The 54736-nt window shown below is 43.9% G+C and carries 64 protein-coding genes and 1 pseudogene (2 of these 65 running past the window's edge); 41 read left to right on the forward strand and 24 right to left on the reverse strand.

The window, feature by feature from the left end; translation table 11 throughout:
• Nucleotides 1-343, reverse strand: the 5' portion of a protein-coding gene (locus NHB35_RS02755) for a hypothetical protein (RefSeq protein WP_353432878.1). The gene continues 104 nt to the left of window position 1, outside the view; the window shows 343 of its 447 coding nt (coding positions 1-343); the start codon lies at nucleotides 341-343; its stop codon lies off the left edge, out of view.
• 26 nt (nucleotides 344-369) lie between these two features.
• A complete protein-coding gene (locus NHB35_RS02760) occupies nucleotides 370-900 on the reverse strand; it encodes an META domain-containing protein (RefSeq protein ID WP_353432879.1) in 531 nt (176 codons plus the stop codon).
• Between the two features lie 223 nt (nucleotides 901-1123).
• On the opposite strand from NHB35_RS02760, the gene rpsP reads away from it, so the two are divergent.
• From rpsP to NHB35_RS02790, 6 genes are all read left to right on the forward strand, one after another.
• Nucleotides 1124-1369 carry a 30S ribosomal protein S16 gene (rpsP, locus tag NHB35_RS02765; RefSeq protein WP_173955254.1) on the forward strand — a complete coding sequence of 82 codons (246 nt, stop codon included), beginning with the start codon at nucleotides 1124-1126 and terminating at the stop codon, nucleotides 1367-1369.
• A 91-nt stretch (nucleotides 1370-1460) separates the two neighbouring features.
• A complete protein-coding gene (gene rimM / locus NHB35_RS02770) occupies nucleotides 1461-2039 on the forward strand; it encodes a ribosome maturation factor RimM (protein ID WP_353432880.1) in 579 nt (192 codons plus the stop codon).
• A gap of 16 nt (nucleotides 2040-2055) precedes the next feature.
• Nucleotides 2056-2802: a tRNA (guanosine(37)-N1)-methyltransferase TrmD gene (gene trmD / locus NHB35_RS02775; RefSeq protein WP_353433375.1), complete on the forward strand. Its 747-nt coding sequence runs from the start codon at nucleotides 2056-2058 to the stop codon at nucleotides 2800-2802.
• Between the two features lie 147 nt (nucleotides 2803-2949).
• Complete coding sequence (gene rplS / locus NHB35_RS02780; RefSeq protein ID WP_353432881.1) at nucleotides 2950-3342, forward strand: 50S ribosomal protein L19; 393 nt, start codon at nucleotides 2950-2952, stop codon at nucleotides 3340-3342.
• A gap of 65 nt (nucleotides 3343-3407) precedes the next feature.
• Nucleotides 3408-4145, forward strand: coding sequence for a CoA pyrophosphatase (locus tag NHB35_RS02785; protein WP_353432882.1), 738 nt, complete (start codon nucleotides 3408-3410; stop codon nucleotides 4143-4145).
• The gene (locus NHB35_RS02790) at nucleotides 4142-5101 is read left to right on the forward strand and encodes a CobD/CbiB family protein (RefSeq protein ID WP_353432883.1); all 960 of its coding nucleotides are present in this window, start codon (nucleotides 4142-4144) and stop codon (nucleotides 5099-5101) included. Before NHB35_RS02785 ends, NHB35_RS02790 begins: the two co-directional genes overlap by 4 nt.
• Here NHB35_RS02790 and rsgA read toward each other — a convergent pair.
• Both rsgA and NHB35_RS02800 read right to left on the reverse strand, forming a co-directional pair.
• Nucleotides 5046-6059, reverse strand: a complete 1014-nt coding sequence (rsgA, locus tag NHB35_RS02795) for a ribosome small subunit-dependent GTPase A (RefSeq protein ID WP_353432884.1) — start codon at nucleotides 6057-6059, stop codon at nucleotides 5046-5048. The genes NHB35_RS02790 and rsgA overlap by 56 nt on opposite strands.
• 24 nt (nucleotides 6060-6083) lie before the next feature.
• The gene (locus NHB35_RS02800) at nucleotides 6084-7340 is read right to left on the reverse strand and encodes a M48 family metallopeptidase (RefSeq protein ID WP_353432885.1); all 1257 of its coding nucleotides are present in this window, start codon (nucleotides 7338-7340) and stop codon (nucleotides 6084-6086) included.
• Between the two features lie 15 nt (nucleotides 7341-7355).
• Here NHB35_RS02800 and orn point away from each other — a divergent pair, with 15 nt between their 5' ends.
• Nucleotides 7356-7967, forward strand: a complete 612-nt coding sequence (orn, locus tag NHB35_RS02805; protein WP_353432886.1) for an oligoribonuclease — start codon at nucleotides 7356-7358, stop codon at nucleotides 7965-7967.
• Between the two features lie 24 nt (nucleotides 7968-7991).
• Here orn and mog read toward each other — a convergent pair whose 3' ends face one another.
• Complete coding sequence (gene mog / locus NHB35_RS02810; RefSeq protein WP_353432887.1) at nucleotides 7992-8615, reverse strand: molybdopterin adenylyltransferase; 624 nt, start codon at nucleotides 8613-8615, stop codon at nucleotides 7992-7994.
• 26 nt (nucleotides 8616-8641) lie between these two features.
• Here mog and pmbA point away from each other — a divergent pair, with 26 nt between their 5' ends.
• Complete coding sequence (gene pmbA, locus NHB35_RS02815) at nucleotides 8642-9988, forward strand: metalloprotease PmbA (protein ID WP_353432888.1); 1347 nt, start codon at nucleotides 8642-8644, stop codon at nucleotides 9986-9988.
• A 77-nt stretch (nucleotides 9989-10065) separates the two neighbouring features.
• Nucleotides 10066-11160, forward strand: a complete 1095-nt coding sequence (dctP, locus tag NHB35_RS02820; protein ID WP_353432889.1) for a TRAP transporter substrate-binding protein DctP — start codon at nucleotides 10066-10068, stop codon at nucleotides 11158-11160.
• 68 nt (nucleotides 11161-11228) lie between these two features.
• On the opposite strand, the gene NHB35_RS02825 is transcribed toward dctP, so the two are convergent.
• Together NHB35_RS02825 and NHB35_RS02830 are read right to left on the reverse strand one after the other, a co-directional pair.
• Nucleotides 11229-11900, reverse strand: a complete 672-nt coding sequence (locus NHB35_RS02825; RefSeq protein ID WP_353432890.1) for a carboxylesterase — start codon at nucleotides 11898-11900, stop codon at nucleotides 11229-11231.
• A 15-nt stretch (nucleotides 11901-11915) separates the two neighbouring features.
• Complete coding sequence (locus tag NHB35_RS02830; RefSeq protein ID WP_353432891.1) at nucleotides 11916-12560, reverse strand: energy-coupling factor ABC transporter permease; 645 nt, start codon at nucleotides 12558-12560, stop codon at nucleotides 11916-11918.
• Between the two features lie 162 nt (nucleotides 12561-12722).
• Here NHB35_RS02830 and NHB35_RS02835 point away from each other — a divergent pair, with 162 nt between their 5' ends.
• Complete coding sequence (locus tag NHB35_RS02835) at nucleotides 12723-12950, forward strand: hypothetical protein (protein WP_353432892.1); 228 nt, start codon at nucleotides 12723-12725, stop codon at nucleotides 12948-12950.
• Nucleotides 12951-13328: a hypothetical protein gene (locus tag NHB35_RS02840; protein WP_353432893.1), complete on the forward strand. Its 378-nt coding sequence runs from the start codon at nucleotides 12951-12953 to the stop codon at nucleotides 13326-13328. It begins immediately after the preceding gene.
• Here NHB35_RS02840 and NHB35_RS02845 read toward each other — a convergent pair.
• Nucleotides 13325-14200: a CoA ester lyase gene (locus NHB35_RS02845; RefSeq protein ID WP_353432894.1), complete on the reverse strand. Its 876-nt coding sequence runs from the start codon at nucleotides 14198-14200 to the stop codon at nucleotides 13325-13327. The two genes, NHB35_RS02840 and NHB35_RS02845, sit on opposite strands and share 4 nt — an antisense overlap.
• Nucleotides 14201-14278: 78 nt before the next feature.
• Between NHB35_RS02845 and NHB35_RS02850 the strand changes: the two genes are divergently transcribed.
• Nucleotides 14279-14965, forward strand: a complete 687-nt coding sequence (locus NHB35_RS02850; protein WP_353432895.1) for a nitroreductase — start codon at nucleotides 14279-14281, stop codon at nucleotides 14963-14965.
• Between the two features lie 7 nt (nucleotides 14966-14972).
• On the opposite strand, the gene NHB35_RS02855 is transcribed toward NHB35_RS02850, so the two are convergent.
• Complete coding sequence (locus tag NHB35_RS02855; RefSeq protein WP_353432896.1) at nucleotides 14973-15725, reverse strand: substrate-binding domain-containing protein; 753 nt, start codon at nucleotides 15723-15725, stop codon at nucleotides 14973-14975.
• A 12-nt stretch (nucleotides 15726-15737) separates the two neighbouring features.
• A complete protein-coding gene (locus NHB35_RS02860) occupies nucleotides 15738-16664 on the reverse strand; it encodes a LysR family transcriptional regulator (protein WP_353432897.1) in 927 nt (308 codons plus the stop codon).
• A 148-nt stretch (nucleotides 16665-16812) separates the two neighbouring features.
• On the opposite strand from NHB35_RS02860, the gene NHB35_RS02865 reads away from it, so the two are divergent.
• From NHB35_RS02865 to ttdB, 3 genes are read left to right on the forward strand one after another with little or no spacing between them, the layout of a single operon-like run.
• Entirely contained in the window at nucleotides 16813-17766 is a 954-nt protein-coding gene (locus NHB35_RS02865) for a tripartite tricarboxylate transporter substrate binding protein (RefSeq protein ID WP_353433376.1), read from the forward strand.
• A 32-nt stretch (nucleotides 17767-17798) separates the two neighbouring features.
• Nucleotides 17799-18719: a L(+)-tartrate dehydratase subunit alpha gene (ttdA, locus tag NHB35_RS02870; RefSeq protein ID WP_353432898.1), complete on the forward strand. Its 921-nt coding sequence runs from the start codon at nucleotides 17799-17801 to the stop codon at nucleotides 18717-18719.
• A complete protein-coding gene (gene ttdB, locus NHB35_RS02875) occupies nucleotides 18716-19324 on the forward strand; it encodes a L(+)-tartrate dehydratase subunit beta (protein ID WP_173955282.1) in 609 nt (202 codons plus the stop codon). The genes ttdA and ttdB overlap by 4 nt, the downstream gene beginning before the upstream one ends.
• 103 nt (nucleotides 19325-19427) lie before the next feature.
• Here ttdB and NHB35_RS02880 read toward each other — a convergent pair whose 3' ends face one another.
• Both NHB35_RS02880 and NHB35_RS02885 read right to left on the reverse strand, forming a co-directional pair.
• A complete protein-coding gene (locus tag NHB35_RS02880; protein WP_251373484.1) occupies nucleotides 19428-19703 on the reverse strand; it encodes a glycine zipper domain-containing protein in 276 nt (91 codons plus the stop codon).
• A 41-nt stretch (nucleotides 19704-19744) separates the two neighbouring features.
• Entirely contained in the window at nucleotides 19745-20125 is a 381-nt protein-coding gene (locus NHB35_RS02885) for a Rap1a/Tai family immunity protein (RefSeq protein ID WP_353432899.1), read from the reverse strand.
• 110 nt (nucleotides 20126-20235) lie between these two features.
• On the opposite strand from NHB35_RS02885, the gene NHB35_RS02890 reads away from it, so the two are divergent.
• Complete coding sequence (locus tag NHB35_RS02890) at nucleotides 20236-21408, forward strand: DUF3300 domain-containing protein (RefSeq protein ID WP_353432900.1); 1173 nt, start codon at nucleotides 20236-20238, stop codon at nucleotides 21406-21408.
• A 59-nt stretch (nucleotides 21409-21467) separates the two neighbouring features.
• Here NHB35_RS02890 and NHB35_RS02895 read toward each other — a convergent pair whose 3' ends face one another.
• The 7 genes from NHB35_RS02895 to NHB35_RS02925 all read right to left on the reverse strand — a co-directional run bounded on the left by NHB35_RS02895 (nucleotide 21468) and on the right by NHB35_RS02925 (nucleotide 26751).
• Nucleotides 21468-23075, reverse strand: coding sequence for an MFS transporter (locus NHB35_RS02895; protein ID WP_353432901.1), 1608 nt, complete (start codon nucleotides 23073-23075; stop codon nucleotides 21468-21470).
• A gap of 33 nt (nucleotides 23076-23108) precedes the next feature.
• Nucleotides 23109-23549, reverse strand: coding sequence for a hypothetical protein (locus NHB35_RS02900; protein ID WP_353432902.1), 441 nt, complete (start codon nucleotides 23547-23549; stop codon nucleotides 23109-23111).
• A complete protein-coding gene (locus NHB35_RS02905) occupies nucleotides 23546-24421 on the reverse strand; it encodes an FAD:protein FMN transferase (protein ID WP_353432903.1) in 876 nt (291 codons plus the stop codon). The genes NHB35_RS02900 and NHB35_RS02905 overlap by 4 nt, the downstream gene beginning before the upstream one ends.
• Entirely contained in the window at nucleotides 24346-24888 is a 543-nt protein-coding gene (locus NHB35_RS02910; protein WP_353432904.1) for an FMN-binding protein, read from the reverse strand. Before NHB35_RS02910 ends, NHB35_RS02905 begins: the two co-directional genes overlap by 76 nt.
• A 14-nt stretch (nucleotides 24889-24902) precedes the next feature.
• Nucleotides 24903-25082: a hypothetical protein gene (locus NHB35_RS02915; protein WP_353432905.1), complete on the reverse strand. Its 180-nt coding sequence runs from the start codon at nucleotides 25080-25082 to the stop codon at nucleotides 24903-24905.
• Nucleotides 25083-25105: 23 nt separating this feature from the next.
• A complete protein-coding gene (locus tag NHB35_RS02920; protein WP_353432906.1) occupies nucleotides 25106-26029 on the reverse strand; it encodes a DUF6662 family protein in 924 nt (307 codons plus the stop codon).
• 119 nt (nucleotides 26030-26148) lie between these two features.
• Nucleotides 26149-26751, reverse strand: a complete 603-nt coding sequence (locus NHB35_RS02925; RefSeq protein ID WP_353432907.1) for a Crp/Fnr family transcriptional regulator — start codon at nucleotides 26749-26751, stop codon at nucleotides 26149-26151.
• 71 nt (nucleotides 26752-26822) lie between these two features.
• Here NHB35_RS02925 and NHB35_RS02930 point away from each other — a divergent pair, with 71 nt between their 5' ends.
• The 7 genes from NHB35_RS02930 to mgtA all read left to right on the forward strand — a co-directional run bounded on the left by NHB35_RS02930 (nucleotide 26823) and on the right by mgtA (nucleotide 32315).
• Nucleotides 26823-27041, forward strand: a complete 219-nt coding sequence (locus tag NHB35_RS02930; RefSeq protein ID WP_353432908.1) for a DUF2892 domain-containing protein — start codon at nucleotides 26823-26825, stop codon at nucleotides 27039-27041.
• A 30-nt stretch (nucleotides 27042-27071) separates the two neighbouring features.
• The gene (locus tag NHB35_RS02935; RefSeq protein ID WP_353432909.1) at nucleotides 27072-27620 is read left to right on the forward strand and encodes a DUF6803 family protein; all 549 of its coding nucleotides are present in this window, start codon (nucleotides 27072-27074) and stop codon (nucleotides 27618-27620) included.
• Between the two features lie 57 nt (nucleotides 27621-27677).
• Nucleotides 27678-28031, forward strand: a complete 354-nt coding sequence (locus tag NHB35_RS02940; protein ID WP_353432910.1) for a hypothetical protein — start codon at nucleotides 27678-27680, stop codon at nucleotides 28029-28031.
• A gap of 87 nt (nucleotides 28032-28118) precedes the next feature.
• On the forward strand, nucleotides 28119-28616 hold the full coding sequence (gene pal / locus NHB35_RS02945; RefSeq protein WP_353432911.1) for a peptidoglycan-associated lipoprotein Pal: 498 nt from the start codon (nucleotides 28119-28121) through the stop codon (nucleotides 28614-28616).
• 15 nt (nucleotides 28617-28631) lie between these two features.
• The gene (locus tag NHB35_RS02950; protein WP_353432912.1) at nucleotides 28632-29135 is read left to right on the forward strand and encodes a hypothetical protein; all 504 of its coding nucleotides are present in this window, start codon (nucleotides 28632-28634) and stop codon (nucleotides 29133-29135) included.
• 333 nt (nucleotides 29136-29468) lie between these two features.
• Nucleotides 29469-29663, forward strand: coding sequence for a hypothetical protein (locus NHB35_RS02955; protein WP_353432913.1), 195 nt, complete (start codon nucleotides 29469-29471; stop codon nucleotides 29661-29663).
• Between the two features lie 66 nt (nucleotides 29664-29729).
• Nucleotides 29730-32315, forward strand: a complete 2586-nt coding sequence (gene mgtA / locus NHB35_RS02960) for a magnesium-translocating P-type ATPase (protein ID WP_353432914.1) — start codon at nucleotides 29730-29732, stop codon at nucleotides 32313-32315.
• Nucleotides 32316-32368: 53 nt separating this feature from the next.
• Here the strand turns inward: mgtA and NHB35_RS02965 are convergent, their stop codons facing one another.
• Nucleotides 32369-33223 (reverse strand): DUF6671 family protein, encoded by an 855-nt coding sequence (locus NHB35_RS02965; RefSeq protein WP_353432915.1) that lies wholly within the window; start codon nucleotides 33221-33223, stop codon nucleotides 32369-32371.
• Between the two features lie 8 nt (nucleotides 33224-33231).
• On the reverse strand, nucleotides 33232-33813 hold the full coding sequence (locus NHB35_RS02970; RefSeq protein ID WP_353432916.1) for a histidine phosphatase family protein: 582 nt from the start codon (nucleotides 33811-33813) through the stop codon (nucleotides 33232-33234).
• Nucleotides 33814-33975: 162 nt separating this feature from the next.
• Here NHB35_RS02970 and NHB35_RS02975 point away from each other — a divergent pair, with 162 nt between their 5' ends.
• From NHB35_RS02975 to NHB35_RS02995, 5 genes are all read left to right on the forward strand, one after another.
• Nucleotides 33976-34521: a superoxide dismutase family protein gene (locus NHB35_RS02975; protein ID WP_353432917.1), complete on the forward strand. Its 546-nt coding sequence runs from the start codon at nucleotides 33976-33978 to the stop codon at nucleotides 34519-34521.
• A gap of 118 nt (nucleotides 34522-34639) precedes the next feature.
• Complete coding sequence (locus NHB35_RS02980) at nucleotides 34640-34951, forward strand: hypothetical protein (RefSeq protein WP_353432918.1); 312 nt, start codon at nucleotides 34640-34642, stop codon at nucleotides 34949-34951.
• 327 nt (nucleotides 34952-35278) lie between these two features.
• The gene (locus NHB35_RS02985) at nucleotides 35279-36358 is read left to right on the forward strand and encodes a TauD/TfdA family dioxygenase (protein ID WP_353432919.1); all 1080 of its coding nucleotides are present in this window, start codon (nucleotides 35279-35281) and stop codon (nucleotides 36356-36358) included.
• Between the two features lie 32 nt (nucleotides 36359-36390).
• Complete coding sequence (locus NHB35_RS02990; protein WP_353432920.1) at nucleotides 36391-37386, forward strand: tripartite tricarboxylate transporter substrate binding protein; 996 nt, start codon at nucleotides 36391-36393, stop codon at nucleotides 37384-37386.
• Nucleotides 37387-37550: 164 nt separating this feature from the next.
• Nucleotides 37551-38507 carry an alpha/beta hydrolase gene (locus NHB35_RS02995; protein ID WP_353432921.1) on the forward strand — a complete coding sequence of 319 codons (957 nt, stop codon included), beginning with the start codon at nucleotides 37551-37553 and terminating at the stop codon, nucleotides 38505-38507.
• A 72-nt stretch (nucleotides 38508-38579) separates the two neighbouring features.
• Here the strand turns inward: NHB35_RS02995 and NHB35_RS03000 are convergent, their stop codons facing one another.
• Entirely contained in the window at nucleotides 38580-38882 is a 303-nt protein-coding gene (locus NHB35_RS03000) for a hypothetical protein (protein WP_353432923.1), read from the reverse strand.
• Between the two features lie 123 nt (nucleotides 38883-39005).
• On the opposite strand from NHB35_RS03000, the gene NHB35_RS03005 reads away from it, so the two are divergent.
• A complete protein-coding gene (locus NHB35_RS03005) occupies nucleotides 39006-39800 on the forward strand; it encodes a hypothetical protein (protein WP_353432924.1) in 795 nt (264 codons plus the stop codon).
• Between the two features lie 200 nt (nucleotides 39801-40000).
• Here the strand turns inward: NHB35_RS03005 and NHB35_RS03010 are convergent, their stop codons facing one another.
• The gene (locus NHB35_RS03010; protein WP_353432925.1) at nucleotides 40001-40879 is read right to left on the reverse strand and encodes a LysR family transcriptional regulator; all 879 of its coding nucleotides are present in this window, start codon (nucleotides 40877-40879) and stop codon (nucleotides 40001-40003) included.
• A gap of 121 nt (nucleotides 40880-41000) precedes the next feature.
• On the opposite strand from NHB35_RS03010, the pseudogene NHB35_RS03015 reads away from it, so the two are divergent.
• The 9 genes and pseudogenes from NHB35_RS03015 to NHB35_RS03055 form a co-directional block, all read left to right on the forward strand.
• Nucleotides 41001-41654, forward strand: a pseudogene (locus NHB35_RS03015) (TerC family protein); the annotation flags it as partial.
• A 105-nt stretch (nucleotides 41655-41759) separates the two neighbouring features.
• Nucleotides 41760-42269 carry a universal stress protein gene (locus NHB35_RS03020; protein WP_353433377.1) on the forward strand — a complete coding sequence of 170 codons (510 nt, stop codon included), beginning with the start codon at nucleotides 41760-41762 and terminating at the stop codon, nucleotides 42267-42269.
• Nucleotides 42270-42399: 130 nt separating this feature from the next.
• A complete protein-coding gene (locus NHB35_RS03025) occupies nucleotides 42400-42756 on the forward strand; it encodes a hypothetical protein (RefSeq protein WP_353432926.1) in 357 nt (118 codons plus the stop codon).
• Nucleotides 42757-42987: 231 nt separating this feature from the next.
• On the forward strand, nucleotides 42988-44244 hold the full coding sequence (locus NHB35_RS03030; RefSeq protein ID WP_353432927.1) for a TolC family protein: 1257 nt from the start codon (nucleotides 42988-42990) through the stop codon (nucleotides 44242-44244).
• The gene (locus NHB35_RS03035; protein ID WP_353432928.1) at nucleotides 44244-45590 is read left to right on the forward strand and encodes an efflux RND transporter periplasmic adaptor subunit; all 1347 of its coding nucleotides are present in this window, start codon (nucleotides 44244-44246) and stop codon (nucleotides 45588-45590) included. The genes NHB35_RS03030 and NHB35_RS03035 overlap by 1 nt, the downstream gene beginning before the upstream one ends.
• 3 nt (nucleotides 45591-45593) lie before the next feature.
• Nucleotides 45594-48683, forward strand: a complete 3090-nt coding sequence (locus tag NHB35_RS03040) for a CusA/CzcA family heavy metal efflux RND transporter (protein WP_353432929.1) — start codon at nucleotides 45594-45596, stop codon at nucleotides 48681-48683.
• A gap of 2 nt (nucleotides 48684-48685) precedes the next feature.
• Complete coding sequence (locus NHB35_RS03045) at nucleotides 48686-49015, forward strand: P-II family nitrogen regulator (RefSeq protein WP_353432930.1); 330 nt, start codon at nucleotides 48686-48688, stop codon at nucleotides 49013-49015.
• A 317-nt stretch (nucleotides 49016-49332) separates the two neighbouring features.
• Nucleotides 49333-50268 carry a tripartite tricarboxylate transporter substrate-binding protein gene (locus NHB35_RS03050; protein WP_353433378.1) on the forward strand — a complete coding sequence of 312 codons (936 nt, stop codon included), beginning with the start codon at nucleotides 49333-49335 and terminating at the stop codon, nucleotides 50266-50268.
• Nucleotides 50269-50706: 438 nt separating this feature from the next.
• The gene (locus NHB35_RS03055) at nucleotides 50707-51390 is read left to right on the forward strand and encodes a haloacid dehalogenase type II (RefSeq protein ID WP_353432931.1); all 684 of its coding nucleotides are present in this window, start codon (nucleotides 50707-50709) and stop codon (nucleotides 51388-51390) included.
• Between the two features lie 426 nt (nucleotides 51391-51816).
• Here the strand turns inward: NHB35_RS03055 and NHB35_RS03060 are convergent, their stop codons facing one another.
• Entirely contained in the window at nucleotides 51817-52395 is a 579-nt protein-coding gene (locus NHB35_RS03060; protein WP_353432932.1) for a DNA-3-methyladenine glycosylase I, read from the reverse strand.
• Between the two features lie 81 nt (nucleotides 52396-52476).
• Between NHB35_RS03060 and NHB35_RS03065 the strand changes: the two genes are divergently transcribed.
• The 3 genes from NHB35_RS03065 to NHB35_RS03075 form a co-directional block, all read left to right on the forward strand.
• On the forward strand, nucleotides 52477-52881 hold the full coding sequence (locus NHB35_RS03065; protein ID WP_353432933.1) for a hypothetical protein: 405 nt from the start codon (nucleotides 52477-52479) through the stop codon (nucleotides 52879-52881).
• 83 nt (nucleotides 52882-52964) lie between these two features.
• Nucleotides 52965-54062 carry a patatin-like phospholipase family protein gene (locus NHB35_RS03070; RefSeq protein WP_353432934.1) on the forward strand — a complete coding sequence of 366 codons (1098 nt, stop codon included), beginning with the start codon at nucleotides 52965-52967 and terminating at the stop codon, nucleotides 54060-54062.
• 173 nt (nucleotides 54063-54235) lie between these two features.
• Nucleotides 54236-54736 carry the start of a M20 family metallopeptidase gene (locus tag NHB35_RS03075; protein ID WP_353432935.1) on the forward strand. It continues 900 nt past the right edge of the window, so 501 of the gene's 1401 nt are visible here — the first part of the coding sequence; its start codon is at nucleotides 54236-54238; the stop codon falls past the right edge of the window.

Here is a 54736-nt window from a genome sequence, read left to right on the forward strand (position 1 = left end):
AAATGACCGTCAATACAACTAGCCAGCCAGATTGATTGCGCTCATGCTCAGCAATACCAGGGTTAAATTGAGCATCCCACTTTTCATCGGGTCGTAATCCAAAGGTAATCGTAGTTAGCCAGCTTGCCTCCTGAGCAATGAATCCAAAAGTAAGCAGTACCCAGCCAGGCGCCGAATGAAAGTGTGCATCTTTGAGTAAGGACCAACCGATGATGCCGCCAAGTGTTGCTAGTAATTGTGACCAACCCCAAAATGATTTAAGACCAAGCAAATAGAAACAGTTAAAGCCGCTACCTGGAAAAAATAATCCGAGTGCGCAAAATATGAGTTTTGATTTTTTCATAATCATTAAGTTTTAAATCGTTTGTATTATTTATTTGTTGATTGACGTTGGGTAAAACTTAATACTTCACGATCGTTGCCAACCATGAGCAATTGATCGCCATTGCGAATGATGCTACGGTAGTCATTGAGTTGGTATAAAAAGTCATTCTCTAATTCCATACGCTGGGGGGTGCAAGCCATCTTAGTGCTGGCGATTTTGCTTAAGCTAAATCCACGTGAATCCTCATCCAGTTCTGCGGTAAAGCGATTGCAGCCTGTTGAACCGCTGACGCGTTGACCATTTGCATCAAAAGCAATTTGAATAGGGTTGCTCGCCTCTCCTTGGGGTATTTGACGGGCGCGGACCTCACCTTTGCTGTTGGGGGGTAGGTTCCAACGGGTGAGCTCCCAGCGGGTGTTACGTAACTCGCTGCTAGGCGGGCTAATTTTGGCGCCACAGGGTGGAATAACGTTGGCGCAGCCCCCGAGAAAGCCCAAGATCAAGACTAAAAAAGCCAGAAAAGGCCTTTTTGAGGTCTGACTGGTGGGTTGTAAATGGGGTGTTTTCTGGGGCATATTTATATAAGTTATTGTTTTATATGAGAATATTATTCAAATTTTGTATCTATTTTAATCTTCAAGGCGCTCAAATAGGTGGAAGAAGTAGGGGTTTTCGTCTAGAATATGAGGTTTTCCGCATCACCGTACATTTGTTGGTGAGCTGAAGCCCAAGATTTTTGAATAAATTTCCTTGGGTTGTAATCAACCAGTTTTCATTATTAGATTTTAAGGAATAAGTATGGTCGTCATTCGACTGGCACGTGGTGGCTCCAAGAAGCGCCCTTTTTACAGCATTGTTGCTACTGATAAGCGCAACCGTCGTGATTCGAACTTTATCGAGCGTATTGGCTATTTCAATCCAAACGCTGCAGAATCTGAGCAAGCAATGCGCATCGCTCAAGATCGTTTGACTTACTGGACTGGCGTTGGTGCACAAGTTTCTCCAACCGTAGTTCGTTTAATCAAAAACAATCCTGCTGCTTAATATCCTTTGCTAAGAACTTCATCATTTTGGTGAGGTTCTTGGTGATGCATTGGACTAGTAGTTTTATATTGGGAATGCGGGTGACTTACAAATGAGTACACCTTCCCTAAATGATTTAATTGAGCTTGGGGCCATCTCTGAGGCCCAAGGTTTACGAGGACAAGTGAAGGTTAGACCTCACTCATCAGATCCCGTAGCACTTCTTTCATCTAAAACTGTTTGGCTTTCCTTGATTCCCCGTAGGGATCTGAATACTTCTAACACCCCTGCAATAGAAGGCTCTAAGGCTTCATTGACTGAATACAAGGTACAGGGTGCAAAGATGCACAGTGGCAACGTAGTGATGACCTTAGATGGTGTTAGTGATCGGGATCAAGCCTTGGCACTTAAGGGCGCGCGTATCTTGGTTGCTCGTGATGCGTTTCCAAAAGCAGCCAAAGATGATTACTACTGGATTGATTTGATTGGATGCCATGCAATCAATTTGCAAAAAGAATCGCTTGGTGAAGTCATTGATGTCACTGAGAATGGGGCTCATGGCGTCATTGCCGTTGGCGATCTTGCCAAGAAAGAAGTTCGATATCTTGTTCCCTTTGTGAAAGAGGTAGTGCAAAGCGTAGACTTGCCAAATAAAGTAATCACGCTTGATTGGCAATTGGATTGGCAATAGACCTGTAAAACACAATATGCGCTTTGATGTAGTCACTCTCTTTCCGGAAATGTTCTCCGCACTAACGCAGTGGGGGATTACCGGGCGCGCATGCGAACAATCTTTGGCCAGCGTGCATTTATGGAATCCACGAGACTTTTGTAGCGATCCTCGCAAGACTGTTGATGATCGTGCGTATGGGGGTGGTCCAGGTATGGTCATGATGGCCAAGCCACTGGAAGCTACGGTAGCTGGAATTCGGGCTGCTCATACTGCGGAAGAGGTCAAAAGTGGCCCAATTTGTCTTTTGGCACCCCAAGGTGAGCGTTTTTCTCAGAAGATAGCGACAGATATCCTTAATTACGGTAATTTAACCCTCATTTGTGGTCGGTATGAGGCTGTAGACCAGCGTTTTATCGATCGAAATGTGGATTTACAGCTCTCAATCGGCGATTTTGTGCTTTCTGGGGGTGAAATTCCCGCTATGGCAATCATGGATGCGGTCATCCGCCTCATCCCTGGGGCTCTTGGGGATGGTGAATCTGCCGCTCAAGATAGCTTTATGAATGGTCTTTTGGATTACCCGCACTACACCAGACCTGAGATTTATGAAAATTTATCGGTACCAGACGTGCTTTTGGGCGGACATCACGCTAAAATAGCGGATTGGCGTCGGCAGAAGTCTTTAGAGCTGACGTTAAGGCTAAGGCCGGATTTAATTGAATCTGCCAGAGCCAATGGGTTGCTAACCCGAGAAGATGAACAATTTCTTCGCTCGCTGTGAATGCCTTTGCTTTGCTCGGTAGTACACGGTAGTGAATAGGTAGTTTTGTTTTTGGTTTAGTGAAATAGTTTTAACTGCATCCTCTGTTAGGTCCGTCAATTTTTAATTACGGGATAAAACGCTAACAAGATGTTTAAGGATTTAAAAATGAATTTAATCGCAAAAATTGAGCAAGAAGAAATTGCTCGCTTAAGTGCTAACAAGAATATGCCAAGCTTTGCGCCTGGCGATACAGTAGTAGTTAGCGTAAACGTTGTTGAAGGTACACGTAAGCGTACCCAGGCCTTTGAAGGCGTTGTGATTGCAAAGCGCAATCGCGGACTCAATTCAAGCTTTATCGTGCGTAAGATTTCTTCTGGTGAAGGCGTTGAGCGTACATTTCAAACTTACTCACCATTGATCGCTAGCGTTGAAGTAAAACGTCGCGGTGATGTGCGTCGCGCTAAGTTGTACTACTTGCGTGATCGCTCCGGTAAGTCTGCACGTATTAAAGAAAAGCTCCAAGCTCGTAACAAGCCAGAGGCTGCTGCCGCTGAGTAATTGCTGCTTTGATGCGAATAAAAAGGCGGCCTCGGTCGCCTTTTTTGTTGCCTTAGAATAGAACCATGTCAAAAACATCCATTCCTGAAGTAGGTGCAATTAATGTGGCCGCGCCTCCAGGCTTTGATGCGCAGGCTATCCCGATTCATCAAGTTTGCTCAGATCAAAAGAAGATTTCCCCAGAATTTTTAGAGCCTAAGGCTTTAAAAGCAAGGTTGCAGTCGCCTCCTCAGTGGGAACCAGAAATTACTGATGAGAATCGCCATGTCATTGCGGCCGATATCATTGCGCGTCGACAAGCCGCTGGCAAGGTAACTCGCGCGGCTGTGTTAATTCCTTTGCTATTAAAAGAAGATGGCTTATCTGTTTTGTTGACGCAAAGAACAAATCACTTGCGTGATCATGCTGGACAGATTAGCTTTCCAGGTGGTCGTATGGATCCAGAGGACCAAAGTCCTAATGAAACTGCTTTAAGAGAGAGTCACGAGGAGATTGGATTAGATCCTCGTCGCGTCGAGATTATTGGACATTTACCAGAATATTTGACTGTATCTGGTTACAGCGTTACGCCGGTAGTCGGCTTGGTGCAACCTCAGGCAGAATATGTATTAGATGAGTTTGAAGTGGCGGATGTATTTGAGGTTCCGCTACAGTTTTTGTTGGATCCTGCCAACCATCAAGTTAGACTATGGGAAAGCGAGCAGGGTGGCCGTCGTTTTTATTCAATGCCTTATGAGAACCGATTTATTTGGGGTGCTACTGCGGGAATGTTGCGTAACCTATATCATTTATTAAAAGTATGACTTTCTTTTCTATTCTCTTCGCCCTAATAGCCGAGCAATATCGCCCGGTTACTTCTCAACACTGGATTGTGCGTATGAGCACGCGCTGGTTGGATTGGGTTGCTAAAGAATTTGGTGGCAAAACAGAAGAGGGCGCCAGCCCAGTTGGTGCTCGCATGGCATGCTTGGTTGCTTTCATACTTCCAACCTTTTTAGCTTTTATCGTTTATGTCGTTTGTATGATGACATATCCGATTCTCGGATTTTTGTGGAACGTAGCGATCGCCTATTTATTTTTTGGCTTTCGTCAATTTAGTCATTCATTCACCTTGGTGCATGAGGCGATTGAAGCGCACGATTTACCAGCAGCGCGTGCTGCTTTAGGTGAATGGTATGGCCCCGAGTTGGACACCCCCGACCTTACTGAAACTGAGGTGATCTCATTAGCACTTGAACGCGCCATCATTGGCTCTCATCATCATGTATTTGGTGTGCTGTTCTGGTTCATGATGCCAATGGGTCCAGCGGGTGTTGTGCTCTATCGTTTAGCAGATATTGCCGCTCAACGTTGGTCAGAGCGTGGCGATTACAACCTAAGTGAATCCGCACGCCATTTCTTTTACGTGATTGATTGGATTCCGTCACGCATTACCGCGATGGGTTTTGCGATCGTGGGTAATTTCGAGGGCGCTGTGTATGCCTGGCGTTACCTCACGCAGAAGTGGTCTGATTCTTTGTCATCAGTGATCTTAGCTGCAGGTAGTGGTGCGCTTGGTGTGCGTTTGGGCGAGCCATTGAGCGAGCCAGATAGTGATGAGGCTTTGCGTATGGCTGAGGCTGGTGAGCCTCTGGTCTATGAGGTAGGTTTGGAGCCAACAGAACGCACGATGCGTTCAGCAGTAGGATTGGTCTGGCGCTTGGTTATCGCTTGGATGGCTTTGTTGCTAATGCTGACCATCGCTCTTTGGCTTGGCTAATTCCCTGAATTTGAATATCGGCAGTCTTTGAGTCCGATCGTAGTTGTCTGAATAGCGCTAGTCTTTCTGGCGCTATTTCATTTTTATCTACCGCATCACGAATTGCACAGTCAGGCTCTGATTGATGGGCACAGTTATGAAAGCGGCACTTGCCTAGTAAGTCTTTAAATTCTCTGAAGGCGTGCTGTAATTCGCTCACTGACATGTGGGCTAGGCCAAACTCCTGAAATCCTGGTGAATCTATGAGGGCGCCTAATTTGCCGTTGGCAGCTTTTCCCCAAGACTCTGGAAGCTCAAAGTAGCGACAGGCGGTTGTGGTGTGCTTCCCGGTATCAAGGCGCACAGAGTATTCCTGAGTAAGCGCCGCCGCATTGGGTACCCATGCATTGAGAAGACTGGATTTGCCCATGCCAGATTGCCCAACAAATACAGAGACTTTGCCTTGCAATATCGGACGAAGAGCATCAATCGAAGCCGGATCAAATTTTGCTGATACTTCGCTGACTGGGTAGCCCATACGTGCATAAGGCGCAATGATCTTGCGGGCATTTTCTAATTGATCTTTAAGGTCGCATTTATTGAGCAGAATGTGTAAGTCAATCTGATTGGCTTCAGCTGCTACAACTGCTCTACCCAATAGATCGGGAGAGAAAGCAGGCTGCGTAGCCAGCACTACTAATATTTGATCGACATTCGAAGCAATGATCTTGCTTTTAAATGCATCTGAGCGATACAAAATATTTTGGCGTGGCTCTATTTCAATAATGCGTGCTTGATCAGCGGAGGTCATCTCTAACAACATGCGATCACCCACAGCGCCGATATGTTGTTTTGCGGGTGTACTGACCTGAATTAGTGGGCCACTGGGGGATTCGTTGCCTGTGGCATCGCTCACCAAGCATTGCGCTAAATAATGTCTTCCATAAGAGGCGGTGAGTAGCGCGTGAAATTGATCCATGTATAAATGAATGAATAATGCTTGCTAGGATTTGCTAAAGCGCTGCAAGTTGGCGATGCGTAATGGCGCCGGTGGATGAGAGCTATAAAAAGCCGTATAGATTGGATCTGGTGTTAGGGTGGAAGCATTGTCTTGGTATAGCTTGACCAAGGCCGAGATTAAATCATTTGCCGATGATTTTTCTGCGGCAAATCCATCTGCCTCATATTCATGTTTGCGCGAGGCTAGGCTACCTAGTGGTGTAAAGAAAAAGCTAAACACAGGCGACACCAGCATAAACAGAGCTAAGGCGAGACCGCCGTTATAACCATTTAGATTTGGCATCACACCAAGATCGGTATAGAACCAAGCTTGAGTGCTGATCCAGCCTAGTAGCGCGAACATACCAAAGCTAAGTGCGAAGGAGGCGAGCAAACGTTTGCGGATGTGATTCCGTTTGAAGTGTCCGAGTTCGTGAGCAAGAACGGCTTCCACTTCTCCAGGGTTGAGTTTTTCAATGAGGGTGTCGAAAAACACAATGCGCTTGGCTTTGCCCATGCCAGCAAAGAAAGCGTTTCCATGGGCGCTGCGCTTGCTACCATCCATCACAAATAAGCCTTGGCTAGCAAAGTCACAGCGAGCAAGGAGTGCTTCGATTTGTGTTTTAAGCGGGCCATCTTCTAATGCTTGGAATTTGTTGAATAGAGGTGCTATGAATGTTGGAAAGATCCACTGCATGAGAAGGCTAAATGCAGTTAATACACCCCAAGACCATAGCCACCAGAGATCACCCGCTTTTGCCATCAGCGAAAGAATGACCCATAGCAATGGTAGTCCGATGGCGGCACCAAGAGCAACGCCTTTCACAAGATCTACAAAAAACAATTTTTTGCTCATGCGATTAAAGCCAAAGCGCTCTTCTAAATAAAACTGCTTATACCAAGAAAAGGGGAGATCAATGATGCCGGAGATAAGGGCAATTGAGGCTAGTAGTGCAATTTGCTGAGTAATGCCTGGGCCAAAATAATTTAATAAAGCAATATTTAAGATTTCAAGGCCACCCAAGAGAGTGAAGGCAATTAAAATGATGGCGCTGACACCGTTTTCTAAGATACCGAGGCGTAATTTGGCGATCGTGTAGTCAGCTGCTTTTTGGTGGTCAGCTAGGGTAATTTTTTCAGCAAAATCGACAGGTACTGCATCTCGATGCTTGGATACATGGCGAATTTGGCGTTGAGAAAGCCAGTGGCGCAGGCCAAAGCTAGCAATAAAAGCGATTAAGAAAATAGTAGTGAATGTCATGAGATCATTATAGATATGAGCGAACAAACCAACATAGCAAGCAATAGCGCACCTAAGAGTGCTCCTAAGCCCGCCCCAGCTAGCGAACATCTGATTTGGGTGGATATGGAGATGTCGGGCTTAAACCCAGAAACCGAGCGTATTTTAGAGATTGCCATCATCGTGACTGATGCGCATCTCAATACCATTGCCACTGCGCCAGTTTGGGTGGTACATCAAGATGATGCCGTGTTAGATGCGATGGACGCATGGAATAAAGGCACCCATGGTCGTTCGGGTTTAATTGATAAGGTAAAAGCATCTACGATGGATGAGGCTGCTGTTGAGGCAGAGTGCATCGCTTTTCTAAAAAAATATATTAAAGCTGGTATTGCACCGATGTGTGGAAATACGATTGGTCAAGATCGTCGCTTTATGGCGAAATACATGCCAAAGTTAGAGGCGTATTTTCATTATCGAAATATTGATGTATCAACATTAAAAGAATTGTGTAAGCGTTGGCACCCAGAGCTAGTGAAGGGCTTTACAAAAAAACAAGCGCATACCGCATTAGCAGATATTGAAGAATCGATTGAAGAGCTGAAATACTATCGCGATAAATTTATCGTGCCGCTACCACCGCAATAAGTTAAATAGCTAACCCCAGGGCGCCTATTTCTTAATTGCACTCTTTGGTCTAAAGGCTTTGATGACCGCTTCATTGGTTTCTATATATGGACCGCCAATGAGATCGATGCAGTAGGGGACAGCGGCAAAGATTCCAGGCACGATAGATTTACCGTTTTCATCCTTAAGGCCCTCAAGGGTCTCTGCAATTGCCTTGGGTTGACCCGGCAAGTTGATCACGAGGGCAGCGTGTCCTTCAATCTCACGAAGTACCGCAGTCTGCCTTGAAAGGATGGCTGTGGGTACGAATTTAAGGCTAATTTGGCGCATTTGTTCACCAAACCCAGGCATCTCTCGGGTGCCCGCTTCAAGGGTTGCCTCTGGAGTTACATCCCGTCTTGATGGGCCAGTGCCGCCAGTTGTTAAAACTAAGTCACAGCCAAAGTCATCAACAAGTTCAACGATGGATTCGGTAATGACTTCAGACTCATCGGCAATCAGTCGCTCATGGAAGGTGCAGGGGTTGCTAATCGCTTTCATGAGCCAGGTCTGCAGGGCAGGAATCCCCTCATCTTGATAGACGCCTTTGCTGGCTCTATCAGAGATGGAGATAAGGCCAATTTTGACCTCGTTTGGCGACTTACGCTCTAGGGCTTCGGTATGCTTCATGTTTCTATTCTAGCTATTATTGAGGCATGTTTACATATACATCTCACCAGTTTCAGGAAATTGTCGATTTCATGCTCAAAGAGGCCAAAAGAAGGGGTGCCTCAGATGCGGTTGCGGAAGTTTCTGAGGGTCAAGGTCTGTCAGTCACTGTTCGTAAAGGCGAGGTTGAAACGATTGAGCAAAGCTTAGATAAGCAAGTTGGAGTAACCGTATTTTTAGGGCATCGCCGTGGCAATGCCAGCACGAGTGATTTTTCTAAAGCATCATTAAAGACAACCGTTGAAGCTGCGTATCACATTGCCCAGCATACGGCTGAAGATGATTGTGCGGGTCCTGCCGAAGCGAAGTTGCTTGAAAAGAAGCCTAGGGATTTAGATTTGTTTCATCCGTGGGATATCGATGCCGCGCACGCAGTTGAAATTGCGCGATCAGCAGAGGGCGCCGCTTTTGCTGTGAGTAAGCAAATTCAAAATAGTGATGGCGCTTCGGTATCAGCACATCATGCGCATTTTATGATGGCAACCTCTCAAGGATTTATGGGTGGTTATCCATTCTCACGCCACTACATTTCTTGTGCGCCGATTGCAAGTCTTGGCGGAAAAAAATCTCAGATGCAAAGAGATGATTGGTATTCCAGCTCTCGTATTCCAAGCGAGCTAGCAGATCCCGCATCGATTGGGCGTTACGCAGCACAAAGAGCACTTTCACGTCTGAAGGCAAGATCACTAAGCACACGCCGTTGCCCAGTAATCTTTGAAGCACCTTTGGCTGCTGGCCTATTGGGTGGCTTGGTTCAAGCTGTCTCGGGTGGTGCTTTATATCGCCGTTCCAGTTTCTTGCTCGATAGCTTGGGCAAGCAAGTATTGCCAAAGCATGTCAGTCTTTTTGAAAACCCCCATCTCAAGTCAATGACTGGTAGTGCTCCTTTTGATGAAGAGGGTGTCAAAACTAGCGCACGCACAGTTGTTGATAAAGGTACTTTGCAAGGCTATTTTTTATCTACTTATTCAGCGCGTAAGTTGGGTATGAAAACAACTGGCAATGCAGGTGGCTCCCATCACTTGCGTTTGCAAAGTAAAAAAACGCCGAAGGGTGGATTGCCTGCACTATTAAAGGAAATGGGCACTGGCTTATTGGTAACTGAATTAATGGGGCAAGGTGTGAACTATGTCACGGGAGATTATTCACGTGGAGCGTTTGGGTATTGGGTTGAGAATGGTGAGATACAGTATCCAGTAGAAGAGGTAACCATCGCTGGTAACTTGCGCGATATGCTGATGGATATCGTGTCGATTGGCAGTGATTCGCTCATACGGGGAACCAAGGAGACGGGTTCAATCCTGATTGGTTCAATGATGGTTGGCGGAAAATAAGCAAAGTTATAGAATCAATAACAATCAACAGTAATCAATAAAAATTAATTACTCCAAAACATGGAAGGGAGATAACGATGCAAAGACGTTCGTTTTTAAAGAAGGCAACTGTAGGCGCTGGTGTTGCGGCTGGTGTAACTGCCCTTGGGGCCCCAGCAATTGCGCAGAGTTTACCTACCTTGAACTGGCGTTTGGTATCCAGTTTCCCAAAATCACTGGATACTTTGTATGGAACCCCTGAGGTATTTGCTAGTGCATTACGCAAAGCTACTGACGGCAAATTCAATGTCAAGGTATTTGCTGCTGGAGAAGTAGTGCCCGCATTGCAGGTATTGGATGCAGTACAAAATGGTACGGTTGAGTGTGGTCATACAGCGAGTTACTACTATCTTGGAAAGAACAGTGCGTTTATTTTTGATACTGCTGCCCCATTTGGACTTACAGCGCGTCAACAATCTGCTTGGATGTTGCATGGCAATGGCATGAAGCTAATGCGTGAACTCTATGCCAGCTACAACATCGTGAATTTCCTTGGCGGTCAAACTGGTACACAGATGGGTGGCTGGTTTCGTAAAGAGATTAAATCACCAGAAGATTTAAAGGGCTTGAAATTCCGTATCGCTGGTTTTGCTGGTCAGGTCTTATCAAAACTTGGTGTTGTGCCACAGCAGTTGCCTGCGGGTGAAATTTACTCTGCTCTTGAGAAGGGTACGATCGATGCTGCTGAATTTGTAGGTCCATACGATGATGAGAAATTGGGTTTAGCAAAGGTCGCTAAAAATTACTATTACCCAGCCTTCTGGGAGGGCGCTGCAGGACTTTCATTCTTAGTTAATAAGAAGCAGTGGGATTCATTACCGCCGTCTTATCAAGCGGCGTGGGAAGCAGCTTGCTATGAAGCGCATACCGATATGTGCGCCAAGTACGATGCTCTGAATCCCCCAGCTTTGCAACGTCTATTACAGAATGGCGCAGTTTTGCGTAAGTTCAACACTTCGATCATGGAGGCATGCTTTAAAGCAAGCCAAGAAACATACGCTGAAGAATCTGCAAAAAATCCACAATTTAAGAAGATTTTTGATGACTATCGTGCCTTCAGAAATATGGAGGCGCAATGGTTCAACGTTGCAGAGCAAGCTTTTGCGCAATTTAGTTTTAATAAAAAGCTATAAGTTCACCACAACTGCATTAATGAGGCGAAAGCTTCAAGCAAAAGGGCTCATTGAGCCCTTTTTTTGATTTAGCTAGAGGGTTTTATTAACACCCTTTGTAGAAAGCGAGAAATATCCATCAGTTCTTCGCGGTTGACGGAGTGCTCCATAGGGTATTCATTCCAATCTACCTCATAACCCAATTTCTCCAATACAGCGTAAGAAGCTTGGGCGCGTTCAGGTATGACTACTTGATCGAATTCGCCATGCGCCATAAAGATGGGTGTTTTAGAGTTGGCGGAATGTTTTTCTAGATGCAAGGTCATTGCTAGAGGGAGGTAGCCCGATAAAGCAATAATGCCGGCGAGTTTGTGTGGGAAGCGCAGGCCAATATGCAATGCCATAGCGCAGCCTTGAGAAAAGCCGGCCAAGACAATATTGTCATAGGCGATACCTCTGCTGTACTCGCGTTTAATCAGTTCTGTAATGGCGGCTGCTGATCGCAAAATGCCATCTGCATCTTCGCGATCCATGAGATTTCTACCGATGATGTCGTACCAGGCTGGCATGACATAACCTCCGTTGACGGTGACTGGCATGCTAGGGGCACTCGGAAAAACAAAACGAATTCCTGGGCAGCCTGTCAGCTGGAGTTCTGGAATGATGGGTACAAAATCATTGCCATCAGCACCAAGGCCATGTAGCCAAATGACGGCGGCACTGGGATTAGGAGCGGTTTCAATTTCGATACAAGGGAGCATGGTTTTGATAAGTGATTAACGGTTCATGTAGGCTGATTCATTGTAGGTCGATACCCAATTCGGTCTATAGATCAAGAAAATTGCCAATAGCATTCCTGATAAAGAGCCTTCCATGAAGGCAATAATAATGAGACCTAGTAGCCAGCCCTCAAGATCAATATGCGCACCCGCACTCGCAAATAGCATTTTGCCAATCAGAAGAGCTGTGCCCGATAAGATGACGCTCATAAAGGCAGCGACATAACCATTGCCTAGGATCAGAACAAATAAATGTTTGGGGATGTATTTTTGAATAGCCTTAATCGTTAGGTAGGCAAAAAAGGTGGGAAGCACGCAAACCATGAGGTAATGTTGTGCAGCTTCAATGAATCCTCCCTGAAATACAAATATGCCCAAAAAAGCAACGGGAAACAGAATGGCGAGTGCAATAGCAGGACCAAACATCGCCGTTAATAGCGCTGCTCCATAAAAGTGAAAGATCAGTCCATAGAATTTGCCGGGAGCCTGGCCAGGTAAAGTGGGTGAAACATTCCAGGCTATGGCTAAAAAAAGGATGGCTGCCAGCGCAAGAAGCGAAAGTGGTGGCCTAGAGAAGATTGATGGCGGACATTTCAAGAGCGCCCCGAGAAAGATAATCGCTGCTAAGCCTACCCAGATCATATTTGGTCTTATATATAAAGTGATAAAGAGATAAAGAGATCAAGTCAGTCTAATCAAATGAGGGATAAATCCCATCCGCACTTTCACTAGGCATGGGCTGGTTTATGGCGAAGATAGGGGTGTAATATGTTCTGAAGTGACCCATTATGTTGGAGGTTTGGAATGAAGCCCTTCTATATTGATTACCCACAGGAAAAAATTGAGGAGCATCAGCACGCATATCGATGTGCGTACTGCAAGATTCCAACAACCATTATTTTTGGGCTACTTGAAAACCATGCTGAAGATTGCGCATATCGAGCTCAGCAAAGTAAATGGACTCAGTTGGCCGCTAAATTAAAGCCCCATAAAGAACATTTCGATGAACCCCATGCTGACGAGGTCGACTAAATGAAAACTTATCCTATCGCGATTGAATTAACTGTTTGGTTTGATCTGGGTTTAAATCAATATGAGATCACGATTGATGGGGTCTCCAAATTATCTGTTAAGCGCACAGATGATGTATTGCATAGCAGGGAACTTACAGACTCTGAGACAGAGCGCTTAATTGAGGCTATTGAATCTATCACGGTACCTGTAAGCGAAGAGATGTTGGCTGACCCCAGTAATAAAGCTTCATCTAGCTATGAGTTGATTATTGAATCAGCCCATTTTTCTCTAGAATTTAATTGGGAAAACCTCGATGTGGAGAATAGTCGCACTCACGCATTCGAACCCCTGGTAAAGCTTGCAAGCTTGATACAGAGTCTCGATCTAGATCATTAATTGGATGTGAATGAATCAATGGCTTTGGCTAAAGCCAGAATACGTTTCGCATCCTGAATGTGCAGCTCTTCAATTAACTTTCCGTTGAGTACGGCAATGCCAGCACCAGTCTGTATGGCAGCATCATAAGCGGCGATTCGTTCTCGGGCTTCAGTAATCTCTTGAGGTGATGGCCCAAAAAATTCATTTGCAAGTGCTATTTGCTTTGGGTGAATTAAGGTTTTGCCATCAAAGCCCATATCCCTGCCTTGTATGCAAGATAGTCGCAAGCCTTCTTCATCATCCAAAGAGAGATGCACCCCATCAAGCACGCATAATCCGTATGCTCTAGCGGCCAATATCGAAAGGGAGAGGGCGGTTTGTGTTTCTGCTCGGGATATAGTGTGTCTTGCATGTAAATCTTTAACGAGATCAGAGGTGCCCAATACAAGTGTTTCTAGTCTAGGGTGTGCGCTAGCAATTTCTTGTAGCTTAAAAATAGCCATTGGTGTTTCGATCATGGCCCAAATGGTGAGATCAGACCTGGCGCCTGCTTTATCAAGTAAAGCAGCTACTTCCTGAATTTGTTGTGCCGACTCCACTTTGGGCAACACAATAGCATCCGCTTTTGAGTTAGCAAATACCTTAAGATCTTCCATTCCCCAGGGCGTAGTTAGACCATTGATTCTGACAACCGCTTCACGATAACCAAATCCTGTTTTAAGCGCGGTAAGAATATTGTCTCTTGCGGCTACTTTTGCATCAGGGGCTACAGCATCCTCTAAGTCAAGAATGAGCGAGTCTGCGGCCAAGGTCTTCGCTTTTTCTAAAGCGCGTGTATTGGCTCCAGGCATATACAAGACTGAGCGACGGGGTCTATGGATGTTAATCATGTTAAAAATAGGGGATGACTTATTGGTAAAGAATCAAAATACCATATCCGAATCGCTACTTTCAAAAAAGAGGGAAAAATGAATTCTGTAGCCGAGGCAATCGATCAGCGCATGTCAGTGCGCGCATTTACACAGCGGCCGGTCTCGCACGAGCAAATTTTGAAACTACTCAATCTCTCAGCTCGAGCACCATCGGGTACCAATACTCAGCCATGGAAGGCATATGTTTTGCAGGGGCAGAAATTAAAAGCTCTATGTGACCAGGTTTGCAAAGCTTATGACGACATTGCCAGTAACCCGGAGCTGGCAAAAGAGTTTCAAGAGGCTTATGACTACTACCCCAGTAAATGGTTTAGCCCATACATCGACCGCCGCCGCGAAAATGGCTGGGGTTTATATGGTCTTCTTGGTATTACTAAGGGCGATAAAGACAAGATGCATGCGCAGCACCGTAAAAACTTTCAGTTCTTTGGTGCGCCAGTAGGCATCTTCTTTACGATTGATAAAGAGCTTGGTAGAGGCTCAATGCTCGACTATGGAATGTTCTTGCAGAACTTTATGATTGCAGCGAAAGGAGAAGGTCTGGACACCTGTCCTCAAGCCGCCTGGAATACCTACGCCAAAATTATTCTGCCAGTGATTGGCGCTAAAGAGAATGAGATGCTGGTGTGTGGAATGGCGCTTGGCTATGCAGATAAAACCGATATCGTGAATACCTTCCGTACCCCACGCGTTGCCGCAGAGGAATTTACTACTTGGGTCTAGTTTATTTTCAGCGTACCAGATTCATTCCGCTATTTTTAATTGGATCTGCGGCATTCTTAGAGCTTAAGTAATCAATTAATTTCTTGGCCTCTGATTCATGTAGAGATCCGGCAACGATCGCTGCTGCAAAAGTCTGTATCAGTTGAAGGCTATCTGGAATAAGGCCAACATAATCTACCCCAGGAATGTTGACTAACTCACTGCTAGGTTGAACGGCAACATTCGCATTTTTAGCCGCCAGTATTGCTGTGGCTTCAGCGCCGCGCTCCGTTACCTGAATGGAAATTTGATTGCTAATACCAAGACGAGGAAATACATCTTGAGTTAAATAGATTCCACTTGTGCTCCCTGGGACAACAATCTTTTTTGCTTGTATTAAGGTGTTCGTAAAGCTTTTGACTGTGGAAATATCGGGTCTTGGATTGCCAGTAGGTATTGCAAGTCCAAGTGGTGCTTGTGCTAAATCTACATCAGAGCCAGGAAGAATTCTTTTTTGATCTACTAGTTCAGCAAGACCTTCTCTAGAGAGAATCACTACATCAGCAGTAACGCCAGCCGCTAATTGGGCTTTAATAGTTTTGGGGCCCGAGCCTTGTGAAGCGCCTGATTTGGTAACCACCTTAATCCCAGTAGCTTTCTCAAATTGGGGAAGCATTTGCTGGTAGGGGCCTTGGAAGCCTCCTGAAATTATGACTTCAAGTTGTGCCATAACAGGTGTTGATAAAAGAAGGACAAGCAAAAATGTAAATAGATGTTTCATTATGTCTCCTGTTTAAGGCTTTAGCGCGCTACTAACAAAATCAATCAATGCATTTACTCTGGCTGAAGTTCTATGTCTTTGTGCAAAAACAGCGTAGATATCTGCATCGGGGGTGTGATAACTTGTCAGGATATGTACGAGACGACCACTTTTAAGGTACCTAGCGACATCCCACTCAGCTCTTAAAAGGATGCCTTGATGATCTAAGGCCCAGTTCACTGCGATCTCACCATCGTTGGTGGTGAGGTTGCCTCTGATTTTTACATCTTCGGTAGACTCATTTTTTGCGCGAGTTTTGTTTTTTGCAAAGCGCCATAAGCCATAAGCTTCATCGCCTTGGCGAATTCCAATGCAGTTGTGTTTTACTAAATCATTCGGTGTCTTGGGTTCGCCAAATTGCTTTAGATAGTTAGGTGATGCAACTAAGATTCTGCGATTAGGGGCAATCAATTTTGCAATTATTCTCGAGTCTGGTGGATGGCCAAATCGAAAGCAGACATCATACAAATCATCAGTGATAGGGGGTGGACTCACCGATAGCTGTAGTTGAATATCTACTTGCGGATATTTTTTAACAAACTCAGAAATCAGTGGGGCAATTTGTGTTCTGCCAAAGCCGAGCGTCGCATTGACTCTTAATAATCCTTTTGGTGTTTCTGTAGAGCCCCAGAGAATGGATTCCATGGCATCAATTTCACCTAAGATCTTGCGTGCATGCTCTAAGTACACTTCACCTTCCGGTGTTAGGCTCATTCGTCGAGTGGTTCTATTTACCAGGCTAAGACCTAATCTCTCCTCGATTAGGGCAAGGCGCTTGCTAACAGCCGCAGTCGTAATGCCAAGCTCTCTAGCGGCTGCCCCTAAGCTGCCTGAAGAAGCTAATGCAGAAAAGAAGCCTAAATCTGCAGGATTAATGCCTTTGGTGGTGCTTAAGCCCATAAAATCTATTAAATTATTAAATATAAGTTAACGATAATTTAACTTTATACATGATATTTAATTAGATCTCAATTCTATAGTTAGCCCACTCGCAGGATAAACAAAAACTGGAATTCGCCAGTGGAGGGGCAAAGTGTTTAAAAAAGTAATTCAAAACGGTCTATTAGGTTTCGTATTTTGTGGCTTAGTTGGATCTGCTGTAGCGCAGTCTTATCCAAACAAAACAATTACCATTGTTGTGCCATTTCCCCCAGGGGGAACCACAGATGTTTTAGCAAGAGCAGTTGCTAATAAATTGGGACCAGCATTAGGCCAATCTGTCATTGTTGATAACAAGCCTGGTGCAGGCGCAACACTTGGTGCTGGTTTGGTGGCTAAAGCATCGCCCGATGGCTATACCTTGTTTATGGGTGCTGTGCATCACACAATAGCGCCAGCGGTTTACAAGAGCTTGCCATATAGCTTTGAAAAAGATTTTGCGCCAATCACAACAGTAGCCTTAGTTCCAAATGTGATGGTTGTTTCAGAAACTTCACCCTATAAAACAGTGAAAGATGTGATTGCTGCAGCTAAGGCAAAACCAGACTCTTTATCTTATGGCTCAAATGGCAATGGCACAGCGCAGCACATGATTGGTACACAGTTTCAGATGTTGACCGATACAGAAATTTTGCATGTACCTTATAAAGGTTCAGCTCCCTTAGCCACGGATTTATTGGGTGGGCAGGTAACCATGTCATTTGACACGATTACCCCTGTCTTGCCATTTATTCGTGAAAAGAAATTACGACCATTGGCTGTGACCACCGCAAAGCGCTCATCAACCTTGCCATCTGTACCAACCATGAAAGAGTCTGGTGTGAATATGGATATTGGAACTTGGTTTGGTTTGCTGGCTCCAGCGGCAACACCAAAAGACATTACGGCAAAGTTAAATGCTGAAATCGTTAAGATTATTAAATCGACAGAATTTCAGAAGCAAATGTTTGATATAGGTGCTGAGCCTGTTGGCAACACCCAAGCGCAAATGGCGAAGCAGATTGCAGATGAAACAGTGAAGTTTAGTGGTTTGGCAAAAGCTGCGAAACTTACTATTGAATAGTACGTACAGTATTCGGAAAAAAGGAGTGAGACGTGAATAAACAAACTTCAGCAGTCGATAAGGAAGTAGCTGTAGCTGATATTACTCAGGTATTGTCTAAATTCACATCCTATATTGGTAAGCGACTGCCAACGGATGTGACTACCAAATTAGGTGAACTGCGGAGCAAGGAAGTCAATTTCTTGGCCAAAGAGGTATTTGACTCTATGCGCGAGAACCAAGAGTTGGCAGATAAACTTGACCGCCCTAGTTGCCAAGATACTGGAGTGATTCAGTACTTCTTACAGGCAGGCTCAAACTTTCCGCTCTTGGGAGAGTTAGAAGATATTTTGCTCAATGCCACTAAGGGCGCTACCAAAGAAGGTCCATTGCGCCATAACGCCGTAGAGACCTTTGATGAAAAGAATACCGGTACTAATACGGGTTCAAAAATTCCATGGCTCGATTGGGAAATTATCCCTGGTGCGGATTACTGCATCGTAGACGTGTATATGGCTGGTGGTGGCTGCACATTGCCTGGAGCTGCAAAAGTATTAATGCCAGGCCAAGGTTATGAAGGTGTTGCTGAGTTCGTGTTTGAAGTGATTACTTCACGCGGCGTAAATGCTTGCCCTCCACTGTTAGTTGGTGTGGGCGTTTCTACTTCAGCAGAAACGGCAGCGCGTCTTTCCAAGAAAGCAATTTTGCGCCCAGTAACTTCAAGTCACCCCAATGAGAATGCCGCCATGATGGAAGAGCTCCTGACTGAAGGCTTGAATGAATTGGGTCTTGGACCGCAAGGTCTAACTGGCGCGAACAGCGTGATGGGTGTGAATATCGAATCATCCGCACGCCATCCATCCACTATTGGTGTAGCAGTGTCCACTGGATGTTGGGCTCACCGTCGGGGCAAGATCAAGATTAATGCCGATATGTCCTATGAAGTCATTTCTCATGAGGGATTCAAACTGTGAAGAAGATTCTACAAACGCCTATTAAAGACGAAGATTTAGAGGCTCTCAATATTGGTGATGTAGTTTATCTCACAGGCACATTAGTGACATGTAGAGATGTGGCGCACCGTCGCCTAATTGAATTAGGTCGAGAGCTGCCAGTCAACCTCAAAGGTGGCGCGATATTTCATGCGGGACCAATTGTGCGTCAAAAAGAAGATGGCGAGTACGAAATGGTATCTATTGGTCCAACCACTTCCATGCGTATGGAGAAGTTTGAAAAAGAATTTATTAAACAAACTGGCGTGAAGTTGATTGTGGGTAAGGGTGGCATGGGCATCGAGACTCAAGAAGGTTGCGCTGAGAATAAAGCTGTGCATGCGATTTTCCCAGGTGGATGCGCTGTATTAGCAGCAACTAAAGTAGAAAAGATTGAAGATGCCCAATGGAAAGATTTGGGAATGCCTGAAACTCTATGGGTAAACCGTGTAAAAGAGTTTGGTCCTTTAATCATCTCAATCGATACCAAAGGCAAGAACTTGATTGAAGAAAATAAAAAAGTGTTCAATGCTAAGAAGGGTCCAATCCTTAGTAAGATTAATGAAAAGATTCGTTTCATTAAATAAGGCCGCATCAAAAGTAGTACCCCAAAAACAAAAAGCCAACCGTCATAGGTTGGCTTTTTTAATGCCATTCACTAAGCTTGCTTGGTGAATGTTGAGATCATGCTTAGTTGCCGTTAGAGCTCTTACCAGCCTTGTAGCCAGCATTGTATTCAGAGGCCTGATTCTTTTTGTAGGCGTCATAAGCATAGCCAGAAGCTGCGCCAACTGCAGCGCCACCGACTGCACCCCAGATTGGGTTGCCGTGGAAAATTGCTGCGCCAACGCCACCAGCAACTGCACCAATTGAAGCGCCAGATAAAGTGCGTTGTTCTGTATTGCTCATATTTGAGCAACCAGCAATTGCGATGGTAGCTGCTGTGATTGCAATAATTTTTTTCATGATCGTATTCCGTTTAGGTAATAAGGTGATTGATGTAGGGATTACTTTTTGGCGCAAGGAAAGCGCATAGACAGGAAGCTGATGAATGTGCCTGCAGCAGGATCATTAGCTAACATCGGAGCTGTCTGTGAAATGAACTGAACATAATCCGCAATCACTTCATCGCGCTTTGGTGCTGGTTGTTTAACGCAAATTGTGTTCTTTGCGCGTTGTGGATGACGAGTAGCTAAATAAGTGTCGTAAATTGCAGTCGTATAGCCAATGCAGTAGCTACGAGAATCTGGACTTGCTGGTAATTTGCAGTAGTTAACCAATTCCTGTGCGCTCAACACTGGAATCTTTTGGTCTGCGTTTGCATTAAAAGTAAACGCAGTAGCGCAAATAGCTGAAGCGGCTGCTAGGGTAAATGAGAGTTTTTTCATGGCTTTTCCTCTATAAGATGTGGTTAAAATCTTATCACGAGTAGGGTTGGGCGCCGCAGCAAAACGGGTGCTCTTGTCTATTGCTTCTCATTGGATCTAACAGGGATAGTATGAAATCTTCTAAAAAACAGTTTGCCCCGCGTTTGTTAGCTTCACTGCTTTCGATTGCGGTAATGGCGCCAATGTCGCCGACTTATGTCTTCGCGCAACCCGCTAGTAGTCAAAGTAACGCGCCCCTTTCACAGCAGCAATTGAGTGCCTTGGTTGCCCCAATTGCCTTGTACCCAGATCCTTTGGTATCGCAAATATTGATGGCTTCAACCTATCCCCTAGAGGTTGGTGAGGCTGCTACTTGGCAAAAGCAAAATTCTCGCCTAACAGGGCCAGCCTTGGATAGCGCTTTGCAATCGCAGTCATGGGATCCTAGTGTTAAATCTTTAGTGAGCTTTCCACAAGCCTTACAAATGATGGGCGCTGATTTGAGCTGGACTCAAAAGTTGGGTGATGCTGTTCTGGCACAGCAGTCTGATGTGATGACTGCTATTCAAGCAATGCGCGCTAAGGCAAAGCAAGCTGGTAATTTAAGCTCTACACCGCAACAAACGGTAAGCACTTCAGGCTCAACCATCGTTATTCAGCCAGCCAATCCCCAAGTGGTTTATGTGCCAACTTATAACCCTTCAGTAGTTTATGGGCCATGGCCTTACCCAGCTTATCCACCTCCACCTCCTTACTATCCGCCCGGATACGTAGCTGGCACAGCCTTGTTATCGTTTGGTGTTGGTATGGCTGTTGGTGCAGCCCTCTTCGGTGGTATGCACTGGGGTGGCGGCTGGGGTGGTAGTGGATCTATTACCGTAAACAACAACACATTTAATAACTTCAATCGCAATACTGCGAATGCGAATTTCCGTTCAGGCTCGTTCGCCTCTGGGGATAAGTGGCAATTTAATCCACAACACCGTGGCAATGTACCTTACTCAAATTCTGCTCTGCAGAATAAATATGGCAAATTAAGCGGTCAAGCATCTAACCAAACCCGTGATCAAGAGCGAGAACAATTACGCCAGAATCTCAATAAAAATGGCTTAAGTGGTGAGTCTGGTCGTGGTGGAGAAAACCGTTCACCAAGTAAAGAATCTGAGCGATCCAGTGGCAACCGTAATGAAAGAGAAGCTCCCCGTGAAAATATGCGTGAGCCAGAGCGCTCATCTGAACGTGCGCCAGAAAGATTTGGCGAAGAGCGTATGGGTGGAGAACGCATGGGCGGCTTTAGAAGATAAAGCTATCAAAATACCTAAGCTGTTATTAAAAACCTTCACCCCAAACGGTGAAGGTTTTTTTATTGTTTTAATTGCGTTGCAATTCGTCTAGTGAGTTTTGGTGGACTGGAGTCAATATGAAAGCGATGACGCTCTTCCTGCATGGCTAGGTCATCTGCCGTAAATCGATCAAATCGTCTCAAGTAATCTGCCCAAGTTTCAAAGACAAAGTATTCCAGAAATTTTCCAGCATGCTCTGCATCTTCAAACAAACTCCAAGAGAGAGCTCCTTGCTTTAATCGTGAACGTCTTGTTTTGGCCATGAGCCTTCTGAAGAGCTCAGCCTGCTCTGGATGAATATGATATTCCACGGAAATCATGACAGGGCCTTCATCGAGATCTATATCTCTAGAAGGATGGGGGCGCTCTATGGGGCAAACGGGGCTGAGATCTTCTGCCTCATGACCATGAATGCGATGCTTGCGTATTAATAGTAAGGCAATGATGCCAAAAACAGCGCTGGCAATCACGCCTGTAGTTACATCGGTAGAGTTAGTGATTTTCCCCCAAACGAATGCGCCTAATGCACTGCCACCCATCAGACTCATTTGATAGAAAGACATGCCCCGTGCCCGAATCCAGTTGGGCAAGGAAAGTTGTGATGAAGTGCTGAGCGTATTACCAACGCTAAACCATGACATGCCACTCAAAATCATGATGGGTGCCGCATACCAAAGGTTTGGTGCCAAAACTACCCCTGCAGAACTGATAGAAAGAAAAATAATTCCATAGCTAGCCATCTGTTGTGGTGTGAATTTCTCTCTTAAATAATGCAATTGCGACCCAATGATGATTGCCCCAAAACCAAGACAAGAGAGCAGCAGGGTGAAGGTGTTTGCATCGCCATTAAAGTGAGACTTTGCAATCACCGGCAGTAGAGCTAGTAAGCTGGAGGATTGCATGTAAAACAAGAAAGAGCGAATCAAAATCGAGCGCATCGGCTTTGATTGGCGAATATATTGCGCTCCTACACGCATGGCGCCAAAAAATCGCTCGCCTGGCAAGGTAGAGATATAACTCTCATTCTTCCAGCGCAGGACAATGACACTCATGGCTAAAGATAAAATCATGTTGAGCGCAAACACATACTCCGTGCCAATTCCCGCGATGATGAAGCCAGCTATCAATGGACCCAAAATGCGTGAGGCATTCATGGCGATAGAATTTAAGCCAAGGGCTAAGTGAAGGGTATCGCGCGGAACTAGATCCGGAACAATCGCTGCATATACGGGCCAGCGCATTGCTAGACCAACCCCATTAATAAATGTCAGCAGTAGCAAAAAGATCGGGTCTAGGAGGTTAAATACCGAAGATAAAAATAATAAAGTGGCATTGATAGCAAGCCACGCTTGGGTAAACACCAGAAAGTGTTTGCGATTCAGAATGTCTGCTAGTGCACCGCTGGGTAGACCAAATAAGAGTACGGGTAAGTTAGCAGCAGTTTGAACTAAGGCAATTAATGTCGCCGAGTTCGTAAGCGAGGTCATCATCCAGGCTGCCGCCACATCGTTGGTGTACATGCACACATTAGCAACCAGCCAAGTGGTCCAGAGGGCGCGAAAGACAGGAATTCTGAGGGGTGCCAACCAGACCGGTAATTTGGATGGCGGAAGGGAATGCATACTCATCCCTTCATTATTACTCAGAGTGTTATTTGTTGCCTAAGGAGATGAAGCTCGAGTCGAGGTCCCACTTGATCTAGCAATTCCGTGGAAGATAAAGATTGCGAAGAAGATTAATCCGAGAATCCAGTGGATCATTTCACTGCCTTCATGAAGCTCTTCGGGCCCGTAGTACAAGAGCATTGCTGTGATAACTAGAACTGCCAAGAAGACTAGCTGCGATATTCCGCTGATCAGATTTTTCTTGGCCTTAAGACCAGCCTTGATATGAAAAGGTAAGACCGTGCCAAAGGCAATTAACGCAATTGCTGCAGAAACGCCATGCATGATAAGAACTGTTCTATCGCCAAGCAATGATCGAGAGATATGAAACTCATTACCAAGTAAAAAGGCGATGCCTGACAGAGAGCAAACGCATAAAACACTAATCGTGAACCAACGTTGCCAGTTCGGCATCTTACCCAATCCATGTTTCTTCATAGGGCAATCTCAATTGCTTGCGCTGAATACTTCTGAAAACAGGGATGGGAATCATCTTTGCTGATAGCAAAGATCTTGGTGAGAGCGTCCGCATAAATACATTCCGGTGCAATTACCGAATAAGACTCTGTAAATTCAATTTGCTCCATTGTTTGAGGATTAACGATATGCCCTTGATTGAATTTAGAGTGATCGCAATAGTAGAGTCCGCTACTGGCAATGGCGCCATTCTCAAGGGAGCCCAATGAAATCAGCTCATGCGGATTGGCTGGGTTGCGCACTTGAACTTCTTGGGCAAGATTTCCAAATACCCGCAAATCACCACCTGCATTTACAAAGCCAGACACAACACCGCATTGTTGTAGCGCCTCAACTGCTTTATCGACAGCAAATCCTTTGGCAATGCCGCCTAGATCTAGGGTGAGCTGAGTTTTCGAAGAGACTAAGTTGGGCTCAATTAGCTTGAGATCCATGATGCTACCGCAGGATATATTTAAGCGTTCAGAGTGCTTTGGTAGTAAGCCAGAACTAACTAACTTTCCACCAACACCACAGTCGAACATGCCATTTGTGCTTTCACATAATTCTTGAGCAATTCGAAGAACCTGAAAAGTCCATTGATGCACCAAAATAGTTTTGGTATGAGCGTGTGCATTAATTTGAGACAGTTCGCTGTTGGGGTTATGGAAGCCCATTAAATCTTGGACTAATTCAATAGCAGCAAAAGCTTGGTCGATGGCGCAATCATTGTCAGCGGCAATCTCAACATAGGTTCCAAGGAGGGGTTTGCAACGAATCATTTTGACTTGGGTTTGAGTGCTAAGTCGTACATCACCATGATTCTCTTGACTCCATCGGTGAGATGCTTGCAAGAAAGAGTGGCCCCAGAAATATTCTGAATATCCTTCTTAAGCTTCAAAGGATCTTCGGCAGTTTTTCCAACAAATTGCTTGCGCCAGCTATCTTCGGCCACTTCATATCCATAGGACTCAACGTATTCCATGATTTCGATACCTTGAACCGTGCCGTTTGGGGCAATGCCAACTGCATAAGTGATCATTTCATGTTTGCCAACCACTTCGTCTACTATGAAATAGCTTCCATCTGCTGCTTTCCAGGTTCTATCCCCTTTAAAAGCTTGTCGGACGCTAGAAGCCGACTGCATCTTGTCTTGGATATCCTCGCTCAATACGATGGGGTATTTAGTAAATTGTTTATTCGGAAAGATCAGCTTCTGAGCTTGTTCGGCGGATACATAAATTTTTGCATGCGCATAGATGGGCGCGCCCACCAAGGCTATGCCAGTAATTGCTACTAGCGGACTAGGATTCCATTTCATAAGGTTGATCTCTATTAGAGTGACAAGAGTTCATTCGCCTCATAACAAAGCGTTTGTATTTCTTGATTGCTTGATTTTGAGTTAGATAAGGCATCAAACATCATCAATGCTCTTTCTCTTGCTGTAGGGCATTGTGTAGTTTGAAACTTCAACAGATAGGTTGTCGCACCAATCAGTAGATTCTGAATTTCCATGACATTTCCCTCGTTAGATTGCTTTAGTATTTTCCTATCGGAAAGCCGACCTTCACAATAAACTCGTTCAAACCATGTGAGTCCCATACTCGAGCGTTTGAGCATTCTGCAGTTCCTGCTCCCATGCAAGTGCCGCCTTTCAGTTGATAGCGCCATGCGGCCGTAAACCACCAGTCTTTTGAGGCGTAGTGCAAATTTGGCCCAACAAAAGTGGCTTTCTGAGTTTGGTTTTGTAGGTTGTAACTAGAGTAGTCATTATGAAATCTCGCTTCTACACCCCCAAACCATTTAGGAGCAAATCGGTAACTGGCGCCAACTAGAAAGTCCAGCATGGACTCTGGTGCGTTACCCGAAGGGGCAAACTTTAGTTGTTCATTGGCTACTACTATATTTGCTGCCGTAATAAGTTTGTCATCAATAAAATTTGATTGAAGCAAAAGTCTTGCCTCTAATTCATTTTTATTTTTGCCAATTGTTGGCTCCAAATAAAGACCAACACCTACAGGAGAGGTAACTGGGTTGGTTATTCTGTAAATTGCCTCAAGCGACCCACCTTCGATTCCGCTTTTGCGGTATGGCGCTGCGGGATTCCATGAGCCGACTGGAACTGGTTGTCCGCTCGTGCATGTTGGACTATCTTCGCAATTATTGTAATTTTGGTTGGCATTTACATAGTAGGCATTGAGATAGCCAGCAATTTGAAAGTCATTTGTAAGGCCATACTCCAGCTCCGATCTAGATACCCAAGCGTTATATGAGCCGGATGCTTGTTGTTTAGTTAATTGAAGACGCTGCTCAAATTCAAGCTCACCTTTGGGTTGCAAATCAAGGGTGTAAATCCAGCCAAATGCTCCCTCACCAGCATGAGCCATTGAGAGGTGAAAGAGGGTTACAAGGAATAGGACAAAGAAAAATAAGGATTTGAGGCTTAATTTTGGGGTTTTCATGGGTTGGTACTTATTAATAATGAGAATCGTTATCAATAATATACCATAAATGAGAATTATTCCTATTTACTTTTAGGTACAAGCAAGGGTCTTAGCCCCATCCTTATGTATTTGACGGCTTATTTGCGTAGAAGCTCTAGAGAATCAGGGCGTCGAATTAACAGCCCCTCTTTTTCTAGTGTGGCAATGGCGCGATATAAGGCTTCGTGTGTTACGCCAATCTCTGATGCCATGGATTTCAAATCTGATTGAAGTTGAAGGGCGCCTGCTTTGCCTTCCGTTTCAATTAAGTGAACAAGTTTGCTTTTGATGTCTTTTAATCCTAAGCGTTCTGACTGGGTTCTCAGGCGCATGATTTCTTTGCTGAGTAATTGAACCCACTTTAAAGAAAAACTGCTATCCATCAATGCATCTCTTAATGACTGGATGGGTAGGGTGATAGCCATCCCAGAGTGTGTCGCAATGGCATCACAGTGATAGACGTCTGTTAATAGACTCGCTTCACTGACAAACCCACCTTTGCATCTTTGAAGGGTGATAGGTTCGCCATGCCGATTTGCTCGCGTCAAAATGACTTCGCCTGAAACCACAAAATACATATATTCAGGTTTGTTCCCTTGATGAAAGAGATGGTCGCCTCGGCTGAAGGATCGGCTACGGCATTCGCTCAGCAGCCCCTTGGGCAGAAGGTTCTTTAGGATTTCAGGTATATAAAAGTCCATATGATTTGGATCATACGCTTTTTGGTATTCATGGCTAATAATATGAAAAGAGATATCAATAGGAGGTTTATATGAAATGCAATGTTGGCGGTATCGATCGTGTTTTACGTATTGCAGTTGGCTTGGTGCTCATTGCACTGGCGGCAAGCAATGTCATCGGCATATGGGGCTGGATTGGCCTTGTTCCATTGCTAACCGGTTTATTTAGATTCTGTCCTTTATATCCAATCTTGGGTATAAATTCCTGCGGCACCGGTACTGGCTGCGGTGGTGGCGGTTGCTTTAAATAATATTGTTGAACCAGTGGCAGGAGTCTCTCAATGAATATGACGCACTACATGGAGTTACTGGCTGTTAATCAGCCGTGGAATTTAATTATCTTTATGGCAATACCTGTTGTGCTTGCTGAGACTTTAGCGATTACAGAACTGTATTTATTATTTACCCGAAAGTTCGGTGGTGCAGTTTATTATCTCAATCGCTTTGCAGGTATAGCGGTAGGTTTGTATTTCATTGGCATCATTTATTACGTGATCAGTAATGCGATTGTTCCAATCACCAGGGCAGGTGAGTGGAGAACGGTGATTGATGTGCTTGCGGTTGGTAGTTATGTAGTCGCTGGTCTGCCTTTGGTATGGATAGCCTTACAAGAGCTAGGCTTAGTGAATAAAGCCTTAGATCAAATGAGCAAGCTCAAAATCCATGCTATTTGTGTGGCTCTATTCTTGGTATTTGGCCATATTGCGATGATTGCTGGAATGCTCGATCCAGGCCTACTCGGCTATCAAGGCCCTCATCAAATGATGGGTAATGGTCAAGAAGTGCCTATGAAGGAAATGCCAATGGGTAATTCAGCACATATGCATTGAGCAAGAAAAAACGACAAAAATAGTAAAACCTAGAGAATTGGGTTTAGAATTCGCCTCATGTTGCTGCGTCGTAAAACATTCCCTCTGCTACTGTGCCTTTGCCTGATTGCTTTTAAGGTAGCCGCTTCTAGTATTTTTGTCCAGGCTGCTATTGAGCGTGCAGAGTTAGCGGGTGATTATGGAAGCATCGTCGCTATGCAACTGAATCCAGATACGGCAGAGACAGGGGATGACAATGGCAAAGTACACACTATGTACTTAATGAGTCATGTCACCGCCAATATTTCTACTGCTCAAATCCCCATCTATCCACCACAGACTAGATCTATTGAGTATTTTGTGGCTGACAAAGTTTTGCTTACTCAAAATTTTCCTGAGGCGGTGTTTAAACCGCCCAAAACATCTACCTAAATTTCATTAGGTTGGCGAACTTCTGTGTGGAGTTCGCCGTGATGTTGTTTGGCTACAAGCTTGTGGCCACTTTCGGGAAATATATCCATGTTTAAATTTTTAAAAGTATTGCCATTGCCATTGGCATTGCTGGTTTTATTTGTATCTGCCTGTAGTAGCGTAAAACTAGATGACACGAACCCAGTTGCTACAGTTAATGCAGGTGGTTCTTCTGGTTACGATCCGATTAGTGATCCAAAGTCCAGTGTTTATGGAAAGCGTCCCATCTATTTTGAGTTTGATAGCTACACCATTGATCCTAAGTACGCTTCAGTTATTTCAGCGCATGCTGAATACCTGAGGGCTTTCCAGAAGCAAAAAGCTTCGGTCATTATTCAAGGCAATACGGACGATAGGGGTACTGCCGAGTACAACCTGGCATTGGGTCAGCGTCGCTCTCAGGCAGTAAAAAATGCACTCATTAAGCAGGGTGTTAGCGAGTCTCAGCTTGAGGCAGTGAGCTTTGGTAAAGAGAAGCCTGTGAATCCAGCGCAAACAGAGGCGGCTTTTAAAGAAAATCGCCGCGCCGATTTCGTTTACCAATAACAACGGAGTCTATAAATGAAAAAGTTATACATACTCAGTTGTGTAGGGACGATGATGCTTGCTGCTTGCGCACAAAACCCGCCAGCAAATAATTCAGCTCAAGCCGCTAAGGCGCCAATGCCCATTCATTCTGAATCGGTTTCTAAGCGACTTAACGCCTGTATTGTTCGTAGTAATCAAAGTGCAGATGCTTTACTGGTCGATAGTCAGATTATTGCCGTCAGTAGAAATAATCCACATGCAAAAAGCTTGTTTAGCTCACCCGATAAGTTGACGGATGAGCAGGCCAAGGCGTTAACAAACTATTTAGCCGAAGCGAATACGTGCCGCCCGATCGCCCTTGAGGGCGCTAGCCCAGAGATGACGGCTGTATATCAAGATTTCTTCAAGCGTATTGATAGCCTCTATGCAGATCTGATTGCTAGAAAAATTACGATTGGTGTAGCTAATCAAGAGCGGCAATTGCTAATACAAGATGCGCATCTCAAGCGCGTAGCTATTCAGGCAAAAAACAAATAAGGAGAGCAGGCAATGCCAAGGTATAAATTCGCTTGTCGCTCTTGCAAGTTTGAGTGCGTGAGCAGCATAGGAAAGGAGGTGGGGCCATATTCCTCAAAGGTGGCGATGGTTTGTAAAAACTGCTCCACCATTGATGAGTACACGGTCGCTCATCCTGGAAGTATCAATTCGGAAATAAGTAAATTGCCAGTGTGTAAACATTGCTCGTCAAGCTCCCATTTAATTGAATGGGATGGCTTGACGTGCCCGCATTGCAATAAGAGTATGAGGGCTTTGGGTAGTGATATGAATGTGGAACGACCATTTAAGTATTGGTAGGGGTATGATGTATCCATGACTAATACCCATTCTCAACAGACGCCTACTCAAAGCGAAGAGAGGGCAGAAGATCGCACCGAGGAAGTATTTGACGAGGCGTCTGATGCGAAAGATCAAGAGACCAAACAAGCCAATCAACCCAAGAGAGCCCTCAGTAAGCGAGAGATCATGGAGCAATTATCTCGTGAGCGCTTTCCTTGGGATGAATGAACACCCTGGAGTGTAGATCTTGAATAAAGCGGTGGACTTGTAATACGGTAAGCATAGAATGAAAGGATGAGAGACCGCATCCTTCATGCATCAGCGGATATTGAACAATTCGCCCTGACTGATTTGCAATCGCTGTATGAGCGCTTTCAGTCTTCAGAACATGGCTTAACACAGGACCAATGGCGGCGCAATTTTCAGAAATACGGTGAGAACAAATTCCGTATTGAAGAAGGGGAGTGGTTGGTAATACGCTTTTTGCGTAGCTTTTTCTCACCACTCTCTTTGCTATTAATTGTGCTATCCCTGCTGTCTTATTTGACGGGCGAACACAGTGGTGCGTTCATGATTGCCATCATGGTATTTTTGTCAACCGTTTTGACATTTACTCAAGAGTACAAATCGAATAATGCTGCCAAGCAGTTAATCGCGCTGGTAAGCGCCAAGGCGCTAGTGATCCGTGCTGATGTTGAGCAAGAGGTAGATCTAAAGCATTTAGTTCCAGGCGATGTAATTCGCCTATCGGTTGGCGATATGATTCCTGCGGATGTTAGGTTGATTAGTAGTAAAGATCTATTTATTAATCAAGCTTCTCTTACAGGCGAGTCTTTGCCAACCGAAAAATCGTCTACCCGTCTACATGAGCATGTCAGCTCTCCATATGACTGGAGCAATCTGGCTTATATGGGAAGTTACGTGGTGTCTGGCATGGGGACTGCCATTGTGATTCGAACGGGTGAGGGAAGTTTCTTTGGGCAATTGGCACAAGAGACGACAGAGCAGGTAAAGCAATCCACATTTGATAAAGGCATTAATCAATTTACATGGCTCATGATTCGTATCATGTTGTTCATGATTCCAGCTGTCTTCTTCATCAATGGATTAGTAAAAGGGGATTGGCTTGAGGCGGGCTTATTTGCGATCGCGGTTGGCGTAGGGCTTGCCCCGGAGATGTTGCCCATGTTGGTAACGGTCAATTTAGCAAAGGGCGCGATTGCCTTGTCAAAGAAAAAAGTCATCGTTAAGCGCTTAAACGCAGTTCAGAACTTGGGCGCAATGAATATTCTGTGTGCAGATAAGACTGGAACTTTGACTCAAAATGAGATTATTTTAGAGAAACATATTGATGTGGACGGTCATGATAGCGTTCACGTGCTCGACTACGCTTATTTAAATAGTCACTATCAAACTGGCCTCAAAAATTTAATGGATGTCGCCATTTTGAAACATGTTGAGGTTCATGAAAAATTACACGATGACAATACTTATCAAAAAATCGATGAGATTCCTTTTGATTTTCAGCGACGTCGATTGTCGGTGGTAGTTCGTAAGAATAATGAACGTGATATTTTGATCTGCAAAGGAGCTGTTGAAGAGATATTTTCTTGTTGTCGATTTGCGCAAAGCCAGGGACAGTTAATTCCCTTAACCTCAGATCATTTCACCAAGCTGAAAACAGTTGTTTCCGATCTCAATCAAGATGGCTTTCGAGTGATTGCTATTGCCATGCGAGAGGAGGCTGCATCACAGAAAGCTTATGCAGTAGATGACGAGTGTGACTTGATTTTATTGGGCTATGTCGCATTCTTAGATCCCCCCAAGGAATCTGCTAAAGCTGCGATTGAAGCCTTGCAGGCCAGTGGAGTACAGATCAAAATCTTGACAGGGGATAACGAGATCATTACCCGCAAGGTCTGCCATGAGGTGGGTCTTCCCATTACGCAGGTGATCTTGGGCGCAGAGATGGATGAACTAAGCGATGAGCAGCTTGCTACTAGAGCAATGAATTGCCAAATTTTCGCGAAGATGACCCCACAGCAAAAGGCCAGAATTATTCATCTTTTAAGAGGCGAAGGTCGTGTGGTTGGCTATATGGGCGATGGGATTAATGATGGCCCGGCCTTGAAAACTGCAGACGTTAGTATCTCAGTAGATTCTGCGGTAGATATCGCAAAAGAATCAGCCGACATTATTTTGCTAGAGAAAAGCCTACTTGTTTTGTATCAGGGTGTGCTGGAAGGGCGGCGTGTATTTGGTAATCTGATGAAGTATTTGAAGATGTCAGCTAGCTCTAATTTTGGCAATATGTTCAGTATGTTAGGTGCCAGTGCCTTATTGCCATTCTTGCCCATGGCACCAGTACAAATTCTCCTAAATAACTTGCTTTACGATTTTTCGCAGACGGCAGTGCCAACAGATACCGTTGATCCTGAATATCTCTCTGAACCACGTGAGTGGAATATTCAGGGATTAGCTCGCTTTATCTTTTGTATTGGCCCCATTAGCTCTATCTTTGATTACCTTACATTTGGCTTATTGTGGTTTTATGTCAAGGCGAACACTCTGGAGCTCTCACCCATATTCCAGACGGGTTGGTTTTTAGAGTCGCTTCTGTCACAAACACTGATTGTGTATGTAATTCGAACAGGCAAGATCCCATTTGTGGAGAGTAAGCCTAGTCTGCCATTGGTGCTCACTACACTCTCAGTCTGCGTACTGGGTATTTCACTTCCCTATCTTGCAATTGGACGTTATCTGCAGATGATGCCGCTACCAGAAATATATTGGATGGGACTTTTGGTATTAATTCCTTGTTACTTGCTGCTAACTCAGCTCGTCAAGACTTGGATCATCAGAAGATCAGGAGTTTTATGAGCAACATCATCAAAGATATTGTCGGTCCAATAGCAAAGCCAAGCTAACTCAATTTAGGGATTGCAGTATTGGCATCTCGATGGATCTGCGAGAGTTTGGTTGGTAATTAACTCTTCTTTTTTGTTACCACAATGCGTGCATGACCATATCGAAGCAATTGGCAATTTGGTTGGGGCCCCACAAAGTGAGCAAGGTAACCCTTTTTTGGATTCTGTTATTGAGAACCCTGGCGACTTACATTCTGGGCAAAGGCAATTGAGTTTCTTGGCAAGGTCTTGTGTAGCCCTTAGGATATTTTCCATACGGGTTGGGTTAGTGTGTGCTCGTAGATCATTTTCAACAAAAACATAGCCTGTTTTTGAGAGACCCTTTGCCCATTCATAAGCCTCTTTGAGTGTTTCAATATTATCAATACCTTTGCGACACTCCTGATGGTATTCATCATCAGGTCTGACCACCAAATGATGACTTGGAAACTGCGCTTCTGAAAAAAATGCAGTCAGGTCATCCCAGTTGCTTACCAATTGACTAGCACTTTGAGCCTCGCCACCAACAAACCCAGTAATCTCAAGATTTCGTGTGTCATCAATGAAAAGAACGAGTTCGTAGTTCCAGGGGAGGATTCCAGTATAAGGATCATTGCTAAAAGCCCCCTCGCTTGCAATGCCTATTGATAGTCCTGATAACTCCATTCCCACTCTAGCTTTTTTCCTGGCAGCATCGAGCTGGCTGCCGAATCTAGGAATATCACGTGTGAATGTACCCAACTTATCAGTGTCGTAGCCTGTAACGTGAATGACCTCTAGTCCACTTGACGATAGTAGCTCGGGACCGATCACTTTTTCCTTGCCATGTTGAGTCAAGAGACAAGCTTGTAGTCCTTGATAGGGTCTAGCGTCTTGTTGCATGCTGGTGCTCAATAACTCGGGCTTGGATAAGTTTGTTGAGAAATATATTTACCATTTTTATCTACCTTGACTAATACCATGTCGCCAACATTTACCACCTTACCAGTAAATGCTTGAATATTGACATGATGCGTCACGAGAATAATGGGTTTATTTTGATTACCTTGAAGCTCAGATTGAATGAGTTTTTCTAAGTTTTGAGTTTGTTTTTTCTCCAGACTCATGTCATCAAAAAATGATCCGAGCGCAGTCGCTGTGGAGACGGGGCCTTTGTTTAGTAATTTTGCTGTTTCAAGACATCTGCACCAGGGGCTACTGAGCACCTTTGCAGAATTTACCCCCTGGCTATTGAGCCACTCACCAATGAGAACCGCTTGCTTCTTGCCTTTTTCATCCAAATTTCTTTGGGTGGAACAGTTGCCCAATTGGTAGCCTGCAGGATCGCCATAGCCAGGAGCATCCGCATGGCGCATCAACAATACATGCTGACCATCTTGAAGGGCGCTAGCAAGATTGGCGTTTGCGGGTAGAGCAAGGAGGCTAGCAAGAGCGCTCAGCAGTAAGAAAGTAATGAATTTGAGGGGTTTCATGAGTTTGGCAAGCTATTAGCTTTAGTGTATTCAAATTTATAGAATATTGCAGTGCAAGATCTGTAGTGATAGCGCTCAGCAAAAATAGGGTATTTGTGTCAAACTGATTGCATCAAAACGTCAGCAATTCATAGCAAATAACAACCAATTTAGGAGTGCAAAATGACATTCAATAAGAATAAGTTATCCCATCAGCTAATGATTTCACTCTCTGTAGCTGGTCTCGTTTCTCTAGCTGCTTGTCAATCGATGGAGCAAGGCACTGGTCAAAAAGCGAGTGCAGTCTTGGATTCAAAATCTGGATCGCAAGCAAAAGGGGAAGTGAGTTTTGTTTGGCAGGGCAGTGATGTATTGGTGAGTGGAAAATTTTCTGGACTCAAGCCAAATTCAGAGCAAGGCTTTCATGTTCATGAAAAAGGTGATTGCTCTGCACCTGATGCGATGAGCGCTGGCGGACATTTCAATCCAGATACAAAGATGCATGGTATGCCTAATAGCGGCATGAATCACGCTGGCGACATGCCAAACATCAAATCAGACGCTAATGGCAATGCAGTCTATAGCGCCAAATTGCATGGTTTTGCAGTAAATGCTGGACCAACGGGCATCGTCGGTCGTGCAGTTGTAGTCCATCGTGATCCTGATGACTATAAATCTCAACCCGCTGGTAACTCTGGCCCTCGTATTGCTTGTGGATTGATTAAGTAAGTCAGCCTTAGGAAATAGGATTGTTTTAATGAAGTGTCTACTTCTACTCATATCATGCATCGCTACTTTTGCTTCATCAACTGCTATAGCAGACGCTAATTTTTATCGCTGTGAAGTAATGAGCGATGCATATATTAAGCCAGGTGGATCTTTGGATTTAATGACTGATAGTCCAAGAGTTGGTCAGGAATTTACTGTCATTAAAAAATCCGGTGAAATAGTGGGTGATGTAATGGATTCTTTAAAGAATCCTAGGATAGTTTCGAGAGGGGGTAATCAACAGCCCTACAAGATCCTTTGGGAACAAAAATCAGCCAGCAAAAACGGCGTCTATTTAGACTATCTCAGTATTGATAATGTTCCTGGTAAAGAAGAAAAATCATTTGGGTTCTTCTCGGGCAGCATGCTATTGGCGGGGGTCTGTAGATAAATACATATAGCCTGAACTTTTTTCATAACTAGAAAAAGACCCGCTTTGGCAGGCGGTAAAAGACGGTAATTAATTCAAATATTCACCAAGCCTATCAGCAATTCAATTTCAGAAGTTTGAATGCTCTGTATGTGCCGCCTGCAAAACGGCGGTGATGCCTATGGGTAAAAATAAGACTTTAGTGATGATTGGGGAAATTACTGATGCTTAAAGGTGGATTGACTTAGCCATTGCAGGTAAATTGAGATTTAATAAAAATCACATACATTGAAATGCGGTGTATTGCATTCGATGACATTCGGTTGATTGGCTGGAATGGAGACTTAAATGATCGATCTAAAACCATTAATACCAAAGTCGCAAATGCCTAAGTCAATTATTGGGCCGGCAGCATGGTATGGACATGATCTGCAAAAAGATAGCTCATGGATTGTTCAGTGGACCCCAGCCGAAATTGATGAGCTCATAGGGGCTGGCAAGCATTTTCTATCACTAGGTAAGCCACTAGAGCAAATTTTACCTATAGATTTTCCATTGCCATCCATTGCCAAAAAGATCAAATCTTTTTCGAATGAATTGATGTTTGGCCGAGGATTTTTGCTAATTAGAGGTTTACCAGTTGATAAGTTAGAGCTTAAATTGTCTGCTGCAATCTATCTTGGTCTTGGCTCTCATATTGGAAGCTTGCGCAGCAGTAATGCTAAAGGCCATCTTTTGGGGCATGTTAAGGATCAGGGCGTTGACATTAAAAACAAGGATGTGCGTTTCTATCAAACTAATAAAAAGTTAGACTTTCATACTGACTCCGCAGATTTGGTAGCTTTGCTTTGTCTTCAAAAGGCGAAATCCGGAGGGGAGTCCTATATCGCTAGCTCCATCAGTTTATATAACGAGGTCGCTAAAAGACGTCCAGATTTGGTAGAGGCATTATTTATGCCCTACCCCACTGACAGAAGAGGTGAGATTCCAGTTGGTTTTGACCCTTGGTACAACATGCCAATCTTTACTTGGTATGAAGATCAGCTAACGTGCACATATATACGTCAATATATTGATTCGGCTCAGATTAACTTTCCTGAGGCCCCAAGGCTTACACGTGAGCAAATTGAGGTGATGGATCTCATGGATGACATCTTGGCGGAAGGAAAGGTCGTGTTATCTATGGCATTTGAGCCTGGCGATATTCAAATATTAAGCAATCACCAGATACTGCATTCAAGAAGTGATTTTGAGAATTGGCCAGAACCTGAGCGTCATCGACATTTACTGAGGTTATGGATTGCGCCAGAGAATGCGCGTCCTCTGCCTGATTACTACATTCCTCGTTGGGGCGCGACAACAAAAGGTGACCGTGGTGGAATTATTGTTCCGGGCACTCAGCTCAGTGTTGAACTAAATCCAAATTAGAAATTCACCATTAATCTAAGGCGAGTAAAAATATGCTTGTAAGACTACGCAACATCATTCTCCATGTTCTGGGAGCTAGTTTCTTTGCACTCAGTTGCGCCTCACAAAGTCTAATGGCGCAGAGTTATCCCAATAGGCCAATTAACCTTGTAGCACCATATTCTGCTGGGGGTGATAGCGATTTTTCTGGAAGAAATTTAGCTGCCGTTGCCACTAAGTATGTGAACCAACCTTTGATTGTTCAAAACATTGTGGGTGCCTCAGGAACGATTGGTTCTCTAAAAGTGCGAAATGCTCCACCTGATGGATACATGCTATTGATCTCTCGGGTGGGTTCTCAAGCTATCGTGCCAGCGCTAGATAGTAAGACGCCATATAAGTGGAGTGACTTTACTTTTATTTCGCTTTTAGATCTAAATCCAATGGTTTGCGTAGTTAAAAGTGATTCGCCTTACAAAAATATCAAGGATTTGATCCAAGCTATTCGATCTGATCCAGGAAAACTAAATTATGCAACCGCAGGCCCAGGAACTTCTCAACATTTATCGGTTGAGATTATGCTAAACGCAGCAAATTTACCTTCGTCTGCAGCTACCATGATTCCATATAAAAGTGGGGGTGAGAGTAGCGCTGCATTGTTAGGCAATCAAGTTGATTTTGTGTGCAATACGATGACTACTTTAGCGGGGCAAATTAAAGGTGGAAGTATGCGGGGGTTGATGGTATCCACTCCCGACAGGTTAAAGGATTACCCTGAAATCCCCTCTAGTCGTGAATTGGGTTTAAGTCAGTTCGAACAAGCCACTGGCTGGAGCGGTTTATTTGGCCCTCCTGGAATGCCACAAGAGGTCGTGGATAAATGGACTGAGACTTTAAAAAAGGTGGCCCAAGACCCATCATGGGAGGCTGGCAATAAATCAGCAGGGGCGATCCCTGCAATACGTTCCCCTTCTGAAACCGAGTTATTTGTAAGGCAGCAAGTCCAGCTATACGAAAAGTTGGGTACAAGCCTAGGTTTGCGTAAATAATTTTCTCGTTTTATTAATAGTAAGGCCACCCTTGAGGTGGCTTTTTATTGAGGGCGGGGAAGCTGGAGAATGCAGGTTTAGTGAGGGTTGAGATCTCAAGAAAATTTTTTCCGCCTGGTTGATTTCATAAATATTAGAATAGTGCTCAATATTAATGAGTGGAGATGCCGGTGAACGCAATTCATAGTCAAACAGCGATTCTTAAAAAATGGTCTGTCAAAGCTCTTATTCTTCTTGTTCTAATTGGGTCTCTCGGAATAACTGCTTGTAGTAAAAAAACTTCTTCAAGCTTCAAAGCGGAAGTAAAGTACGCCCAAGTTGGCGATGTGAAATTAGCCTATTACATACGTGGTGAGGGCGAGCCTTTGTTAATGATTAATGGCTTTCTTTCTACTATGTCATTGTGGGACCCTGCTCTGATTGAAGAGCTGGCAAAAAATTATCAGGTAATTTCATTTGATAATCGTGGTGTAGGTCTTTCAACAGACACAGCAGAAAATCACACGACTATGGAACAAATGGCTGACGATGCTGCAGGCTTAGTTCAAGCATTAGGGTATAAAAAGGTAAACATACTGGGATGGTCCATGGGCGCCCGAATAGCTCAACAGTTTTTAATTCGTCATCCTGAGCTTATTAATAAAGGCATACTTGCCGCAGCCAATCCTGGCGGTAGCCATCAAATTCCCGCTTCAATGGATGTGGAAAGTAAGCTCAACAATCCTGATATTCCGGAAATCGAAAAATTAGGTTTGTGTTTCCCGGATAACGCAGCAGGAAAGTTGGCTGCGGTTGATGCTATAGCTCGCATCAAATTGGCGGTAGAAAGCGGTGCCCTGCCAAATGACTTTAAGGTTTCTAAAGAAACCACCATTCGCCAAGATCGAGCTCGCACTACTCTGTGGACTAACAATCAAAGCAATTTTAAAGATCTCAAAAATATTAAAGTTCCAGTATTGGTATCTGATGGACGCTATGACGAGATTGATATCCCTCAAAATTCACAGCTCATTGCTAATCAGATTCCATATTCATGGTTGGCTTACTATGATGGCGGTCATGCATTCTTATTTCAGCAACACAGTCGTTATGCAGAAACAATTCATGCGTTCTTGAAATAAATTCCCTGCGCCATGAGAAACCCCTTCGGGTGGTTTTTATATGCCTTGCGGACTCAGTAGAAACTAAATGCGCTAGAAAGACAGCGTGCCTTTGCCGGACTCAATCAATTTCATAGAGTGCTGTTTTAAGGCTTCAATTATGTTCAGCAATTTATTTCGCGTCTGATCATCTAGCGGAGCTTTAGGATTTGCCTGTTGAATGCCAAGGTTGAGTTCTTCTAACTGCCTTACATACTCTTCTGTTGTCTTATTGTGGATGCCTGTTACCTGATATGTTTTGAAATAAAGACCTGCAATATTGACGTGATCATATTCAGGGCTTACAGCGCCAAAGCTTTTGCTCATTGGAGATAATGCATATTGAGCATCTCCCATCGTTTTCGCCTTCTTGACCAAATAGTCAGGGTATATCCTTAGGTTTAAAGCCTGTAGATCATCTAAATCCCTTTTCTGCCGTTTGATAAACTTGCATCACGCTTTCAATTACTTATAAAAAAGATGAAATTTCTATCAAAAATAATCACACTTCTATCTATTAGCTTGTCTGTAAGCGTTGCTTATGCACAAAGCAGTAGCGATCTTTCTCCCATTCCAAAAATTTCAAACGATTGGCGTTATGAAGTCACTCCCTACTTGTGGCTCTCAGGCATCAAGGGAACGATGAACTTCAATAATGGCCTTGCAAAATCGGCGGATTACAACTCAAGTAATGTGCTTAGCAATTTGAAGTCTGGCGGCATGATTGCGGCCGAAGCGCATTATGGAAATTGGGGCATTATGGGCGATTTGATTTCTGCAACTTTGCAAAATTCAGGATCTATCCCAGTGGCAGGTGGCGTTGCTCGCGTTGCCGATAAGATTACTCTTCAGGAAACTGTTTTAACTGGAGCGGTGACTTATACGCTTGCCAATACAAAAGATGCATATATGGATGCATTACTTGGAGTTCGCTCAATTAATGTGACCGCCACTCTAAATGGCAACTTAGATGGTACCTCTATCTCAAAAACGATCGCTAGCACCACCTCGACAGTGGACCCTATTATTGGAGCTAAAGGGCGTTATCGAATTGCGGACTCTAGTTGGTATATCCCAGCCTATGCTGATATTGGTAGCGGCGGCGGGACCACGAACCTAACTTGGCAGGTGATGGCTGGAGTAGGTAAGTCATTTAGTCCTATGGTTGATGCTTCCTTGACTTATCGCGCACTGTATTACGACATGAAGTCAAGTGGAGTTCTGCAAAAAACGACTATGCAGGGACCTCAAGTCGCAGTTACTATCAAATTTTAATTTCAGCTAATAAAGTCTCTTTTATAACGCCATGTAAATAGAAGCTACTTTTAAAAGCATGCCGCCTTCGGGCGGTTTTCTTTTGCCATTTCTTACTGCAGGAAAAAAGACCCTAGATTTTTGTAGAGGCTTTTGTATAACAGGTGAGTCGGGCGAGATTTACTTCGTAGAAGCTTTGTTTTGAGTTCGCGACCAACTGATTATTGATGAATGATTGCTTCCACTAGTGGGTGCTCGATTTTTTTCTCGGGTCGAATGGCATAAAAGTGCTCATAGAGATCTTCGCAATCACCCAAGATTTCTATTAGGTAGGTGTCCTTGAGATCTTTTTCAATTCGTTTGCCAGCTGGAAATGCACCAAGTCCACTGGCCGCAAAAGTTTTCAGCAAAGCGCTATCTTCAAATTCACCGACGATATTGGGTGTGATTCCTTGCTTATTAAGCCACTGATCAATCAACAGTCGCACTATTGAGTGTGAGGTAGGTAGCAGAATGGGTAATTCGCTTAGGCAATGAGGAAAAGGCTTCTTTGAGTTCTTAAATAGTGATTTTGGGCAATACCAGGCAATCGATGTTTTAGTTAGCTCTTCACTGTAGACATTAAGATTTTTATTATTCGGAGCAGGTCTATCGGCCAGTACGATATCTAGTCGATGCAGAGCAAGATCAGCCAATAGGTCTTCGAACTCCCCCTCGTGAGCAATTAAATGAATATCCTTGCGCTTGAGCACTGGCTCAAGTAACTGCCTAGTAATCAGTTTAGAAAGTCCATCAGAAACCCCAATAGTAATTTTGGTTTTTGGCGATTTAGCGGCATCTCGAACTGCTTCGGGTAGTTTTTCACCAATCGAAAAAATCTGATCTGCAATCTTTAGTGCTGCATAGCCTGATTCAGTTAGGGCAATACCCCTTCCTGCTGGCTTAAACAATAAATATCCGAGTGACTTTTCTAATTCATGGATCTGGGCGCTGATGGTTTGAATAGCCATGTCTAATCGATCTGCAGCTTTTGACATGCTGCCTTCTTTTGCGGCGACCCAAAAGTAATACAAATGGCGGTAGTTATAGGAATTGCTCATATTCAGTTTTTTACGAAATTATGATCAATATATATCTGCTTTTTCCTAATTGCAAACACTCCTAAATTAACCCCATTAGCAGTCTTGGCATTTAACGCTTTCAAATAAAGGAGTCGGTAAATTGGAATTATTTAGTGCAGAGTTTTTCTCGGCCTTATTGGCGATAGTGGTCATTGACCTGGTCTTAGCTGGTGATAATGCCATCGTCATTGCTATGGCAGCTAGGAATTTGCCAGTGCAACTTCAGAAAAAAGCCATTGTGTGGGGTGCGATCGGAGCAATTGCGGTACGCAGTGCCATGACATTGGTGGTGGTCTATTTATTAAATATACCCGGCTTAATGCTTGTTGGTGGTCTATTACTTATTTGGATTGCATACAAATTACTGAATCCTGAGAAAGAAGATGAGAGCGCTCATGATGGAGCCTCTACTAGTTTTTGGGGTGCCATGAAAACTATCGTGATAGCTGATGCTGTCATGGGTTTAGATAATGTGTTGGCTGTTGCTGGTGCCTCACATGGAAGTTACCTACTCGTCATTCTTGGTTTATTAATTAGCATCCCAGTAGTGATCTGGGGCTCTACTCAAATCTTGAAATTGGTTGAGCGCTTTCCTTCCATCATCTATTTGGGAGCTGGCGTCCTCGCTTGGACAGCGGCCAAGATGATGACTTCCGAGCCTATCGTGCAAGAGTGGCAGATCTTTAGTAGCTCAATTGCTGAGCATATCTTCCACGCACTAGTGATATTGGGTGTACTGGGTATTGGGTTTATCAAGAGCAGACTGGCGCTTGAAGAGGTGATTGCGCCAGCCGCGGTAGCTTCAGATGCAGCAGAAATATTGCCTCAACAGCAGTCTCATAACTTAGGAGAAAACGCCATGAATAAGGTCCTTATTCCAGTTGATGGTTCCAGCAACGCTTTGTTAGCACTCAAGCATGCGGTTAAGATTTATGGAAAAGATGCTCACACGGAAATTCATATTTGCAATGTTCAGCCAAAAATTTATCGTCATATCAGTAAATTTTTTAGCAAAGGTGACATTAACTCTTGGCAGGCTGAGCGTGCAAAAGAAACAGCAAGAACTGCAGCAGAGTACCTAGAGAAATCGGGTGTCAGCTTTTCTTTCACCCATGTCACTGGAGACAAGGGTGAAGCCTTGAATAATGAAGCCATACGTCTGGGCTGCAGTCGCATCATCATTGGTTCAGCTAAGAAAAATACTCTAAGCCGCCTATTTGAAAATTCAACTACTGCCAAATTGCTGGAAATTAGTGACATTCCGGTTGAGGTTGTTACGGGTAAGTCTATTTCTACTCTGGAGCGTTGGGGTATACCTGCTATTGGGGCGGGAGCTGCAACTGCGCTAGTAGCAGCGGTAATTGATTAATCCAAATTTCAGCGTTACTCTCTTTGCCCTCTTTACGAGGGCTTTTTTTCATTAATATTCAGTAAAAACAAGAAATAAAATCAATAAATATCTGCTTTATTAAGAATATAGTTGGCCTTAAATTGCTTACATGATGTTCAAAAAGGAGATCGACATGGATGTGATTTTGGAATCAAAAGAACTTGCTGAGCCAGAGTTAAAAGCCTTCACTGAGAACCGCGTGAAATACTCATTGAAGCGCGTGTTTTGGTTAGTGCGAAAAATTAAGATCAAATATAAAGCCGTGCCTGCCCAAGCTAATGCATGCAACCAAAATTGCTCAATTGAGTTGCAAACTTTTGATTATCAAAGGGTGGAGTTCAGCGTTACGGCGCGAGATAAGAAAACCGCCTTAGAGATGGCGGTAAAGAAAGTATATAAACATGTTCAGAAAGTTTTTCATAAGGCACAAAAATATGGTCGATTATCTAAGAATGTATTCGTTTAAAAAATAACTTCATTTCAGTTATCGTGATCTAATAAGTAAAACTAAACGGGGAGTAGCCTGCCCAGCAATGGGTCCCGTACATCGTCATTACGGCCGTAAGGTCCGGTGTATGGGTAAATTATTTAAGGCAAGACCATTTACTAATATTAATAAATGGCCTATCTAAACCGTTCACCTTGTTCTCACATATCGAATCTGACCTTTAGCTCTGCAGTGCGGTGGATGGGGTCAGTGCTTCGTTATCTTGCTGTAGTTAGCTTAAGCAGCTTTTTATTGAGTAATGTTGCCGCTCAAAGTCAAAAGGCTTATACGGTTAATGAACTCATCTCAATGGCTCTAGAATCTAGCCCTCAAGTTCTCGCTGCGCGTGATCAGTCTAAGGCTGTAAAAGGGCAGCTCTCTACAGCCCGCGCCATTCCTAATCCTGAGTTTGAGATTGGCACAGGTCAGCAACGGTCTGTTACTGGCCCATTAACAGTTGGCAATGTATCTTCATGGTCGGTTGTGCAACCATTAGACATGCCTTATACCCGCTTCCCACGCGTCAATGCAGCTGAAGCTACGTTAAGGGCAGCCGAAGCTACTCGAATTGCTTTTGAGATTGAAACGATATCTAAAGTGCAGCAGCGCTTTTATGAGTTAATGCGTCGGGAGGCAGAGGCAAAAGCAAATGAAGAGGACTTGAATCTTACAAAGCAAATACGTGATCGCATGCAAGTAAGGTATGACGTGGGTGAGACTGCTCGTTTTGAGTTAATTCGATCCCAGACAGAATTCTTAAATGCGCAAATCGCCGCTGAATCTAGTAAGTTAAGGGTAGAGCAGGCTAGGAGTGCTTTGCGCCAAGTTGTGGGGCATGCCTTGCCAGCTAATTATGTTGTAGTTATAGAGCAGCCTAAAGTAGAAACATTGCCCGCTTTAAATATCTTGTTATCAGAGATACAGGCTCAAAGTCCTGAGCTGCAAAAAGCAAAGGCAGATGTGGAGGCAAGCGAGTCTCGTTTAAGTTTTGAAAAAAACGCTCGTTTGCCTAAGTTGGCATTCAAAGCCTCGCAGTACAACGACCCTAACTTTACCGATCGACTGTATGGTTTGCAAATCTCCATACCTATTTGGGACTTTAAAGGCGGTCAGATAGCTGAAGCCGAAGCCAATGCCTCAAAAGCAAGAAACCAATTGAATGCTCAAAGTCAAAGTCTGGAGCAGCAGTTAGAGACTGCTTATAAGCTCTATCAGATGGCTGGCTATCAAGTCAAAGTTTTAGAGCAAGAGGTTGTTCAACTTGCTGCGAGTGCGCAAAAGATTGCTGAGGTGTCCTATCGTTATGGCGAAAGAGGAATGTTGGAATACCTCGATGCGCAAAGGACTTTTCGCGCTGCCAGGAACGATTTTATTAGAGCTAGATTTGATTTAGCTTCTGTGACAACTGAGATTCAACGTTTACGCGCTAACCCAGATTGGGTTGCAAAAATTGAGAGTAATAAGTAATGAAAGAAAAAATTACACCATTTCTTCAATGGCTTGGGCATTGGCAGAAAGCTCTTATGGGGCAGGTAAAGCGCTATTCAAAAGAGTGGTTTGAGCAAGTTGTTCAAACGCAAAGCCATTACTACCAAATCATCCATGATTGGCTGGGTACTTACGTGCCTTCAGTGATCCAGCGCTATGATGCGGCACCACATCAGATTAAAAAAGGATTGTTTTTCTTGCCTTGGTTGGTTCTGTTCGTTAGTACGCTTAATTATTTCAATGTTTTTGATCGTGGCTCTACGATCAAATCGGTGCAAGATCCAAATGTGGTGGTGGTAAATCAAGATTTTAGAAAAATGATTGCGGATGGTAAGGTGCAGATTGCTCCGTTCGTAGAAGAGTTGCGGGCTTCAGGAAGAATTGACTTTAATGAGCTCTTTCTATCACGCATCGGCGCCAATGTAACTGGGCGAGTCTCTGAAATACTGGCGGTGCCTGGTCAGGTAGTCAAGCAGGGTGATGTGTTGGCAAAAATTACATCAACTGAGCTAACCCAATCGCAACTCGCTTACTTAAAAGCAAAAAGTGCTAGTCAATTGGCAGACCAGGCTGCTAACCGTGCCAAAATTTTATATAAAGAAGATGTCATTGCATTGGCAGAACTGCAAAAGCGTGAGGCAGAGTCGAGTAGTGCTAAGGCAGAATATCGCGCAGCAAATGATCAGTTACGCGTACAGGGAATGGATCAAGCGAGTATTGATCGTCTTGCTAAATCAGGCGTGATTGAATCGATCAATAATGTAATAGCCACCATTCCTGGTGAAATCGTTGAGCGTAAGATTAACAAGGGTCAAGTAGTTCAACCGGCAGATGCTTTATTTACAGTGGCTGATCTAAGTACGCTATGGGCTATCTCAGAAGTTCCTGAAAGTAATTCGTATTTAATTCGCAAGGGCCAAAAAGCCTCATTACTAATTCCAGCATTGCGCAATCAAGAGATTGAGGGAACGGTTGCACATGTGGATTCCATTGTGAATCCGCAAACCCGTACGGTGGTAGTGCGCATGGAGCTGCCCAATAAAGAAGGCTTAATTAAGCCTGGAATGTTAGCAACGATGCTGATTGAAAGTCAGTCAATTGATAAATTGGTTGTTCCCGTAGGTGCTGTAGTGAGGGAAGACAACCATGATCATGTCTTCGTCAGAATTGATGACGACTTATATCGAATGGTACCAGTTAAGCTTGGCGTGGAAGGTAGGGGGTATCGCCCGGTCATTTCTGGGCTGAAAGAAGGTCAAGAGATTGCGATTGACGGTGCGTATCATCTCAATACGGAGCGTAAGCGTCAGCTTAGCGGCGGATAAGTCATGATTGAAAGAATTGTTCGTCTCTCGCTACAACAGCGCCTGTTAGTGGTCATTATTGCTATTGTCATGCTGGTGGCAGGCCTACTCGCAACAAAGCGCCTATCAGTCGATGCCTTTCCTGATGTAACCAATGTTCAGGTTCAGGTTGCTGTTGAAGCGCCAGGTAAGTCCCCTGAAGAAATTGAACGCTTTGTCACTATCCCAATTGAATTGGGAATGACTGGTCTGCCAGGTTTAACGGAAATGCGCTCGTTAAACCGAAATGGTATTGCGGTTATAACGCTCGTGTTTACTGAAAAAACTGAAATTTATTTTGCGCGCCAATTGGTTACCGAGCGCTTAATTGAAGTCTCTTCCAAAATGCCGGTAGGAATTACTCCGGTATTAGCCCCTCCCTCAACGGGATTAGGTGAGGTTTATCAATACACCCTAGATCATCCATCAGATCGACATCGTGAATTAACGGTAGATGAGTTGTCAGAACGCCGCGCAGTTCAAGATTGGATTGTTAGACCTATGCTGCGATCAATTCCAGGTGTTGCTGAGATTAATACACAAGGGGGGTACGCAAGAGAATATCAGGTGTTGGTAAATCCAGAACGATTGCGTCACTATCAAATCAGTTTGCAAGATGTGTATCAAGCTCTTGCTAGAAATAATGCCAACTCTGGCGGCGGGCAGATGCCAAGTTATGCCGAACGTTATTTGATAAGGGGCTTAGGTTTAATTAGCAAGCCTGAGGATATCGGCAAAATTATTTTGAAAGAAGTAAAAGGCATCCCAGTCTATGTAAAAAACGTTGCTGAAGTCACTATCGGTAGCGAAATTCGTCAGGGCGCAGCGATCAAAAATGGTTACACCGAGAGTGTGGCTGGTATTGTGCAAATGATTCGAGGTGGTAATGCCCGGGAAGTTGTGAACCGTATCAAATTAAAAGTGGCTGAAATTAACGAAGGCAAGTTATTGCCAGACGGATTGCAGATTGTTCCGTTCTACGATAGAACGGATCTGGTGAATGCGGCAATGTTTAACGTCGCTAAGGTTTTGGTTGAAGGTGTGATCCTCGTTATTATTTTGCTCTTCTTATTTTTGGGGGATGTTCGCTCGTCTTTGATCGTAGTGGCAACATTATTGTTGACGCCGCTATTGACTTTTTTGGTCATGAATCGCTACGGCATTTCAGCAAACTTAATGTCTCTGGGAGGTCTTGCGATTGCTATTGGCATTATGGTGGATGGCTCGGTAGTAGTGGTTGAGAATACATTCGCAAAATTGGGGGAGCGCTTAAAGTCTGGCGAATCGAAAAACAGAATTATTCTGGAAGCTGCCGCAGAGGTTGGTAAACCTGTGCTCTTTGGTGTCGGTATCATTATTTTGGTATTTATGCCCTTGCTATCTTTAGAGGGCATGGAGGGCAAAATGTTTGCCCCTATGGCAATCACGATTGCGATCGCATTGGCTATTTCCTTAATTTTGTCTTTTACTTTGTCTCCAGTGCTTTGCTCCTATATTTTGAAAGGCGGGAGCGAGGAAGATACAAAGATCGTCAAAAGGCTGCGTACACCTTATGATCGCTGGCTCAATTGGAGCCTTAATAATCCTAAATTGGTAGTGAAGCGTTCCTTTATTGCCTTGGTGTTGAGTTTGCTTGGGTTCTTATTTTTAGGGAAGTCTTTTATTCCGGTCATGCAAGAGGGTTCTATTACTCCGGTGATTGTGCGCGCACCTAATATTTCATTAGATGAATCTATCAAGCTTGAGTTTGAAGCTATCAAGAGGATTATGACAATTCCTGGGGTAGAAATGGCGGTATCACGCTTGGGTAAAGGGGAGTCTCCCGCTGATCCTGGGCAACCAAATGAATCTGATCCAATCGTGACGCTTAAGCCCTTGGGGGATAGAGATCATACTCAGGAAGAGATTGCACAACAAATTCGTGAAAAGTTAAAAACACTTCCAGGTATTGAATTAGCGATTTCTCAACCGATTGCAGCACGTGTGGATGAGATGGTCTCTGGAGTTCGTTCACAAGTAGCTGTAAAGATTTTTGGTGAAGATCTTGCAGTCTTACAAAAATTAGGCTCCCAAATTGGGCAAATACTGACGAAAATGAAAGGTAGTAATGATTTACGTATTGAGCAAGCTTCAGGTCAGAACTATCTCAATATCCGAATTGATCGCGATGCAATTGCTCGCTATGGAATCAACGTCTCTGATGTGAATGAAGTGATTGAGACTGCTATTGGCGGCAAGCAAGCTAGCACGATTTATGAGGGCGAAAGGCGCTTTCCTTTGGTGCTTCGTTACCCTGCTAACTACAGAAACAATATTGATGCAATTCAAAATATTATTTTGCATTCACCGGATGGTGCTCAGGTATTGCTGCGAGATTTAGCAGAAATTACCGTCAAAGAGGGGCCTGCCCAAATATCGCGTGAATCAGGTAGGCGTCGCCTAGTGGTGGGGGTGAATGTAGAGGGTCGAGATCTAGGTGGTTTCGTAAAAGAAGCTCAAGACTTAATTGCTAAAAATGTAGAGTTGCCTCAAGGCTATAGCTTGCAATGGGGCGGTCAATTTGAAAATATGCAAAGAGCGATGTCACGCTTGATGATCATTATTCCTTTAACTATTTTAGCCATCTTCTTTTTGTTGTTTATGTTGTTCAAGTCAATCCGCTTGGCTGCCCTCATTATTTTGGTTCTCCCGTTTGCATCTATTGGCGGTGTCTTTGGGCTATTCATTACTGGCGAGTATCTCTCTGTTCCAGCGGCGGTTGGATTTATTAATCTTTGGGGAATTGCCGTTCTTAATGGGGTGGTATTGATCTCGTTCATCAAGCAACTTCGGGAAGATGGTTACACCATGGATGAGGCATTACTTCATGGATGTGGACATCGCTTTAGGCCAGTCATGATGACTGCTTCTGTTGCGATGTTGGCTTTAGTGCCGATGTTATTTTCTGGGGGCCCTGGTTCAGAGGTAACGCGCCCCTTGGCTGCTGTTGTCATTGCTGGCCTGATTACATCAACAGCCCTAACTTTATTGGTATTGCCAGTTTTGTACAGATGGTTTGAAGAGAAAGAGGTGTGAGTATGATGGAAGTTAAAGCGGTAATCAGCCCCAATAAATTAGGGGCCCTAAGAGCGGCACTTCTCGATACACCAGGATTTCCGGGTATGACGGTTTCTAAGGTTGAAGGTTGCAGCGCGCCCTCTAAGTTAGGTAAAGCAACTATTAAAGATGAGCTAACGGATTACTCTGCCAAAGTTCGCATTGAGATTATTTGTAATGCAGAAATTGCAGGTTCGCTAATGGATAAAATTGTGGCGGTGTGTCAGGCTGGACATATGGGCGATGCCGTAGTTTGGTGCACGCCCGTCCCAAACGCATTTTTTGTAAGTAAATCATCGAGTTCAATCTGAATAGAAGTACCTAGATCACGCCAAGGACTGTTTGTGGGGTCAGTATCTTCAAAGAGATTAGCGCTTGCGAGCAACTCCTGATCGGTCTTATTTTCTGGTTTTATCTTGGTTATTGGTGTAGTGTTGAATTAATTGTCTTTATATTATTCAGTCTTAAATAGAATTATTATCAATTGTTATCTGCTTTATTAAGAATTAAGTTGTTTGTAGCATCTAAGCCATTATTAGTTAAACAGGAGAGCAAAATGGTTGCAACCAAATGTATTTCTCGAAATCGTTCTTTTTGGCAAGTTGTAATCATTCCCATCCTTTTTGGGATGTTTGTCACTGGCGCCAAAGCTGCTGATTTTCCAGGTGATAGACCCATTACTCTTGTAGTTCCATTTGCGGCTGGCGGTCCAACTGATAAGGTTGCTCGTGAGCTTGCCTTAGCCATGGGAAAACAACTTAAGGGTCAAGTGATTGTGGATAACAGTCCAGGTGCAGGTGGCACGATTGGCGCAAAGAAAGTGATTAACTCTAAGAATGATGGTTACACATTGCTGATTCATCACATTGGTATGTCAACTGCACCAGCGCTCTATAAGAACTTGGGCTTTGATCCGATGAATGATTATGAGTACGTCGGCCAAGTTGCTGACGTGCCAATGGTATTGGTGGGTAATAAAGATTTGCCACCAAAGAATTTCCAAGAATTACTTCCTTACATGAAGGCCAATGTTAGCAAGATCTCTTATGCAAACGCAGGGGTTGGCTCTGCTAGTCACTTATGTGGATTGCTATTTATGAGCCGTATTGAGTTGGACTTGACGACTGTTCCTTATAAAGGTACGGCACCAGCCTTAACCGATTTGATTGGTGGTCAGGTGCAATTAATGTGTGATCAAACCACCAATATCTCGGGTCAATTGACTACTGGCTCTATTAAGCCTTACGGTACAACAACCATGCAGCGCCTGAAAGCATTCGACAAGATTCCTACTCTCAATGAGCAAGGCTTGAAGAACTTTGAAATTAAAGTGTGGCATGGTGTTTATGCACCTAAAGGTACGCCTAAGGCAGAAATGGATAAATTATCCAAAGCTTTACAAGGTGCTATTCAAGATCCTCAATATAAAAAACACATGGCTGAGTTAGGCGTGGAGATTCCATCGCAAGCAAACTCAACCCCAGAGGGCCTCAAGAAACACTTAAAGGCGCAGATCGATTTGTGGACGCCAATTATTAAAGCTGCAGGCATTTACGCAGATTAATCAGCAAATGCATCAAGAGAGGCCGCCTTCGGGCGGTTTTCTTTTTGGGAATATGTTTGCCTCTTAAAAAAGCCCCGCAGAAGCGAGGCTTTTGTATGGGTGGTGGGTCGGACGAGATTGACTACGTCGAAACTTCGTTTTGAACTTGCGACCAACGGCTTAAAAGAAGTCGTGGGCCTTCAGAACCCCATATAAATCAATTGGTTGTGACGTTAAAAAGTCACTATGCGATTGAGTGCCACAGTAGATTATTGAGATGTGGCTTTGTGGGTTAGTTAACTTAAATTCATATTGAAATGAGCCCAAAATTTTCTTGTCACGCTATCTGTCAAAAAGTGGCATCAGATATACGTAGAGAATGTTCTTAATCTAAAGAGCGCCTATACAAATATCGTTTTTAATGACAATATATTGTGATAAGAAAATTTGGGAGACAGTATGTATAAGTTAATAGCCTTTGATGCCTATGGAACGTTATTTGATGTGTATTCTGTGGGACAGTTGGCAGAAAAATTATTTCCTGGGTATGGGCAAGAGCTTTCATTAATGTGGCGTGATCGCCAAATTGAATATACCCGTCTCGTAACAATGAGCGACCCCAATCCTAATGGTAGTAAGCACTATTTGCCATTTTGGGAGATTACTATCCGTTCATTGCGTTATGTTTGTAAGCGATTGAATCTCAATCTCACTTCTGACTATGAGAACCAATTAATGGATCAGTATGCAAAATTGACCAGTTTTACTGATAGTTTGAGTGTTCTTAAGGCGCTAAAACAGCAAGGTATTTCAACGGCAATACTGTCAAACGGCAGTAGAGAAATGTTGGCTACCGTTGTAGAAAGTAATGGCCTAAAGCCTTATTTGGATAAGGTAGTCACCATCGAGGATGTGCGCTTATTTAAAACGGCACCGCAGGCTTATGAGCTTTTGCTAAAAGCATTTCCTGTAAAAAGTAATGAAATTCTGTTTGTATCTAGCAATGCTTGGGATGCCTTAGCGGCAAAATGGTATGGCTTTGATGTGTTTTGGGTTAATCGCCTGGAGCATCCATTTGAGGAGATTGGCGAGAAACCAAACTATGAAGGAAATTCATTAAGTAAGGTGTTAGAACTTATCTAATGTAACTGCTTGCATGAAAGAAGTCGTGGCTCTTTGTTTGTCTATTTATCTATTGGCTTAGTGGCCAATCAAAATGCCGTGCGACTCTTTTGGTATAAATTCGAATCTAGTGGACCAGATTTCGAACGTTTCAATCCTCGATACAGCTAGTCTGATTTCGCCCCAAGATGCCAGAATGGCAAACCCTCATCAGCAATGGTGGGAATTTTGTTTAATTAAGTATTGAAAAGTGTGCGATTGAATCGCTAACGGCAAGCTCTTGTGTAGTAAGGGTCGTAATTTTTGAGATTTTGTTGGGCTAAGGCGAATCGCCCGCAAAGGTTTATTTTATATGGTGATTCGGGCGAGATTCAAGCTTGCGACCAGCGGATGGGTTATTGTCTCTTTTAAATCGAGCAACTCAATTAAGCGTCTAGTGGTTGAGCACTATACCTTTTTTTTCACCGCAGCATGACGATGACATGAAACAAGATGGTCATTAATCATTCCGCTTGCTTGCATGAACGCATAACAAATTGTTGTGCCAACAAACTTAAATCCAGCCTTTAGCAACGCTTTACTCATTGCGTCAGATTCAGGCGATCTTGCTGGCACTTCACTTAATGAACGACGTTTGTTCTGAATAGGTTTATTTCCAATAAATGACCAAAGAAATTCATTAAAAGGCCGCCCACTTTTTTCTAGAGCCAGATATGCTTTTGCATTGCCTATGGTTGCAGCTACTTTCAGGCGATTGCGAATAATTCCAGGATTTGCCAATAGCTCGGCGATCTTCTTGTTGTCGTATTTGGCAATCTTCTTTGGCTCAAAATGATCAAATGCTTCACGATAAGATTCCCGCTTCTTTAAAACAGTTGACCAAGAAAGTCCTGCCTGGGCACCCTCTAAAATCAGCAATTCAAATAGCTGTTTGCTGTCATGAAGCGGAACACCCCATTCAGTGTCGTGATACTGGCGATATAAATCAAACCCTTCGCACCATGGACATCGAATGATTGTTTTCATATATTGATTCTAAAGGATCGTACAGATAGTGATTTAAACTAACTATACTTTCAAACTTTTTTCTCCTAATGGGATCTTTTTATGAAAATTAAATTATTAAGTCTTATTGCAGTATCGGCATTAGTCGCTTGCGCTGCTCCAGTGACTCAACAAGAAATTGCACAAGCTAAATTCCCGCCTGTGCCAAATCAAGCTGCAGTAGATAAGGAGGTTAATGCTTATCTCAAGTCTGCTATGAATAACCCCGACATGCCAACCAAAGAATGTTCGCCTCCACGCAAAGCTTGGGCAAGGGAGTTGGCCTTTGAGAAACCAAAGTTTGGCTGGATGGTAGTTTGCGATATCAATCCTAAACAACGCTCAGGTGGTGATGGTCCTATGAAAACCTACATGTTCTTATTTGCCACCGATGGAAACTACACTTATGATTCTTCCTCATTTGGAAACATCAATAACAATGTGCAATTCTTGGATCTCATTAAGTAATTTAGTCTGTTAAGAAAATAAAACCACCTGCGGGTGGTTTTATTATTTAGAGTTGGTAGTATTTAATGATCAATGGAGCCTATATGACCCAATCATCTCGCCGTGCTTTCCTAAAAACATCTGCTATTGGCGCTACTGGTCTTGTTGGTTCAGCAGTAAATGCACAATCAACACCATCAAAAGAAGTTATTGAGCAAGTTAAGGCCTTAGAGGCTCAAAAAGAGTTAGATTCAACCTCAACATGGAAAGATGATTTAGCGCATCCCATTCCATACAAAAATCGGTATGCTCAAGGCAAAGAGCGGGGTTTAGCATTGGGTGGTGGAGGTATGCCTTTAATTGCTTGGTATGCAGGTTACTTTACAGCTCTTAAAAAGAACGGCATAGATTTAAGTAATGCGGATGTGTTGGTTGGCACCTCCGCAGGTTCAGTGATGGCAGCCATGTTAAAGGCGGGACATTTGTGGCGTCTGGCTGATGAGATTGGCTTTTTTGCCGAGTTTCCTAAACTCCTTGAGAAAATGATGCCAGCAGTCGAATTAAATCCATCCCAAAAAAGAGCAATTCATTTAGATGTGACTGCTAAGGATGCTTCACCTGCAACAATTCAAGCAATCGGTAAGGCCGCCATGGCCGCTTTGAATCTCGATGGGGTCGCAAAGTATTATGAGGTGACTAAGAAACTATTGACTTCAAATGAATGGCCAAATGGAGTATTTACAACGGCAAACGACTGCTACACAGGACAACGCATCGTTGTTTCAAAAACTAACAATATTCCTATAAATGTCGCTTGCGCTGCTAGCTCATCACTGCCTGGTCAGTTAGGCCCAACATTTCTAAAGAATCGACTCTGTATGGACGGTGGTATTTGTCAAACGAGTACCCATGGCGATGTGATTGCCGGTGTAAAGCGTGCCATCATTATTTCGCTGGGAGACGGCACGATCAATGAACAACGACAAGGCTTACGTACCTCAACGATGCCCAATACGGTAAATGAAGAAGTCAAAGATTTAGAAGCGGCAGGGACTAAAACAAAGCACATAGTGGTTGGCTTGCCACCTGGTATTTCTAAAGTTGAAAATCTGATTGACCCTAAATGGATTGCACCATTTTTGAAGTATGGTAACGATAGAGGTATTGCCGATACTCAGATGATCAAGGTATTCTGGGGTTAGAGTGCCCCAAGATAATTCCAAGTGGGCTTACCAAAAAACAAGCCCTCATCAGCAATGGTGGGGGGTTTGTGTTTTTAGCACTGATTTGGCAGACTGTTGATTGATGATATGTCTGAGACGAATTCTGCGCGATATAGTTAAACTGCTATTTTGATTTCTAAAAAATCCTAACGATGAGTCGATCTAATTTTCTTTCTGAAACCAGAGCATGGTTTGATAAAGGTGAGCTGCGCACTACCTTGGAGAGACGGGTTGCTTTCAAGACTGAGGGTGACCTACCCGAACTTCCATCCGCCCTTTGGGATTACCTCAAAAGAGAAATGATTCCCTATCTAGATTCAATGGGTTTTCGTTCGGAGATTTTTGATAATCCATTGCCAAAAGGCCCCCCAATTCTGGTTTCAAAGCGAATTGAAGGGGCTGAGTTGCCAACCCTATTGATTTATACACATGGTGATGTAGTTAATGGACAGGATGCGCGTTGGCAAGAGGGTTTAAATCCGTGGACTCTGACAACAACAGATGGTCGATGGTATGGCAGAGGATGTGCAGACAATAAAGGTCAGCACACAATTACTTTATTTGGGTTGCAGAAAGCCATAGAGGCTCGTAACAATCAACTTGGTTATAACGTTGTAGTGTTGATGGAGATGGGTGAGGAAGCTGGAAGCCCT

The sequence above is a fragment of the Polynucleobacter sp. MWH-UH23A genome (assembly GCF_040409805.1).
Classification (GTDB): Bacteria; Pseudomonadota; Gammaproteobacteria; order Burkholderiales; family Burkholderiaceae; genus Polynucleobacter.

What these genes read in the sequence shown, in the direction of transcription:
- NHB35_RS02835 (WP_353432892.1), top strand. Translation starts at nt 12,723, where the DNA reads ATGAAGCCCTTCTATATTGATTACCCACAGGAAAAAATTGAGGAGCAT.
- NHB35_RS02980 (WP_353432918.1), top strand. Translation starts at nt 34,640, where the DNA reads ATGAGCGATGCATATATTAAGCCAGGTGGATCTTTGGATTTAATGACT.
- NHB35_RS02965 (WP_353432915.1), bottom strand. Translation starts at nt 33,223, where the DNA reads ATGCAACAAGACGCTAGACCCTATCAAGGACTACAAGCTTGTCTCTTG.
- NHB35_RS02855 (WP_353432896.1), bottom strand. Translation starts at nt 15,725, where the DNA reads ATGAAACATCTATTTACATTTTTGCTTGTCCTTCTTTTATCAACACCT.
- pmbA (WP_353432888.1), top strand. Translation starts at nt 8,642, where the DNA reads ATGTTTACATATACATCTCACCAGTTTCAGGAAATTGTCGATTTCATG.
- NHB35_RS03070 (WP_353432934.1), top strand. Translation starts at nt 52,965, where the DNA reads ATGACCCAATCATCTCGCCGTGCTTTCCTAAAAACATCTGCTATTGGC.
- NHB35_RS02970 (WP_353432916.1), bottom strand. Translation starts at nt 33,813, where the DNA reads ATGAAACCCCTCAAATTCATTACTTTCTTACTGCTGAGCGCTCTTGCT.
- rplS (WP_353432881.1), top strand. Translation starts at nt 2,950, where the DNA reads ATGAATTTAATCGCAAAAATTGAGCAAGAAGAAATTGCTCGCTTAAGT.
- NHB35_RS03045 (WP_353432930.1), top strand. Translation starts at nt 48,686, where the DNA reads ATGATGGAAGTTAAAGCGGTAATCAGCCCCAATAAATTAGGGGCCCTA.
- NHB35_RS02895 (WP_353432901.1), bottom strand. Translation starts at nt 23,075, where the DNA reads ATGAGTATGCATTCCCTTCCGCCATCCAAATTACCGGTCTGGTTGGCA.
- NHB35_RS02920 (WP_353432906.1), bottom strand. Translation starts at nt 26,029, where the DNA reads ATGAAAACCCCAAAATTAAGCCTCAAATCCTTATTTTTCTTTGTCCTA.
- NHB35_RS02850 (WP_353432895.1), top strand. Translation starts at nt 14,279, where the DNA reads ATGAATTCTGTAGCCGAGGCAATCGATCAGCGCATGTCAGTGCGCGCA.
- NHB35_RS02845 (WP_353432894.1), bottom strand. Translation starts at nt 14,200, where the DNA reads ATGATTAACATCCATAGACCCCGTCGCTCAGTCTTGTATATGCCTGGA.
- NHB35_RS03060 (WP_353432932.1), bottom strand. Translation starts at nt 52,395, where the DNA reads ATGAAAACAATCATTCGATGTCCATGGTGCGAAGGGTTTGATTTATAT.
- NHB35_RS03010 (WP_353432925.1), bottom strand. Translation starts at nt 40,879, where the DNA reads ATGAGCAATTCCTATAACTACCGCCATTTGTATTACTTTTGGGTCGCC.
- NHB35_RS02785 (WP_353432882.1), top strand. Translation starts at nt 3,408, where the DNA reads ATGTCAAAAACATCCATTCCTGAAGTAGGTGCAATTAATGTGGCCGCG.
- mog (WP_353432887.1), bottom strand. Translation starts at nt 8,615, where the DNA reads ATGAAGCATACCGAAGCCCTAGAGCGTAAGTCGCCAAACGAGGTCAAA.
- NHB35_RS03020 (WP_353433377.1), top strand. Translation starts at nt 41,760, where the DNA reads ATGAATAAGGTCCTTATTCCAGTTGATGGTTCCAGCAACGCTTTGTTA.
- NHB35_RS02910 (WP_353432904.1), bottom strand. Translation starts at nt 24,888, where the DNA reads ATGAAATGGAATCCTAGTCCGCTAGTAGCAATTACTGGCATAGCCTTG.
- NHB35_RS02975 (WP_353432917.1), top strand. Translation starts at nt 33,976, where the DNA reads ATGACATTCAATAAGAATAAGTTATCCCATCAGCTAATGATTTCACTC.
- NHB35_RS02995 (WP_353432921.1), top strand. Translation starts at nt 37,551, where the DNA reads ATGCCGGTGAACGCAATTCATAGTCAAACAGCGATTCTTAAAAAATGG.
- rpsP (WP_173955254.1), top strand. Translation starts at nt 1,124, where the DNA reads ATGGTCGTCATTCGACTGGCACGTGGTGGCTCCAAGAAGCGCCCTTTT.
- NHB35_RS02990 (WP_353432920.1), top strand. Translation starts at nt 36,391, where the DNA reads ATGCTTGTAAGACTACGCAACATCATTCTCCATGTTCTGGGAGCTAGT.
- NHB35_RS02880 (WP_251373484.1), bottom strand. Translation starts at nt 19,703, where the DNA reads ATGAAAAAAATTATTGCAATCACAGCAGCTACCATCGCAATTGCTGGT.
- orn (WP_353432886.1), top strand. Translation starts at nt 7,356, where the DNA reads ATGAGCGAACAAACCAACATAGCAAGCAATAGCGCACCTAAGAGTGCT.
- NHB35_RS03035 (WP_353432928.1), top strand. Translation starts at nt 44,244, where the DNA reads ATGAAAGAAAAAATTACACCATTTCTTCAATGGCTTGGGCATTGGCAG.
- rimM (WP_353432880.1), top strand. Translation starts at nt 1,461, where the DNA reads ATGAGTACACCTTCCCTAAATGATTTAATTGAGCTTGGGGCCATCTCT.
- NHB35_RS02840 (WP_353432893.1), top strand. Translation starts at nt 12,951, where the DNA reads ATGAAAACTTATCCTATCGCGATTGAATTAACTGTTTGGTTTGATCTG.
- NHB35_RS02860 (WP_353432897.1), bottom strand. Translation starts at nt 16,664, where the DNA reads ATGGGCTTAAGCACCACCAAAGGCATTAATCCTGCAGATTTAGGCTTC.
- mgtA (WP_353432914.1), top strand. Translation starts at nt 29,730, where the DNA reads ATGAGAGACCGCATCCTTCATGCATCAGCGGATATTGAACAATTCGCC.
- NHB35_RS02940 (WP_353432910.1), top strand. Translation starts at nt 27,678, where the DNA reads ATGTTGCTGCGTCGTAAAACATTCCCTCTGCTACTGTGCCTTTGCCTG.
- NHB35_RS02790 (WP_353432883.1), top strand. Translation starts at nt 4,142, where the DNA reads ATGACTTTCTTTTCTATTCTCTTCGCCCTAATAGCCGAGCAATATCGC.
- NHB35_RS02825 (WP_353432890.1), bottom strand. Translation starts at nt 11,900, where the DNA reads ATGCTCCCTTGTATCGAAATTGAAACCGCTCCTAATCCCAGTGCCGCC.
- NHB35_RS02760 (WP_353432879.1), bottom strand. Translation starts at nt 900, where the DNA reads ATGCCCCAGAAAACACCCCATTTACAACCCACCAGTCAGACCTCAAAA.
- NHB35_RS02885 (WP_353432899.1), bottom strand. Translation starts at nt 20,125, where the DNA reads ATGAAAAAACTCTCATTTACCCTAGCAGCCGCTTCAGCTATTTGCGCT.
- NHB35_RS03025 (WP_353432926.1), top strand. Translation starts at nt 42,400, where the DNA reads ATGATGTTCAAAAAGGAGATCGACATGGATGTGATTTTGGAATCAAAA.
- NHB35_RS02830 (WP_353432891.1), bottom strand. Translation starts at nt 12,560, where the DNA reads ATGATCTGGGTAGGCTTAGCAGCGATTATCTTTCTCGGGGCGCTCTTG.
- NHB35_RS03040 (WP_353432929.1), top strand. Translation starts at nt 45,594, where the DNA reads ATGATTGAAAGAATTGTTCGTCTCTCGCTACAACAGCGCCTGTTAGTG.
- NHB35_RS03065 (WP_353432933.1), top strand. Translation starts at nt 52,477, where the DNA reads ATGAAAATTAAATTATTAAGTCTTATTGCAGTATCGGCATTAGTCGCT.
- NHB35_RS02935 (WP_353432909.1), top strand. Translation starts at nt 27,072, where the DNA reads ATGAATATGACGCACTACATGGAGTTACTGGCTGTTAATCAGCCGTGG.
- NHB35_RS03005 (WP_353432924.1), top strand. Translation starts at nt 39,006, where the DNA reads ATGAAATTTCTATCAAAAATAATCACACTTCTATCTATTAGCTTGTCT.
- NHB35_RS03000 (WP_353432923.1), bottom strand. Translation starts at nt 38,882, where the DNA reads ATGGGAGATGCTCAATATGCATTATCTCCAATGAGCAAAAGCTTTGGC.
- NHB35_RS02915 (WP_353432905.1), bottom strand. Translation starts at nt 25,082, where the DNA reads ATGGAAATTCAGAATCTACTGATTGGTGCGACAACCTATCTGTTGAAG.
- NHB35_RS02930 (WP_353432908.1), top strand. Translation starts at nt 26,823, where the DNA reads ATGAAATGCAATGTTGGCGGTATCGATCGTGTTTTACGTATTGCAGTT.
- rsgA (WP_353432884.1), bottom strand. Translation starts at nt 6,059, where the DNA reads ATGGATCAATTTCACGCGCTACTCACCGCCTCTTATGGAAGACATTAT.
- pal (WP_353432911.1), top strand. Translation starts at nt 28,119, where the DNA reads ATGTTTAAATTTTTAAAAGTATTGCCATTGCCATTGGCATTGCTGGTT.
- NHB35_RS02900 (WP_353432902.1), bottom strand. Translation starts at nt 23,549, where the DNA reads ATGAAGAAACATGGATTGGGTAAGATGCCGAACTGGCAACGTTGGTTC.
- dctP (WP_353432889.1), top strand. Translation starts at nt 10,066, where the DNA reads ATGCAAAGACGTTCGTTTTTAAAGAAGGCAACTGTAGGCGCTGGTGTT.
- NHB35_RS02985 (WP_353432919.1), top strand. Translation starts at nt 35,279, where the DNA reads ATGATCGATCTAAAACCATTAATACCAAAGTCGCAAATGCCTAAGTCA.
- NHB35_RS02955 (WP_353432913.1), top strand. Translation starts at nt 29,469, where the DNA reads ATGACTAATACCCATTCTCAACAGACGCCTACTCAAAGCGAAGAGAGG.
- NHB35_RS03050 (WP_353433378.1), top strand. Translation starts at nt 49,333, where the DNA reads ATGTTTGTCACTGGCGCCAAAGCTGCTGATTTTCCAGGTGATAGACCC.
- NHB35_RS02925 (WP_353432907.1), bottom strand. Translation starts at nt 26,751, where the DNA reads ATGGACTTTTATATACCTGAAATCCTAAAGAACCTTCTGCCCAAGGGG.
- trmD (WP_353433375.1), top strand. Translation starts at nt 2,056, where the DNA reads ATGCGCTTTGATGTAGTCACTCTCTTTCCGGAAATGTTCTCCGCACTA.
- NHB35_RS02890 (WP_353432900.1), top strand. Translation starts at nt 20,236, where the DNA reads ATGAAATCTTCTAAAAAACAGTTTGCCCCGCGTTTGTTAGCTTCACTG.
- NHB35_RS03055 (WP_353432931.1), top strand. Translation starts at nt 50,707, where the DNA reads ATGTATAAGTTAATAGCCTTTGATGCCTATGGAACGTTATTTGATGTG.
- NHB35_RS02800 (WP_353432885.1), bottom strand. Translation starts at nt 7,340, where the DNA reads ATGACATTCACTACTATTTTCTTAATCGCTTTTATTGCTAGCTTTGGC.
- NHB35_RS02950 (WP_353432912.1), top strand. Translation starts at nt 28,632, where the DNA reads ATGAAAAAGTTATACATACTCAGTTGTGTAGGGACGATGATGCTTGCT.